The organism is Pantoea ananatis LMG 2665 (genome assembly GCF_000710035.2).
Classification (GTDB): Bacteria; Pseudomonadota; Gammaproteobacteria; order Enterobacterales; family Enterobacteriaceae; genus Pantoea; species Pantoea ananatis.
Genome location: NZ_JMJJ01000005.1, coordinates 171,659 through 229,329, shown reverse-complemented (window position 1 = coordinate 229,329; position 57,671 = coordinate 171,659). Strand labels below are relative to the sequence as shown.

Genomic DNA, 57,671 nt, shown 5'->3' with positions numbered 1-57,671 from the left:
CGCTGAGCCATCGGGAAATTGATTTTGGCACCACCGGCGAAGTGCCGCCTTTATTTGCCCAGGCCAGTCACTGTTCTCTGGTGTACGTCGCCTGGGAGCCGCCCGCGCCACAGAGCGTGGCGCTGCTGGTGGCTAAGCACAGTCAGATAAACCAGATGGCAGACTTAAGAGGCAAACGTATTGCCGTAAATAAAGGTTCCAACGTGCATTTTCTGCTGCTGCAAATCCTTGATGAGGCGGGGATGACGCCAGAGGACGTGCGGATTGTGTACGCGCCGCCTAAATACCCGCTCACGCCCAGCGATCTGAATGCCGTTGATGCATGGATGATGTGGGATCCTCTGCTGAGCGAGGCAGAAAAAGGGGAACAGCTCCGGGTCATTGCCGACGGCGTAGGACGGGTGAATAACCATCAGTTCTACCTTGCCGATCGCCACTTCGCGAACCAGTCTCCAGACCTTTTAGAAATACTGGTAACCGCGCTGGAGCAGACGGGGCGCTACATTGATGCCCATCCTAAAGAGGCCGCCGGGCTGCTGGCCGGGGAGCTGGGGATGTCTGATCGCGCGCTGCGCCTGGCGCTGGCCCGGCGGAGCCACCAGACGCAACCAATGAATCTGGCGATCATTCGTGAGCAGCAAAGAATCGCGGATCGTTTCTACGCGCTGGGCCTCTTTCCCCGCGCGATTAACGTACGTGACGCGGTGTGGTCGCAATGACGTTTTATGACTAAAGATAGAAGTTTTATGCATTAAGGCGTTGAGGCCTGATTTGCTATGTTGCGCTGACGACAACACCACTCAGGAAAGAGACATGAAAAAAATCATATTCAGCGCACTGCTTGCGGTCGCGCACATTAGCAGCATCGTGACGGCACACGCAGAAGAGAAACCCAGGGTAGTGAATATCGGTTTTCAGAAAGCCAACATTTTTGCCTTACTGAAATACCGGGGCACGCTCGACAGTGAATTCAAAAAGCAGGGGATTGCCGTGCACTGGGTGGAATTTCCGGCGGGACCGCAAATGCTGGAAGGGCTCAACATAGGCAGCATCGATCTGGCCGCAACGGGCGATGCGCCGCCAACTTTTGCGCAAGCCGCGCAGGCTGACCTGGTTTATCTGGGCCATTCACCGGCAAATCCACAAACCGAAGCCATAGTGGTGCCTGCGGATTCGACGATAAAAAGTGTCAAGGATTTAAAAGGCAAGCGCGTCGCCCTGAACAAGGGATCGGATGTGAATTATCTTCTGGTATCAGCCCTTGAGCAGGCGGGGCTAAAATACAAGGATATCACGCCGGTTTATCTTCCTCCTGCTGATGCGCGAGCGGCTTTCCAGCGAGGCGCTGTAGATGCATGGGTCATCTGGGACCCTTACCTGGCGGAAGTAGAAACCACCGCCGGCGCGCGGCTGCTTAAAAATGCCGAGGGGCTGGTACCGCACTACACCTTTTATCTGGCCAGCCGCAAATTTGCGGAAGGTCATCCAGACGAGGCCAAAGAGGTTCTTTCAGAGCTGCAAAAGCTGAGCAGCTGGGCGAATAAAAACCAGGGCGAAGCCGCTAAAATTCTGTCTGGCTCGACTGGCCTGCCCGAACCTATCTGGCAGCGCGCGCTGGCAAGAATGCCCTTAGGGGCCGAGCGGATGACGCCGGATGTTTTCAAAGAGCAGCAGGCACTGGCAGATAAATTTACACAAATTGGTTTATTGCCGGTGAAGGTCGATGTCCGCAGCGCGACATGGTCGCTGGATAAAAAGTAACAGGTGAATGTGTTAAAGGGCCTGCCGGGTAGACCGGTAGGCCTTTTGTATTGGTAGGGAATACATTTCGTAGCGCGTAATTTTTTGGGGAGCGGCTCGCACTTCGCGTACGCAAGGCGTGAACAGGTGAGTGGGTAATCTGAATCGCTGATAGTGTGGGCGGGTGTTATTCATGGCCAGCGGTAATGGCGATGCGCACCGATTGGATTTCTTGCTTTTTACAAATAGCTTCAGACCCATTTGGACGTAAGACCAGGGGCCTTTGGCTTGTGAAGTGTAGTAATCATTACTATAATTCTCGCCATAACGAAAAGGGACTTTTCATGGGTTTTACGCTTTATGTTCATAAACGTTTTGACAGAGTGTTTAAAAAAACGCGTCTGACAGACAGCGTCCTGTGTTACGCAGCAGGTGACGTTATTACTGGCGTGTTTGAGGCTGACTTAGGCGGTGGCGTTATTAAAAAGCGTCTTGCTCTTCACCAAGGCAAGCGTGGCGGCGTGCGAACGGTCATCTTCTTCAGACAAGGCACCAACCTGGTTTATTACGATGGATGGGTTAAAAACTTGTCGAGGAAATATGCCAGGGAAATCGATGAAGATCAGCTGGATACCTACAGGGATGTGGCAAGAATGTTTTTCCGTGCAAATAGTGAAGTGATGAGCCTGCTCGTCAGAAGCGGAATGGTCAGAGAGGTTAAATGTAATGAAAACTGAACCCGCCGAATTGAGTGAACTACTTGAAGATGCGAAAGCGTTTCACGCGTTAGGACTGGCAACAGATGAAGAAGTGGAGTCCATAGCAAAGCGCGCAAAAAATCGTGAACTCCGTGCCCGTATTGCATCAGTAAAGCCCATGACAGCAACTGAAATCAAAGACGTGCGCATGCGTTGGGGAATGTCGCAATCGCTTGTGGCGCTCTCATTTGGCATGACGGTCGATAGCGTATCGAAATGGGAGCGAGGTGAAATCACACCGAGCCCACCGGTGATGCGGATGCTGCAACTCCTTCGCGATAACGGCCCTGAACTCTTTACCTCTAAGCATCAAGGTATCTAGACGCCGAACCCCGGTCGGGGCTTCTCATCCCCCTCGGCGGAGAATATGCAAAAAAAAAAAGTCCAGAGGTTAGTCTGGACTCTTCTTTGAATGTGGCGGTGAGAGGGGGATTCACTCGCTGCGCTCGCCCTTCGGGTGGCCTGACGGCCATGCAAAACGGCGGGCCGTTTTGTCGAACCCCGGTCGGGGCTTCTCATCCCCCTCGGCGCAGAATATGCAAAAAAAAAAGTCCAGAGGTTAGTCTGGACTCTTCTTTGAATGTGGCGGTGAGAGGGGGATTCGAACCCCCGATACGTTGCCGTATACACACTTTCCAGGCGTGCTCCTTCAGCCACTCGGACACCTCACCGCAAATTGTTGCTGACCGCGCTGGGTCAACGGGGCGCTACTATAGGGAGTCGGCCTGAAACGGTCAAGCACTATTTTTCTCTTTTTTTCTATTCGCTTAAGCTCTGAACGAATCGCGTTAAGGCTGCGCAAATCGCGGTTTTTTGGCGCCAAAAACGCGATATTGCACAGCGTAACAGAAGGGGGAGATTCGCTGGGTTGCCTGAGCTTACGGCGCGCTTTTTACGCGGTTGGCAAAACTCTTGCGCAGCTTTTGCAGTTTGGGGGGAATCACCGCCATGCAGTAACCGTTGCGCTGACCGGCGCCTTCCCAGTAATCCTGATGATAACCTTCAGCGGGATACCAGGCTTTTAACGGTTCAATGGTGGTCACAACAGGCTCAGCATGATCCTGTTGGGCACGCGCGATGGCCGCTTTGGCTTCGGCTTCCTGCTCCGGCGTCTCAACAAAAATCGCGGAACGATACTGTGTACCGATGTCATTGCCCTGACGATTGAGCTGGGTCGGATCGTGGGTCGCAAAGCTGATGTCCAGCAAATCGCCATAGCTGATCTTTTCAGCATCAAAACCAATACGAATGGCTTCGGCATGACCGGTTGCGCCGCTGCACACCTGCTCGTAGGTGGGATTAGGGCGCGCACCGCCGGTATAACCACTTTCCACTGACTCAACGCCGATCACATCTTTAAAGACCGCTTCTGTACACCAGAAACAGCCGCCTGCGATCACTGCATATTGGATAGCCATAAAATTACTCCTGTCTGGTCTGAAGGAAAGAGGTGGGGATGAGATCGATCGTTTTCAACGTCACACAAGGCATTTCAGGCCGTTGCCAGGTTTTAGCGGGGTGATGGCATGGTGTGAGACGAATGATTTAGCGTAGCAGGGATCGATCGCCCGCGCCTGGCGGGCAGCCTGAAGGCGCGGCAGGTTAATGTTTCCTTAATATAAGGAAGCGATACTGCATAAAACATCACTGGAGAGATCGATGAAAACCCCCACCGTATCCGTCAGTTCTGTTCCGTCTCGCAGCCTCAGCGAATATCTTGCCGTGCTTATTGCCGTCGGCACAGTGATTGCGTTTCTGGTCTGCTGGTTCAACGGCTAAATCACGCAGTAGCAAAGTTTACCCTGGCGCGGCAGCCTGAACGATCTGGGCGATTTTCCAGCAGGAATTGTCCGCCATGGAGCTGGACAATCCGGCTGACAATGCTCAACCCCAGGCCAATGCCGCCGTAGCCGGTATCCATGCGTACAAAGGCTTTACTGAGTTCACCGCGCATACTTTCATCAATGCCGTTCCCTTCATCCTCAATGATGAGCGACAGCCCGGCTGTTGCCTCAATGCGCACCGTAATGTTTCCGCCCGATGGACTGTAGCGATGAGCATTCTCTACCAGGTTACGCAGTAGCATTCTCAGCAAGATGGCATCGCCCTTCACCCGGAACATGTCCTCGACCTCCAGGGTCAGAGTCTGCTCGCGCGTCTCCAGCATTGCACTCAACTCAGCCTCCATCGGCAGGATGACTTCCTCTACTATCTCAACATTCTGATAACTGCCAGAGGTGAACTGCTGACCTGCACGCGTGAGTTGCAACAGTTGAGAGACATTGCCAGACATCTGATCAAGCCGCTGTAATAACGGTTGTGTATCGACGGCCTGGTTGCGCTGTAACAGTTCAAGATGTAAACGCAGCGCAGCGAGCGGCGTACGCAGTTCATGAGCAACATCGGCAGTAAAGAGGCGTTCGCGTTCAAGACTGGCGGTCAACCGCGCAACAAGTCGGTTAATGGACTGCGTGACGGCATCAATCTCCTGAACGGAGCCTTCAAAGATAATCGGCTCGAGGTTCACCTCACTCCGGCTTTCCAGCTCATGCTGCAGTTGATAAAGCGGGCGAGTGATCCATCTTACCGCCTGATAGCACAGCAGTAGCGTCAGGCTAATCATGACCAGGCTGGGCAGCGCCAGGCTCAGGATGGCTTCACGGACCTCTTTATCCACGTGCTTATCCATGTTGCGGTTAAGCAGGTTGGCTTCCACCAAAAACTGCACCTGCTCTTTACTCTCATGCCAGAGCCAGGCCACGCTGATCAACTGAAAAAACAGCATGATCATGCCAATCGTGAGCATCAGCCGGAAACGCATGGTATTGCCAGAACGGTAGGGATTCATTCGGGTGATGACTCGTTTTCTGCGCGCGGCTGAGATAAGGCATAGCCAAAACCGCGAACCGTTCGGATCGTGGCTTTGCCCACCTTGTCGCGCAGGTTATGAATATGGACTTCCAGCGTATTGGTGGAGGGCTCATTATCAAAGTTGTAGATGTCCTGATACAGCAACTCACGGTGAACCGGATGGCCTGCTTTCAACATCAACCGGGACAGAATGGAAAACTCTTTGGGCGTCAGGTCGAGCAGCACGTCATCCAGATGAATCTGGCGGTGGGTCATATCCAGTGACAGATTACCCACTTCGAGGCGGGAATCGCCCTGGTTGACGTGACGCCTGATCAGCGCGCGAATCCGTGCCAGCAACTCATCCAGCGCAAAAGGCTTAATCAAATAGTCATCAGCGCCGGCATCGAGTCCGGCTATGCGCTCTTCAATGGTATCGCGTGCGGTCAGGATTAAAACGGGCTGCATCTGCTTTTGACGACGCAGGCGTTGCAGTAAATGCAGGCCGTCTTCGTCCGGCAGGCCGATATCCAGCAGCACCAGGCTGTAAAGTCCGCTGGCAAGGTGGGCTTCGGCAGAACGGACCGTTGAAACACCATCGCACACGTAGCCTGCACCTTCCAGCGCCAGTACCAGCCCCTGAAGTAGCAGGGCATCGTCTTCAACAATCAATATTTTCATAAGTTCTGAAACCCTTTACGAATCGGCGCTGGCAGTGAGAAAGGCAGATAAAGCGTGTTTGAGTCCCCATCGCGGGGGTGAACAGGACAAGCGCCCCGGCTATTGTGACCGAAAGCAACGTAAACGCCTATTGCGTCAGGGAATCTCACCCTATTAATCGATGGCAAACGACGCGTAACCTTTACCGAATGCCGCGATAACGCTGAGAGACTGCCTGACGCAATGCCACATTCAGACGAATGGCAACGCCGTATGACGAAAACCTTGCCAGGGCAATAAAGCTGTCGCGATATAGCAAAACATAAAATGCCGCATTGCCAAAAGGACGTAATCAGTAATATGGGAAAGCGACGCCCAAAAAATGATTTCATACGGAAAGGAATTATTAATCCAGGACGGATGGAAAGTCATTAATTACTATTATCACCGATTAAAAAGCGTTCATGAAACCAACAAAATACCGCCCATCCGTGTACGCGCGAATGAGTTGACAATAATTTTAAACAGTCTGCTGATTAAAGATTAAGAAAACCTTAAACAGGGCCATTTATTACACTTTTATTTCACTGTTGAGCGCTTGATAAAAAGACGGTATGCGCTCAGGGATCGGTCCGGGCCAGTCCAGGGCATTGGAAAGCGAGACGGCTGGCACAGGAAATGCACATTCCTGGCAGAACGAAATTTAGCGACTACACTTTATGGGGCGACAATAGCAGCCAGCGGATTTATCAGCATCAAAACACATTTGTTTTTTGAAAAAGGGTTGTTGAATTGCAGGGTTTTACCACGCAGTATCCTTACTTCACATGGCCTTGAGCCAACCTCTTGCTGAAACGTCCTCTGCTGTGATGTCCTGATGATGAACCTATTTACAGGAGAAGACACGTGACCCAGATGGCAGATAGTGATGCCTCATTTCCGTCATTGAGCGGCGGTCTGTATGCCTTCTTTTTTGATGTCGATGGCACGCTGGCAGCGATTCAGTCCCAGCCCGATGCTGTATTCATTCCAGAAAATGTCGTCGCAGAACTGCAACGGCTCTCATCGTTATGCCATGGCGCAGTGGCGCTGGTTTCTGGCCGACCTGTCGAACAACTGGATGCGCTGGCGGCGCCTATGCGGGCACCGGCAGCAGGCGTGCATGGTGCTGAACGGCGTGATGCGACAGGCGAACTGCATCGGGTGACTTTGCCAGATGATGTTGAACGTCCGCTCAAACGCCTGCTTGAGGAGGCGATGGAGCAGTGGCCGGGTACGCAGTTAGAAGCCAAAGGCATGGCTTTCGCGCTTCATTACCGTCGCGCGCCGCAGCACGAACAGGATGTCATGCAACTGGCTCAGGCTGCGGTGGCGCGTTTTAACGGCCTTGCGCTGCAACCCGGCAAATGCGTTGTAGAAATCAAACCCACCGGGATTGATAAAGGCGCAGCCGTCCATAAATTTATGCAGGAAGCCCCATTCTCAGGCCGTATCCCGGTGTTTATCGGGGATGACCTGACCGATGAAAAAGGATTCGCTGCGGTGAATGCCCTGCAGGGAATCTCTATAAAAGTGGGGGAAGGCCCCAGTCAGGCGCATTATCGTTTACATGACGTTACGGATGTCTATGCCTGGCTTGAAACAACACGATTACAATTAGAGCAAGACAACATTGGTAAGGAGTGTAGGTTATGAGTCGTTTAGTGGTTGTATCTAACCGTATCGCCATGCCAAATGGGAACAAAACCGGTGCTGGCGGCCTGGCCGTCGGCATTCTGGACGCGCTGAAGAGCACGGGCGGACTCTGGTTTGGCTGGAACGGTGAGATCAGTGAGTTTTCAGGTGAAGAAGAAAATCCGGTATCGGTAATGGAACATGACGGTATTGAATATGCCTCTTTCCCTCTGAGCCAGAACGAATACGATCTTTACTACTGCCAGTTTTCAAACACCGTTATCTGGCCCGCCTTTCACTACCGGTTAGACTTAGTTCAGTTCCAGCGCGAAGCCTGGGAAGGCTACTGTGAGGTCAATGATGCGGTCGCGCAGCGATTAAAGCCGCTGATTAAGCCGGATGACATTCTGTGGATCCACGATTACCACTTTTTACCTTTTGCCGCTGCATTGCGTCGGGCTGGCATTAACAACCGTATCGGCTTCTTCCTGCATATTCCTTTCCCTACGCCGGAAATTTTCAACGCGCTGCCTCCTCATAAGGAACTGCTGGAGATGCTGTGCGAATACGATCTGCTGGGCTTCCAGACAGAATCAGATCGTGTGGCTTTCCTCGACAGTGTCAGCCAGTTGACCCAGTTGCAGAATAAGGGTGACAAGAAACACCGCGCCTATGGCAATACCTTTATGACAGAGGTCTACCCGATAGGGATTGAACCCGACAGCATTAAAGAGATGGCTGAAGGGCCGTTGCCACCGAAGATGGCCGCGATGAAAAAAGAGCTGGGCGATGCCCGCAACATCATCGCCTGTGAGCGTCTGGACTACTCCAAGGGGTTACCAGAACGTTTCCTGGCTTACGAGGCGCTGCTGGAAAACTTCCCTCAGCATCACGGCAAAATTCGCTATTCTCAGATTGCGCCCACGTCACGCGGTGATGTGCAGGCTTACCAGGATATTCGTCATCAGCTTGAAACCGAAGCAGGGCGCATTAACGGTAAATATGGGACGCTGGGCTGGACGCCGCTGTACTACCTTAACCAGCACTTTGACCGTCGTCTGTTGATGAAAATCTTCCGTCTTACCGACGTGGGGCTGGTGACGCCGTTACGTGATGGGATGAACCTGGTTGCGAAAGAGTATGTTGCGGCACAGGACCCGGATGACCCGGGCGTACTGGTACTGTCCCGCTTTGCCGGTGCGGCGAATGAGCTGACCTCGGCATTGATCGTGAATCCCTATGACCGGGATGAGGTGGCCGCTGCGCTGGACAAAGCCATTACTATGCCGCGCACGGAAAGAATTTCTCGCTATAACGATATGATGGCGGTTCTGCGTAAGAACGACATCACCGCATGGCGCGAAAGCTTCCTACGCGATCTCGAAAAGATTGCGCCACGTAGCGCCGATCATGGAATGGCGAATAAAGTGGCCACATTTCCAAAACTCGCCTGATGCCGCAGCAAGCCAGGGATGGCTTGCTGTTTGTCGTATTTGACCCTCGCTTGCCGTCTGCAAACGCTCCTTATGTTTTAATCAGTTACCCTTAACTCAAAGGCGGTCCCGTACCGCGGCAGGACACTATTCCGGCACTTTTGCTGTCAAAATGACCCATTAAAATGTCAAAACACTATTTTTACCTGGTTAAGCTAAAGTTTTGAAGATCCGGGCCGATACTCTTAGTGCATAAAACTATCTTGCCTGCAATTCATTTACGTTATTAATGTAACTCCTTGTTACATCGACGATCACCCTCTAAACACCTTGCTGTCACCCTTTACAACGGATTGCCAGAACGCGCCTAATCCCCATCGCCTGCCGGACATGGCTGTTGCCCCTTACTCTGCAGTAAAACGCTAACTGACTAATTTAAAAACAAATAATTGTTTCTGCTGGCAGCACATTCCACTGCTTTTATGGTTTTGAATGGTTCTAAATAGGGTACAAATTGCATTCGTGAACATAAACCTGACCTCAACGGTCTGATTTGGCTTTTGCGGCCGTTTTGTTGCTAATTAAGTCCTGGTTAGGACAAATCCATACAAAAAAAACGTAATTTCGCTCAAAAAACACACAGTCAAAATGTGATCATAAAGTATTTCTGAAGAAAAAAGGCTCAAAAGTGTGACCTGTGTCACACTTTATCCAAAATTTCACTGAACTGTCGTTGTATGTGAGGATCAGACGATATAGATTTGCCTTGTTTTCGGATTAGTCTTAAAAAATGTATGAAGGCCTCACGGAAGAAGGTTGAAGACTTAAGAATAAGGTGGACTGAAAAAATTGACTTCTGACCCAAAACACAGGGTCGTAAAAAGAAGCAGCACTCAGAACCATTTGCCTTTTATGTTTAATTATTTTTGCCATCTTTAGATTTACCAACCAGCAGCTCGATACGCAGAGATGTTATCTGCGGTAAGTTACGTCGCGTCTCTCAGGATGGAAAAATGGGTACATCTGAATTACTAAAACATATTTACGATATCAACTTGTCATATTTACTGCTCGCGCAGCGATTAATTAACCAGGAAAAAGCTTCGGCAATGTTTCGCCTCGGGATCGATGAAAAGATGGCAGATGCGTTGTCAGAATTAACCTTACCTGAAATGGTAAAATTAGCTGAGACCAATCAACTTGTGTGTCAGTTTCGTTTTACCGATAGCACCGTTATTAATCGCCTGACGCAGGAATCTCGCGTGGATGATTTGCAACAGATCCACACCGGGATTTTGTTATCCAGCCGTTTATTACGCAGCGCGTCTAAAGACGCCGCGCCTACTAAAAAGAGGGCGGTATAATGGGTGAAAAAAGTATTGTTCAGGAAGCGCGCGATATTCAGCTCGCCATGGAGCTGATTACCCTGGGTGCGCGGTTACAAATGCTTGAAAGCGAAACGCAGCTGAGCCGCGGTCGCCTGATTAAACTGTATAAAGAGTTGCGTGGTAGTCCACCACCTAAAGGCATGTTGCCTTTCTCTACTGACTGGTTCATGACGTGGGAACAAAATATTCATGCTTCCATGTTCTGTAACGCCTGGACTTTCTTACTGAAAACCGGTTTGAGCAAAGGTATTGATGCGGTAATCAAAGCCTACCGCCTCTATCTTGAGCAGTGCCCGCAATCGGACGAGGGCCCGCTGTTGGCGCTGACACGCGCCTGGACCCTGGTGCGATTCGTCGAAAGCGGTATGCTGGAATTATCGGATTGTAAAAGCTGCAACGGCAGCTTTATTAATCATGCACATCAGCCTGTTGGCAGCTTTGTCTGCAGCCTGTGCCAGCCACCATCACGTGCCGTAAAAAGACGTAAACTTTCTGCAGATACTGCCGATATCTTTCCACAACTGCTGGATGAACAGGTTAAACACGCCGTTTAAATTTGTTCGCAATGTGGAAGTCATCCAGCAGCGGTTAATCCCGCTGCTTTTTTTTTGCCTCCACGTGGTGAACATCACCTGGGTTTCTGGCTTAACGTCGACCAACACGTTACGGACGTAAGGATTTTTTGTGCTGATAATTTTAGGTTACATCGTTGTATTAGGTTCCGTGTTGGGCGGATACGCTTTAGTGGGCGGCCATCTTGGCGCGCTTTACCAGCCTGCAGAACTGCTGATGATCGCCGGGGCGGGCGTCGGTGCGTTTCTGGTGGGCAACAACGGTAAATCGATCAAGAAGACCCTGAAGGCCCTGCCGCTCCTGTTTCGTGGCTCGAAATACAACAAAGCGGTCTATATGGATTTGATGGCGCTGCTGTATCGCCTGATGGCGAAATCACGCCAGCAAGGCATGTTGTCACTGGAGCGCGATATTGAAGATCCCGCTCAGAGCGAAATTTTTGCTAATTATCCCCGCATCTTAGCCGATAAACAGTTAGTAGATTTCATCACTGACTATTTACGCCTTATGGTCAGTGGCAACATGAATGCCTTCGAAATCGAAGCATTGATGGATGAAGAGATTGAAACCTACGAACACGAGTGTGAAGTTCCTGCGCAAAGTATCGCAGCAGTGGGCGATGGCCTGCCGGCTTTCGGTATCGTCGCCGCGGTGATGGGCGTAGTGCATGCCCTGGCGTCAGCCGACCGCCCAGCCGCAGAGTTAGGTGCGCTGGTTGCCCATGCAATGGTGGGAACCTTCCTCGGGATTTTACTGGCATACGGTTTTATTTCGCCGCTGGCGTCAGTGTTACGTCAGAAATGTGCAGAAACAACCAAGATGATGCAGTGCGTAAAAGTGACGCTGCTTTCAAGCCTGAACGGCTATGCGCCACAAATCGCCGTCGAGTTTGGCCGTAAAACGCTTTACTCCGCCGAGCGTCCTTCGTTCAGTGAACTGGAAGAGCACGTACGCAACGCGAAGAACCCGGCTAAACAGACTTCGGATCAGACCTCATGAAACATGGCAATCGCCCAATTGTGCTGATTAGAAAGCGCAAACATAAGAAACATGAAGGAGGGCATGGTTCATGGAAAATCGCTTATGCCGACTTCATGACGGCGATGATGGCATTTTTTATGGTGATGTGGCTGCTGTCGATCGCCAGCCCACAGCAGTTGATTCAGATAGCGGAATATTTTCAGACGCCCTTAAAAGTGGCGCTGACGGGTGGACAACGCAGCAGCGACAGCAGCAGCCCTATCCCGGGTGGCGGTGACGACCCAACGAAGAAAGAGGGTGAAGTTAAGAAGGTTGTGGATATGGATGCGCAGAAACGCAAGCTGGATGAGATTCGCCTCAACCGGTTACGTGAAAAGCTCGACCAGCTGATTGAAGCCGACCCGCGCCTGAAAGCACTGCGTCCGCATTTGATCATCAACATGGTGGAAGAGGGGCTGCGTATTCAGATTATCGACAGTCAGAATCGCCCAATGTTTAAAACCGGCAGCGCAGAAGTTGAACCTTATATGCGCGACATTTTGCGCGCGATTGCCCCGGTTCTGAACGACATTCCAAACCGAATCAGTATCGCGGGGCATACGGATGATATTCAGTACGCCGGTGGTGATAAAGGCTACAGCAACTGGGAGCTCTCTGCTGACCGCGCCAATGCGTCACGTCGGGAACTGGTGATTGGCGGGCTGGATGGTGGAAAGATTCTTCGTATTGTCGGCATGGCTGACACGATGAAACTGAAAAACCGCGGGGGGGATGATGCCGTGAACCGCCGTATTAGTTTGCTGGTGTTGAACCACGATACCGAAGCCGCCATTGAGAAAGAGAATGCTGAAAGTGATGCCGTGCAGGTTAGCGATCCGGCTGCGTTTGAGAAAGTTACCGAACCTTCAGCCTCCATCGGTACAGCAGCAGATAAAGCGGGTGCAGTGAAAACCGCAACCTCAGCACCGTCCGCCTCGGCAGGCGGTGCGATGAAAACGACAGCGTCTTCGCCGTCCGCCCCGGCGAACGGCACAGTGAAAACAGGCACTTCCACGCAGCCCGCGTCTTCAGCGGGTGCGGTGAAAACAGCAACGTCCGCACAACCAGCGTCTTCGACTGGTGCGGTAACAACCGTATCTCCCGCGCCGTCAGCCTTATCGACGGGTACGGTGATAACAGTAACCTCTGCACCGCCAGCGTCATCGGCTGGTGCGGTTAAAACAACCTCCGCGCCGTCAGCTTCGTCGGCTGGTGCGGTCACTACAGCAGCCCCCTCACAGCAGAGGTGATTCCCGTGAGCATGGACATCAGCGATTTTTACCAGACGTTTTTTGATGAAGCCGATGAGCTGTTAGCGGATATGGAGCAACACCTGTTGGGACTCGATCCCCAGGAACCTGACTCTGAACAGCTTAACGCCATCTTCCGCGCCGCCCACTCCATTAAAGGCGGGGCAGGAACCTTTGGTTTTACGGTTTTACAGGAAACAACCCATATCCTGGAAAACATTCTGGATGGTGCTCGTCGCGGCGAAATGCAGCTCAGCACCGACATCATCAATCTGTTTTTGGAAACTAAAGATATTATGCAGGAACAGCTCGATGCTTATAAAACCGCGCAAGAGCCTAACGCGGAAAGCTTCAAGTATATCTGTGAAGCATTACGCCAGCTGGCGTTAGAGGCTAAAGGTCTGCCGGTTGAAGCGCCGGTGGTGGTTGCCCTTGATGCACCGGTCAGTCAGGCAGAGTCCGCGCAAGCAGGCGCCGATGGCGTTCATCTGCAACTGGTCGATCTGAAAGAAAAAGACATTGATTTGATGCTGGAAGAGCTGGGTAACCTCGGCACAATCAGCGATGTCAAGAAAGGCAGCAACTCGCTTGAGTGCCACATTACGGGCGTTGGCAAAGACGATATCGTCGCCGTGCTCTGTTTTGTGATTGATGAATCCCAGATTCGCTTCCCGGAGGAGGGCGACGCAGCCCCAGCCGAGACAGCGCGCGCCGCTGAGCCTGAGGTGGCCGAAGTACAGACCGCGACCGTTACCGAATTGCCCGTTGCCGCAGCCAAACGCGAAAGCAAGCGCGTTGCCGCACCGGCGAAGACCAGCGAATCCAGCAGCATCCGTGTTGCCGTTGAGAAGGTCGATCAGCTGATTAACCTGGTGGGTGAGCTGGTAATCACGCAGTCAATGCTGGCACAGCGCTCTGGCGAACTGGATCCGGTGGCGCACGGCGAGTTGCTGAACAGCATGGGCCAGCTGGAGCGTAATGCGCGTGACCTGCAAGAGTCGGTGATGTCGATTCGTATGATGCCGATGGAATACGTATTCAGCCGCTTCCCGCGTCTGGTTCGCGATCTGGCCAGTAAACTGGGCAAAGAAGTCGAACTGACCTTACTCGGCAGCTCGACCGAACTGGATAAGAGCCTGATTGAACGCATTATCGATCCGTTAACGCACCTGGTGCGTAACAGCCTGGACCACGGCATTGAATCGCCTGATAAGCGTATTGCCGCAGGAAAAGTCGCGACGGGCAACCTGACGCTGTCCGCAGAACATCAGGGCGGCAACATCTGTATCGAAGTCTCCGATGACGGTGCGGGCCTCAACCGTGAGCGTATTCTTGCTAAAGCACTGTCATCCGGTCTACCGGTTCATGAAAACATGAGCGACGAAGAAGTCGGCATGTTGATTTTCGCGCCAGGCTTCTCCACCGCAGAACAGGTCACGGATGTGTCCGGCCGCGGCGTGGGCATGGACGTTGTGAAACGGAATATCCAGGAAATGGGTGGTCATGTCGAAATTGCCTCTAAACAGGGCAAAGGCACCACAATCCGTATCCTGCTGCCGCTGACGCTGGCCATCCTTGATGGCATGTCTGTACGCGTCGCGGATGAAGTCTTTATTCTGCCGCTGAATGCGGTGATGGAATCATTGCAGCCTCGCGCAGAAGAGTTGAAACCGCTGGCGGGTGGCGAATGTGTTCTGGAAGTCCGTGGCGAATATCTGCCGCTGGTTGAACTGTGGAACGTCTTTGATGTGAAAGATGCCAAAACAGAAGCGACACAGGGCATCGTGGTCATTTTGCAAAGCGCGGGCAAACGCTACGCCCTGTTGGTAGACCAGTTAATTGGTCAGCATCAGGTTGTTGTTAAAAACCTGGAAAGCAACTATCGCAAAGTACCAGGGATTTCAGCCGCCACCATCCTCGGCGATGGCAGCGTGGCGCTGATTGTTGACGTTTCGGCGTTGCAGTCACTTAACCGTGAAAAACGTGTGGCCGGCGCTGCCGCCTGATTGATAACGAAAGGGTAAATAACATGAGTGGAATGGCAACCGTGACAAAAATTGCTGGCGAAACCGTGGGCCAGGAGTTCCTGGTGTTCACGCTGGGTGATGAAGAGTACGGCATCGATATTCTTAAGGTTCAGGAAATTCGTGGTTACGATCAGGTAACCCGCATTGCCAACACGCCGGATTTTATTCGCGGCGTAACGAACCTGCGTGGCGTGATTGTGCCTATCATCGATTTGCGTGTGAAATTTGCACAGGCAGACGTTGAGTACAATGAGAATACGGTCGTAATCGTTCTTAATCTGGAAAACCGCGTCGTCGGTATCGTGGTTGATGGCGTGTCTGACGTGCTGTCGTTGACGCAGGAACAGATCCGTCCTTCACCTGAGTTTGCCGTGACAATGTCCACCGAGTACCTCACCGGTCTGGGGGCGCTCGGCGACCGCATGTTGATTCTGGTTGACATCGAGAAGCTGCTGAGCAGCGAAGAGATGGCGCTGGTCGACAACCTGCGTACGGCATAAGCCTTCTTCACGGGTCAGCCCAGGCTGGCCCGTGAGGTTCTGTGTCTTGTGTGCAGCCTGAATCAGTGTGATCCGCTTAACCCATACATCGCTTTCACCTCTCATTTTTCCCCCTGTTGTCTGTGACCTGAGCCACTAAAAAACACCCTCAGTTGATATCAATAATTACAAAAGCCCTAATTGCCACTTTTTTGCTGAAGCTGACTAAACCCTCTCTCTTTCCCGCCGATACAGCCCCTGCACTTTACTTATTATGCTCGGGGAAAAAGATGTTAAAACGAATAAAAGTCGTGACCAGTCTTATCGCGGTACTGATGCTTTTCGGTGCCATGCAGCTGCTGTCAGGCAGCCTGTTCTGGTCAGCGCTGAATAATGATAAAGAGGCCTTTGCGCTGTCACAAATTTCCACCCGGAACGTTGCGGCGATGACCGATGCCTATATGGCGCTGAACCAGTCTCGTACCACCCTCAACCGCGCAATGTTGCGCCTGCAAACCAGCCTGGCGTCTCAAATGAACGGCGGCCAGCTGGACAGCCTGACAGAGAAAGCCGTTAACGAGGCGAATAAAGGTGAGCAGTATCTGGCAGAATTTAACGCGATTCCGGAAACGCCGGGCGCAGATACGGAAATGCGCGATCGACTGCAAAACGATTTTAAGGCCTATCTGACCGGTCTGCGCGGCATGATCGCCAGCCTGAAAGCGAAAGATCTGGAAGGCATGTTTAAACAAAATATTGAACAGAAGCAGCAGGCGATGCAGGCCACCTATTCCGCATGGCGCCTGAAGCAAAGCGAACTGTCCGCACACGGCGCAGAGCAGAATCAACAGGCCTTCACGCAGATGATGTGGATGCTCGGCATGGTGGGCGTGCTGGTGATTGTGGTTATTCTGGGCTGCTGGTTTGGACTGCGTCAGCTCTTGATTCAACCGCTTCAACGTCTGCTGGTGGATATTCGCACCATTGCTTCTGGCGACCTGACGCAACCCATTCTGGTGGAAGGCCGCAATGAGATGAGCCAACTGGCCGCCGGTATCCACGAGATGCAGCATTCGTTGGTATCGACCGTGGGTGAGGTTCGCAGCGGGTGTGATGCCATTTTCACCGGCGCCAGTGAAATCGCGGCCGGGAATAACGATCTGTCTGCGCGTACGGAAGAGCAGGCAGCTTCGCTTGAACAAACGGCAGCCAGCATGGAGCAGTTAACGGCGACGGTAAAACAGAACGCAGATAACGCACGTCAGGCTTCTCAACTGGCACAAACCGCATCCGAAACCGCGCTGCAGGGCGGTAAAGTGGTGGATGGCGTGGTGACCACCATGCAGGAAATTGCCGGCAGTTCGAAGAAAATCGCAGACATTATCAGCGTTATCGACGGCATTGCTTTCCAGACCAATATTCTGGCGCTTAACGCTGCCGTAGAAGCGGCGCGTGCCGGTGAGCAGGGCCGTGGCTTTGCCGTGGTGGCGGGTGAAGTCCGCAGTCTGGCACAGCGCAGTGCTCAGGCAGCAAAAGAGATCAAAGGGTTAATCGAAGATTCAGTGGCGCGCGTTAACAGCGGCTCGCTTCAGGTTGAAAGCGCGGGCAGCACTATGAATAACATCGTGGGCGCGGTAACACGCGTGACCGATATCATGGGCGAAATCGCTTCTGCATCTGACGAGCAAAGTCGCGGCATCGATCAGGTGGGCCAGGCCGTAACAGAAATGGATCGTGTGACACAGCAGAACGCCTCTCTGGTCGAAGAGTCAGCCGCCGCGGCCGCCGCGCTGGAGCAACAGGCCAGCGCCCTGTCCCAGGCCGTATCTGTCTTTAAAATCTCGCGCGTTTAAGTTTCCCCAACCTCTTTTTACGGCCAGCGTGAACCTGTCTTCACGCTGGCCGTAAAGTTCCGCACGTCCGGGCCGATAAACAGAATCGAATTGCTAATGAATGAGGTTTCTATGTTTAGTCGAGTACGTGTTGTCTCCGGTCTTCTCTGTGTATTGGCACTGTTCGCGCTACTGCAAATTTTTTCGGGTGGCGTGTTCTATAAGACGGTGACAGAAGATAAAGAAAATTTTGCCTATAACCAACGTCTGAGTACGCTTCAACGCGCCATGGGCACCTCTTGGGTCGCACTGGTACAGGCGCGAAATACCTTAAACCGCGCCGGGATCCGTTATTTGCAGGATGGGCAAATGGCCGGCTCAGGTGCCACCGTTAAAGAGCTGGTGGCGCTGGCAGATAGTGAATTAAAGCGTGCGGAAGAAGGCTATGCCATGTTCAATGCCAATCTTTCTGAGAAAGGCAAAAGTGCAGAAAACGTACTGACGCTGCAGGCAAACTATAAGCAATTCCATGACGGACTCGCGGAACTGATCGTATTTCTTGGCAACGGTAACTTTAAAGGGTTTGTAGACCAGCCGACGCAGAGCTATCAGGACAAATTCCAGAAAGACTACGATGCCTGGCTTAACTACAACCTTCAACTCAGTCAGCAGGGCGTGGATGCCAACAATGCCGCCTATCAACGCATGATTATGCTGGTTGTAGGGACGCTGTTGGTCACGCTGTTGGTGATTGTGCTGGTCTGGAATCTGATGCGCAGCCTGCTTATTCGACCGCTCAAAGAGAGCATTGAACATATTCAGCACATCGCAGGCGGCGATCTCACGCAGCCCATCAACATTAGCGTACGTAATGAAATTGGCGATCTGCTGACCTCGCTGCAGGACATGCAACGTTCTCTGGTGCGCACCGTCAGCACCGTGCGAGACGGCGCAGATGCAATTTATACCGGGGCCAGCGAAATCGCCGTCGGTAATAACGATCTTTCTTCACGAACCGAACAGCAGGCGGCATCGCTGGAGCAAACGGCGGCCAGCATGGAAGAACTTACCGCGACCGTAAAACAAAATGCGGAAAATGCCCGTCAGGCTTCAAAGCTGGCGCTGAATGCCTCTGAAACCGCGCAGCAGGGTGGCAAAGTCGTTGATGGCGTGGTCACGACCATGAAAGAAATTGCCGGCAGCTCACGGAAAATTGCGGACATTATCAGCGTCATTGATGGTATCGCTTTCCAGACCAACATCCTGGCGTTGAACGCAGCGGTTGAAGCCGCGCGAGCTGGCGAACAGGGACGAGGCTTTGCCGTGGTAGCCGGTGAGGTTCGTAACCTGGCCCAGCGCAGCGCACAGGCGGCAAAAGAGATTAAAGGCCTGATTGAAGACTCCGTTGGTCGCGTTAACACCGGCTCAGTGCTGGTTGAGAGCGCGGGCGATACCATGAATGAGATCGTCAGTGCGGTGACGCGCGTGACCGACATCATGGGTGAAATTGCCTCTGCATCCGACGAACAGAGCCGTGGTATCGACCAGGTCGGTCAGGCAGTGACGGAGATGGATCGCGTAACACAACAGAACGCCTCGCTGGTGGAAGAGTCTGCTGCAGCCGCTGCGGCGCTGGAAGATCAGGCCAGTAACTTAAAACAAGCGGTTTCTGCCTTCAATATTGGTAAAGAAATTGTCACGCAGGCCGTTAACAAGACTACGGCGGCAAAAAATTTACGTTTAGAAAGTCCGTCAGAAGGCATTCGCCAGCCATCACCGCGCGGTGATGAGAACTGGGAAACCTTTTAATTGCCTGGATGGCCCAGCCGCTGAGACGCGGTTGGGCGTAGCAGCAGATGTTCAACAGGTTTAGTTCAGGCCAGGTGCAAAGATGAAGAAATCGACGTTATTAGATCAACCGGAAGCGACGACGCTGCTGTCACAAATGGTGCAGCGTCTGCCCCTGTCCGATACCCATTTTCGCCGTATCAGCCAGCTCATCTATCAGCGTGCGGGTATCGTGCTGGCCGATCACAAGCGCGAGATGGTTTACAACCGTCTGGTTCGTCGTCTGCGCACGCTGAATATCGATGATTTTGGTCGCTATCTGGCCCTGCTGGAAAATGATCCAAACAGTGCTGAGTGGCAGGCGTTTATTAATGCGTTAACCACTAACCTGACAGCGTTTTTCCGCGAGGCGCATCATTTTCCAATCCTTGCGGAGCATGCACGTAAACGTCAGGGAAATTTTAGCGTCTGGAGTACGGCAGCGTCCACCGGCGAAGAACCTTACTCTATCGCGATTACGTTGGCTGAAACCTTAGGCATGGGACCGGGTAAATTCCAGGTACATGCCAGCGATATCGATACCCAGGTTTTGGAGAAAGCCGTGGCGGGCGTTTACCGTCAGGAAGAGCTGCGTACGCTGTCGCCCGCGCAGTTACAGCGTTTCTTTTTACGCGGTACAGGTCCACATGCTGGCATGGTTCGTGTCCGTTCCGAACTGGCGAACATGGTGAACTATACCCAGCTTAACCTGCTGGCAAATGACTGGGCCTTACCGGGACCGTTCGATGCGATCTTCTGCCGCAACGTAATGATCTATTTCGATAAAGAAACACAAGAAAAAATTCTACGTCGTTTTGTTCCTCTGCTTAAGCCCGGCGGCATTCTCTTTGCCGGACACTCAGAGAACTTCAGCCAGATTAGTAAAGAGTTTTGGCTGCGTGGGCAAACCGTGTATGGACTGACGAAGGAAAGATGATGAGCAAAATTACCGTGATGTGCGTAGACGACTCTGCGCTGATGCGGCAACTGATGACCGAAATCATCAACAGTCATCCTGATATGGAAATGGTGGCTACGGCCCCGGATCCGTTAGTGGCACGCGATCTGATTAAACAGTTTAATCCGCAGGTGTTAACGCTGGATGTTGAAATGCCGCGCATGGACGGCCTGGACTTTCTTGAAAAACTGATGCGTTTACGGCCCATGCCCGTGGTCATGGTGTCATCCCTGACCGGACAGGGCTCAGAAATCACGCTGCGCGCGCTGGAGTTAGGTGCGATCGATTTCGTGACGAAGCCGCAGCTAGGCATTCGTGAAGGCATGCTGGCCTACAGCCAGATGATTGGCGACAAAATTCGCGCGGCGGCCCGGGCGCGCCTGCATGTTCGTAACGTTATGCCCGCGCCGGTCACGCTGAAAGCCGGCCCGTTGCTGAGTAGTGAAAAGTTGATTGCCATTGGTTCATCAACCGGTGGCACAGAGGCGATTCGCCACGTTTTACAGCCGTTACCGGCCACCAGTCCGGCACTGCTGATTACGCAACATATGCCACCGGGCTTTACCCGATCTTTTGCCGAGCGGCTGAACAAGCTGTGTCAGATCACGGTGAAAGAAGCGGAAGATGGCGAGCGTATTCTTCCCGGCCATGCCTACATTGCGCCTGGCGCAATGCACATGGAACTGGGGCGCAGCGGAGCGAACTACGTGGTGAAGCTGAATGAAGGCCCCCCGGTTAACCGGCATAAACCTTCAGTGGATGTCTTGTTTAAATCGGTTGCGATTAACGCCGGGCGTAATGCCGTCGGCGTCATCCTGACCGGTATGGGTAACGATGGGGCAGCAGGCATGCTGGAAATGCATCGTGCCGGCGCCTGGACCATCGCGCAAAATGAAGCAAGTTGTGTCGTTTTTGGCATGCCACGCGAGGCGATAGCCAGCGGCGGCGTGAGCGAAGTAGTAGATTTAAGCAACATCAGCCAGCACATGCTGGCGAAAATTAGCGCCGGACAGGCATTGCGTATATAACCAGGCCCGTCCTGCCGGGCGAGATAACACAGGAGTAGATATGGCTGATAAAAACATGCGCTTTTTGGTAGTGGACGACTTCAATACGATGCGTCGTATTGTACGTAACCTGCTGAAAGAGCTTGGTTTCAATAACGTAGAAGAAGCGGAAGACGGCGTTGATGCGCTAGGCAAACTGAAAGCAGGTGGTTTCGATTTCGTTATCTCTGACTGGAATATGCCAAATATGGATGGCCTGCAACTGCTGCAGACTATTCGTGCCGATGCTGCCATGGCGAGCCTGCCAGTTTTAATGGTGACGGCAGAAGCGAAGAAAGAAAACATTATTGCTGCCGCTCAGGCGGGTGCAAGCGGCTATGTAGTCAAGCCGTTTACTGCAGCCACGCTTGAAGAAAAGCTGGGCAAAATTTTCGAAAAACTGGGTATGTAAGGAGATGTGATGAGCGACCTTCCGAAATCAGCTGAGCAAGCCGCGGCACACGATATCATTTCCCGCATCGGTTCACTGACCCGCATGCTGCGTGACAGTCTGCGTGAGCTGGGGCTGGATCAGGCCATTGCAGAAGCTGCTGAAGCCATTCCTGACGCCCGCGACCGTCTGGACTATGTAGTGCAAAAGACCGCTCAGGCGGCCGACAGGGCGCTGAACAGCGTCGAAGCAGCGCAACCGCACCAGGACAAAATGGAAGCGGGCGCGATTGCGCTGAAAGGACGCTGGGATGCGTGGTTTGAAAATCCAATTGAACTTGCCGACGCGCGCGAGCTGGTGACGGATACGCGTGAGTATTTAGGGGAAGTGCCTACGCACACCTCTTTTACTAACAAGCAGTTGCTCGACATCATGATGGCGCAGGATTTCCAGGACCTTACTGGTCAGGTCATCAAGCGCATGATGGATGTGATCCAGGAAATCGAGCGCCAGCTGTTGATGGTGCTGCTGGAAAACATGCCAGAAGTGAGCGCCGAGAAACGTCAGGTTGGCACAACGCTGCTCAATGGCCCGCAGGTAAACGCTGCTGCGCCAGGCGTCGTGGCGAATCAGGACCAGGTTGATGACCTGCTGGACAGCCTGGGTTTCTAACCGCGAGTCTGTCTGGTCATCGCCGATCCGTTAACGGTTGGCGATTGCCGCCCCTTCTAAGATGGCCTGTTTCTGACAGGCCACTTCTCTTTTCTCTTTTGCCATCCGTGAAAGAGCGCGCATTTTTCACGTTTTATCCACGCTTTAACCAAACCCAAATTTGGCATTCTATGCTCAGAATTCCTGCCAACCGAGGTTTGTGGTGTCAGAAAATAGCGACGAAGAAAAAACAGAATCGCCCACGGCCCACCGACTTGAGAAAGCACGTGAAGAAGGCCAGATTCCGCGTTCGCGCGAGTTGACCTCATTACTGATGCTGTTAGCCGGCATCATGATTTTATGGGTCGGCGGTGCCATGATGGCCCACCGGCTGGCCGCGATGGTGTCAACCGGATTACGATTTGACCATGCCATGGTGACCGATGACAAAATCATCATTGCGCATGTGGGCAATCTGATTATGCAGGCCATTGCGGCGCTGCTCCCGCTGCTGGGCGGGCTGGTTCTGGTCGCGATTGCCTCGCCAATGCTGCTGGGCGGCGTGGTGATCAGTGGAAAATCCATTAAGGTCGATTTTGGCAAACTGAACCCGCTGTCTGGTTTAAAGCGCATGTTTGCCGCTCAGGCCTGGACCGAACTGTTTAAAGGCATCCTGAAGACTATTCTGGTCGGGTGTGTTGCAGGCTGGTACGTCTGGAGCCATTGGCCCGATATGCTGCGTCTGATTGCCGAATCACCGACAACGGCACTGATTCACGGCATGGATATGATTGCCATCTGCTGCTCGCTGGTCATGCTCGGGTTGATCCCCATGGTGGGCTATGACGTTTTCTGGCAACTGTACAGCCATTTTAAAAAGCTGCGCATGTCGCGTCAGGAAATTCGTGATGAACACAAACAGCAAGAGGGTGATCCGCACGTGAAAGGGCGCATCCGCCAGCAGATGCGCGCAGCCGCCCGACGTCGCATGATGGCCGATGTTCCCAAAGCCGATGTTATCGTCACCAACCCAACGCACTACTCGGTTGCCTTGCAATATAACGAGAAAAAGATGAGCGCGCCGAAGGTCATCGCCAAGGGCGCAGGGGATATTGCCTTACGCATTCGTGAACTGGGCGCGGAACACCGTATTCCGGTTCTGGAAGCGCCGCCACTGGCGCGTGCGCTGTACCGACATACTGAAATTGGACAACACATTCCGGGTGCGCTCTATGGCGCCGTCGCGGAAGTGCTGGCCTGGGTCTGGCAGCTACGTCGCTGGAAGCGCGAAGGCGGCCTGATCCCGGTAAAACCTAAAGACCTGCCGGTCCCGGCAGAGATGGACTTTGCAGGAGAGAACACAAACGATGGCTAATCTGGCCGCTAAATTACGCCTACCGGGCAACTTCAAAGATATGCAGTGGCAGGTGCTTGCTGGCCCGGTACTGATCATCATGATTTTATCGATGATGGTTCTGCCGTTACCGCCATTCATCCTTGATCTGTTGTTCACCTTCAACATCGCCTTGTCGATCATGGTGCTGCTGGTGGCGATGTTTACCCAGCGCACGCTGGAGTTTGCGGCGTTTCCAACCATCCTGCTGTTTTCGACCTTGCTGCGCCTGGCGCTCAACGTTGCCTCAACCCGTATCATTTTACTGGACGGCCACACCGGGGCCGCCGCCGCCGGACGGGTGGTGGAAGCCTTTGGCCACTTCCTGGTCGGGGGCAACTTTGCCATCGGTATTGTGGTGTTTATCATCCTGGTGATTATCAACTTTATGGTTATCACCAAAGGTGCCGGCCGTATCGCTGAAGTGGGCGCGCGCTTTGTTCTTGACGGGATGCCCGGTAAGCAGATGGCCATCGACGCCGACCTGAATGCCGGTCTGATTGGTGAAGATGAAGCGAAACGCCGCCGTGCTGAAGTCACCCAGGAAGCCGACTTCTACGGTTCAATGGACGGTGCCAGTAAGTTCGTACGTGGTGATGCCATCGCGGGCATTTTGATCATGGTAATCAACGTGATTGGCGGGCTGTTGGTCGGTATCGTGCAGCACGGCATGGATGCAGGACATGCGGCAGAAACCTATACGTTGCTGACTATCGGTGATGGTCTGGTTGCTCAGATCCCGGCGCTGGTTATCTCGACTGCGGCGGGTGTTATTGTGACGCGCGTGGCAACCGATCAGGACGTCGGCGAGCAGATGGTTGGCCAGCTGTTTAAAGATCCTCGCGTACTGATGCTGAGCGGCGGCGTAATCGGTTTGCTGGGCCTGGTGCCGGGCATGCCGAACTTCGTTTTCCTGCTGTTTACGGCGGCCTTACTGGGGCTGGCATGGTGGTTACGTGGCCGCGAAATGCAGCCGAAAAAGAGTGTCGAATCACCCAGCAGCCTCACCAAATCTATGGAAACACCCGCATCGGCCGAGGCGTCCTGGACCGATGTACAACTGGAAGATACCCTGGGAATGGAAGTGGGCTATCGCCTGATTCCGATGGTCGATCATAATCAAAACGGTGAACTGCTGGGGCGTATCCGCAGTATCCGTAAGAAGGTGGCGCAGGACGTCGGCTTCCTGCCACCGGTGGTGCATATCCGTGACAATATGGAATTACCGCCGGCCCGCTATCGCATTTTGATGAAGGGCGTAGAAATTGGCAGTGGTGACGCGTATCCGGGGCGCTGGATGGCGATTAACCCCGGCACCGCAGCGGGCACCTTGCCGGGTGAAGCCACCGTCGATCCGGCGTTTGGCCTGGCGGCCGTGTGGATTGATGGCGCGCTGAAAGAGCAGGCCCAGATCCAGGGCTTTACCGTGGTCGAAGCCAGTACGGTGGTGGCAACCCATCTTAATCATCTGATTGGTCAGTATGCCAGCGAGCTGTTTGGTCGCCAGGAGGCGCAACAGCTGCTGGATCGCGTCTCGTCTGAAATGCCTAAACTGACTGAAGATCTGGTGCCGGGCGTCATTACCCTGACAACCTTGCATAAAGTGCTGCAAAACCTGCTGGTGGAGCGCGTCTCTATTCGCGACATGCGCACCATCATTGAAACGCTGGCAGAGCACGCGCCGGTTCAAAGCGATCCGCAGGAGTTGACCAGCGTGGTGCGTGTCGCGTTGGGTCGTGCAATCACCCAACAGTGGTTCCCGGGCAACGGTGAAGTTCAGGTTATTGGCCTGGATGCTACGCTGGAACGCCTGTTACTGCAGGCTCTGCAGGGCGGTGGTGGGCTGGAGCCGGGGCTTGCCGATCGTCTGCTGGCCCAGACGCAGGAAGCCTTACAGCGTCAGGAGATGATGGGCGCGCCGCCGGTCTTACTGGTAAACCATCCGTTACGTGCGTTACTGGCGCGCTTCCTGCGTCGCAACATGCCGCAGCTGGTGGTGCTGTCCAACATGGAATTAAGCGACAATCGTCAGATTCGCATGACCGCCACCATCGGAGGCAAACAATGAGATCGATGATGCTGTTTGCACTGCTCCTGCCGCTGTCTGCCCAGGCCGCTGACGGCGCCTGGAGCGCCAGCGCGGCGGGCCCGCTGATGGCCAATCGCGGTAGCTGGCAATCCTCACAGCCCTTAACGCCGCCGGGCGACGTAAAAGGGGCAATGACCGTGGTGAACTGGCGCTATCAGCTCACCCGGCCTGCGCCATCGGGCCTGCAGGTCCGGCTTTGTGCGGCACAGCGCTGTACCGAACTGGACGGTGCCAACGGCGCGACGCGGGGTCTGACCGGCGTGACCGCGGATGAAACATTGCATATGGTGTTTGGTTTCGCTGGAAGCGGCAGCTTACCGCCCGGGCTGAAAGTGGTCAGTACAGACGTGACGGTTAATTACCAGTAAGCCTGATTATTTCATTGTTAAGACAGACCGGCAGCGATCGTGCAGGCGTGCACGATCGCTGCCGGTCTGCAAAATGAAGTCATTTTCGCATTAAATCAGTCTGTGCTTAGCAGCAGAAAACGAGAGATCAATCCGCCAGCCACACCGCCCACCATCGGCACCAGCCAAAACACCCACAGCTGCTGCAAGGCCCAGGTTCCCTGGAACAGCGCCATCGCCGTACTGCGCGCCGGGTTTACCGACGTATTGGTCACGGGGATGCTAATTAAATGAATAAGCGTTAAGGCCAGGCCAATGGCGATGGGCGCGAAACCCGCGGGCGCGCGTTTATCGGTCGCCCCCTGAATAATGATCAGGAAAAAGGCGCTGAGTACCAGTTCAGTGACCACTGCTGCACAAAGGCTGTAGCCCCCGGGGGAGTGTTCGCCAAAGCCGTTAGCCGCGAACCCGCTGGTGGTGGCATCAAAATCAGACTGACCACTTGCAATCACATACAGCACGGCCGCCGCCGCGATACCGCCCGCGACCTGCATAATGATATAGGGCAAAATGGCCTGATATCCGATACGGCCGCCCGCCCATAAACCCAGCGTGACGGCAGGATTAAAATGGCCGCCCGAAAGATGACCCACAGCAAAAGCCATCGTCAGCACGGCAAGGCCGAAAGCCAGAGCCACTCCGGCAAAGCCAATCCCGGTTTGCGGAAAGGTTGCCGCCAGCAGGGCGCTTCCACAACCCGCCAAGACTAACCAGAATGTCCCGATGAATTCGGCAAACGCTTTTTTAATCATCAACTTAGTTTCCTTTCTCGTTAACAGGTCAAGACCTGATGAAATGCGGGCTTATAGTAGAGCGCGCGCATCAGAAAGGAATAACCCCATGATCTTACGCAGATAAACAGGACATTATGGCTGCATGGGCCAGTTTGTCCGTTGCTATGCATCATGATGTCTGGTTTTCAGGCGATAGCGGGCCGATTCATATCGTGGGCAGAGCAGGCAGCGAAAACAGCGGTCGCGGAAATCATGACGCGGCGGCGGGGAAGGCAGGGAAGGCAGGCGCCGGGCCACGGTGGGCACTCAGCGCCTGAAGAGGTTACATGCGATCGACGGTTTTGATACCCAGCGTGTCCAGCCCCAGTTTCAGGGTTTTGGCGGTCAGGGCAGCAATCTGTAACCGGCTCTGACGGGTCGCTTCATCTTCGGCCGCCAGAATCGGGCAATGCTCGTAGAAGCCGGAGAACAGGCCAGCCACGTCATAGAGGTACGCACACATCACATGCGGCGTGCCGTCACGGGCAACCTGAGTAATGACTTCTTCAAACTGCAGTAGGCGTGTAGCCAGCAGGGCTTCACGATCGTCCGTCAGGGTGATGTCGGCCTGAATCGCGTCGGCTTCAATACCGGCCTTACGGAATACCGACAGGACACGCGTGTAAGCGTACTGCATATAAGGCGCGGTGTTACCTTCAAACGCCAGCATGTTGTCCCAGTCAAAGATATAATCCGTGGTGCGGCTCTTTGACAGATCGGCATATTTTACAGCGCTGACGCCGACGACTTCCGCAAGTGCACGCCGCTCTTCTTCGCTCATCTCCGGGTTTTTTTCGCTGACCAGCGAGTAAGCACGATCGTAAGCTTCATCCAGTAGATCCGAAAGTTTGATGGTGCCGCCGCTGCGGGTCTTAAACGGACGACCGTCTTTACCCAGCATCATGCCAAATGCATGGTGCTCAAGCGGCACAGATTCAGGCACATAACCGGCTTTACGCACGATGGTCCACGCCTGCTGTAAATGCTGATGCTGGCGCGAGTCGATGTAATAAATCACCCGATCGGCATGCAGCGTTTCGTAGCGGTATTTGGCGCAGGCAATATCGGTAGTGGTGTAAAGATAGCCGCCGTCTTTCTTCTGAATGATGACGCCCATAGGCTCACCTTCTTTATTCTGGTATTCATCCAGAAAGACCACGGTCGCACCTTCGCTCTCAACGGCTAACCCTTTCGCTTTCAGGTCGGCAACAATACCCGGCAGCATGTCGTTGTAAAGGCTCTCGCCCATGACATCTTTGCGGGTCAGCGTGACGTTAAGGCGGTCATAGATATGCTGGTTCTGGCTCATGGTGATATCAACCAGCTTTTTCCACATCTGTCGGCAGTAGTCATCGCCGCCTTGTAACTTCACCACGTAGCGACGTGCGCGCTCTGCAAATTCCGGATCTTCATCGTAGGTGCGCTTGGCTTCACGGTAAAACCCTTCTAAGTCAGCCAGCGCCATTTCGGCATGGTTTTCGTTCTGCTGTTTCTCAAGGAAAGCTATCAGCATACCGAACTGCGTTCCCCAGTCGCCAACGTGGTTGGCACGGATGACGTTATGGCCCAGAAACGCCAGAGTGCGGACAGCGGCATCACCAATAATGGTGGAGCGGACGTGGCCGACGTGCATTTCTTTCGCGACGTTCGGGGCAGAGTAATCTACGACGATAGTCTGAGGTTCAACGCGGGCGACGCCGAGTCGCGGATGCTGCAGGGCATTCCTGGCATGTTCTGCCAGCCAGCCACGATCGAGAAAGATGTTAATAAACCCGGGTCCGGCAATCTCAACCTTGCTGGCAATACCGGTAAGATCCAGATGTTGAATAACAGTTTCAGCTAATTGTCGCGGCGCCTGGCCCAGTTTTTTAGCCACGGCCATGATGCCGTTTGCCTGATAATCACCAAACTGAACTTTGGCCGACTGGCGAACCTGAGGTTCGCAATCGGAGGGAGCACCAGCCAGCACCATAGCCTGACTGACTTTTGCGGAAAGAAGCGCCTGAATATTCACCGGGTTACCTTACATATGCTAAGAAAAGCACGCTGACAGCGCAGCGCGCTTCATCCTCATTCTGCCGGAGGCGATAACCAGAGTCATCACCAGGCAGAACGGAAAAAAATGAGGGGAAAAGTATACGTGAATTGTCAGCTTGAGTCAGTAACTGGATAAACGCGGAGAAACAGAGCTGAGAATGTTTCCCAAAGGATTAGCGGCGGCGCGCGCGGCGCGCATTTTTAACGCTTTTGTCTTCTCGCACCTTCCAGTGGCGCGCAAGGGCAAATCCCATCAGTGCGATCAATGTTGCCACTACGATGAGCATAGTCATAAAAACTTTCCTTATAATGGTATTGATGCAAATTTATAAGAAAGGTGACGCGGCTGCAATCATGTTGGCGGTAAATGGGAATTGTCTTATGGCATTAATTAACGTCAATTTAAACAGATGGTTAGGTGGTTTTTGTCAACTTAAGGGTGGATCTAAAAAGAAGATAAGTCTGAATTGAAAGCGTAATTTATCTGCTTTAATGGAAAAGAATCACGTAAATAAGATGAATCTCACCATTATGTCGTTTAGGATTTAATGCTAACAATGAGTTACGATATTTAAGTCTGTAAACTTTAGAGGGGCAGAGGCAACCGTGAGCACCACCTTTCCATCAGAACTGGACGATTTACGCGAAGATTTGGCCGCTTTCGAACAACGGTTACAAAGTTTTTCACAGCGACTCGGATTAGATAATGCCGGACTCGATGTCGATCATGTCGCGGTTCGCTGTCACCAGAACACCACCGCCGAACGTTGGCAGCAGGGTCTGGCGAAAATGGGCCAGCAATTTTCGGCAGCGATGATCAATGGTCGTCCTGTCTGCCTGTTCAAACTGCATCAGCCGCTCCAGATTGCCGGCTGGCATATCGACGTGGTGGAGTTACCCTGGCCCGGCGAGAAACGCTATCGCCATGAAGGCTGGGAGCATGTGGAAGTGGTATTAAGGGGCGAGCCAGAAACGCTTGGGATGCGGGCAATGGCGTTGCTGTCCGACCATGCGCTGTCCCAACCCGGTATTTCGTTCAAGACCAGCTCGCCAAAAGGGGAAAATGAACGTTTGCCTAATCCTACCCTCGCAGTAACCGACGGGGAAACCACGATAAAGTTTCACCCGTGGAGCCTGGAAGAGATCGTGGCCAGTGAGCAGTCCTAACCCAGGGCGTCAACCGCGCGTTTAAGCCGCTTTGCCGCTTCTTCCAGCAGTGCGCGTGGACAACCGAAGTTGATACGCACGAAACGATCATCGCCAAAATCGCGACCCGGTGAGAAACCCAGCCCGTACTTTTCAAAATAGAGTGCCGGGCTGGCAACCGGCAATGCGCTGGCATCAATCCAGCCGAGATAGCTGCCTTCTGGTGACACCATCGAGAGTCCGGGGAGCGCATTGACCTGTTCAACCAGCCAGTCACGATTACCGCGCAGATAGTCCAGCTGTGCATCAAGCCAGTCATCATTGTCGCGCCAGGCAACCTCTGCGGCCACCAGTGCCAGAATATCAACCGAGGGAACGATGCCCTGGCGGACGGCGTTGAAACGTTCACGCAGTACCGGGTCAGGGATGATGGCGACGGATGCGCCCAGGCCTGCGATGTTAAAGGTTTTCGAGGGCGAAAGCAGCGTGACGCTGCGCCGGGCGGCATCGTCGCTCAGGGAGGCGAACGGGATGTGTTGCAGGCCCTCTGTTAACAGCAGGTCGCAATGGATTTCGTCAGAACAGACAATCAGGTCGTGCTGCTGGGCAAACGCCAGTTGGGCCTCCAGCTCTTCCCGGCGATAAACCGTACCGCCAGGATTCTGGGGATTGCACAGCATCAACAGCTTTTTGTCCTGCATTTTCCCTTCGGCCGCGCTCAGGTCCATGACCCAGCGCCCATCCTGTAATATTAATGGCAGACTCAGCTGGTCGCGTTCCGCCAGTTTAGCGGCAGAGCGAAAAGGGGGATAAATCGGTAAGGGTGCCACGGTACCTTGCGGTGGCTGAGTAAAGGCGCGGACCGACAGATTTAAGCCGCAGACAACGCCGGGCAAGACAACAACCCATTCGGGATCGACCTGCCAGTGATAACGTGATGCACAGCGGGCGATAAGGGCCGCAATCAACCCCTGGGGCTTATCGCCATAGCCGAAAACGCCGTGGTCAACGCGGGCTTTAATGGCTTCAATGATACGCTCAGGCGATCGGAAATCCGTATCGGCGACCCACAGTGGCAGAATATCCTGACCCGCATATTTGTGCCATTTAAGACTATCACTGTGACGGCGGTCTATCCGTTGGTCAAAATTGAATGTCATAGTTAGTTTTCCACGTAAACTGTTCTAAGGGATAAGCGTACCTGACGAATTTGGCGTGAACAGGAAGCCATGTAAAGGAGAAGACAATGACGACACTGGAAATTTGTTGCTATGGGGTGGATTGTGCATTAACCGCCCAGCAGGCGGGAGCCGATCGCATAGAGCTTTGCGCCGCGCCGCGTGAAGGCGGGCTGACGCCTTCTGCAGGCATGCTGGAGGTCGCCCGTCGTGACATTTCAGTTCCGGTGCATCCTATTGTTCGCCCTCGCGGTGGCGACTTTTGCTATTCCAGCCGTGAATTTGAAACGATGAAGTCAGACGTGGCGCGTATCCGTGAGCTGGGTTTTCCCGGCATCGTTCTGGGCATGCTGGATGAAGATGCCAATATCCATGCCAGTCAGATGCGACAAATCATGGCCCTGTGCGACGGGATGGCGGTGACTTTTCACCGCGCCTTCGATCTGTGCCATCGGCCCAAGCGTTCGCTTGATGTGCTGACGGATTTTGGCGTCAGGCGCATCCTGACATCTGGCCAGCAACAAAGCGCGGAAAACGGAATTGCATTATTGAGGGAACTTAATGAATACAGCGCAGGTCCAATCATTATGGCCGGTGCTGGCGTTCGCCTCAGCAACCTGCAAAAGTTTCTGGATGCGGATATTCGCGAGGTACACAGCTCGGCCAGCCACCTTGTGGCATCCCCGATGCGCTACCGTAAAGTGGGTGTTTCCATGTGTTCCGAAGCCGAAATTGATGAGTTCAGCCGCTACTGCGTCGATGGCGATGTCGTTGAGGCAATGAAAAGTGTGATGCAAATGAATACCGCCCGGGTGGCTTGACTCATGACCAGTTTTGCCGCGCAGCACGCCGATTGATGACGTGATGTTTGCAAGTACCAAACCCCAGTAAATTTGCTGGGGTATTTTTTGCCCAAAATTCCTTCAGCGCCCTTTATCGTCGTGCCCGCGAGGCTGAATTCAGTCGCTGCTGGCGCTGAGAGAAGAATTCCGCTTTCCATCATCCGTCGGTTCCTGCTATTTAGGGTAAACCGTTTACGACATTGACGTCCGAGGTGCACACCATGCGATGCGTTCTGCTGTCCGCTGTGATTACGTTATTCTCCTTTCCCACCGCATGGGCCGCAGCCTCATGTCAGCCATACAGTAAAGCGGTGACCAACAGCAATAACTGGATCCTGCTGGGCGGCAGTGCCAAAGGTCAGGTGCGTCAGGTGATCGCCGGCGAGTTTGGTAAAGACGTCAACTCACAGAAACGGGTACTGGGGCAGTTTGATCGCTGTGGCGATCTGCTGGTGGCGGACATCAGCTATGACAAAAATGAGCGTAACGTCATCCTGAGCATGGAACAGCACCTGGTTCGGGTTCAGGACGGCTGGGTTGCGGAATATGCCTATCTGGTTAAAGTCATCAAGCAGGGCAGTGAAGTGGTGGTCGATAACCGTCAGGGCACCATTCAGTGGCAGAAGGGCAAAAACGGCAACATCATCAGCGCATCGGATAAATTTATCAGCATGGGTAAAGACGGGTTTACGGATACGACTTACCGTTATGATAAACGTTTCCACTTACTAAAAAGTATTGCGCGAGGTACCGATCCCGTCAGCAACGGGGAATACCGTTATGAGTGGAATCCACAAGGCCTGGTCACCCGTTCGACCTCTGCCCGCCGCAAAGATACCTACACCTATGATAACCAGTGGCGGGAACGGCGCCTGAATGGCACCGCAACGACAGACGTCAGCACATTGCGCACCGTGGATGAATGCCAGTTCTGGGATGAGAAGGGCAACTGCACGCTGAGTTATCTGAATGAAACGGAAGTGTTCGAGAAAGGGACGATTCAACGCCACCTCAGCGCAGTCTATAAATACCAGTACTGGGATAAACCCGCTGAGGTGACGGAATAGCCGTTATTTTACCGTTTGACTGAACGCATCCAGCCCCAGCAGCGCATGGGCAATTTGCTCCGGTGCCAGGTTGGGGTTAAGGTTTTTCAGCGTATCGCCTTCACTGTTTGCCAGTGCGCCTATTTTCACCAGATTTTCCCAGCTTTCGCCCTCCAGATGCATCTCTTTCAGGGTGGTGGGCATCTTGATCGAGCGATAGAAACGGATGTAGCGTGCGATCTCCTCGTCCGGACGCTGCTCCAGCACCATCTGGGTTAAGGTACCGTAGGCCACTTTCTCGCCGTGGGTGAGATGATGGATATCGCCTTCAATAGCAGTAAAACCATTGTGAATGGCGTGCGCAGCTGCCAGGCCGGCATTTTCGAATCCCAGGCCCGACAGCAAGGTATTCGCTTCCACCACAGCTTCCACCGCCGGCGTCACGCGTTTTTCCGAAACGGCAACATAGGCACTGTAACCCCAGGTCAGCAGGGTTTCCTCACAGGCACGGGCGATGGCCAGCCCGGCAATGGTCGGATCGCCATTGACCATCGATTTGGCATGGCTGCGGGCTACCGCCTGGGCTTCCACCCAGGTTGCGAGGCCATCCGCAATGCCCGAGGCAAACAGGCGGGCAGGCGCAGCGGCACAGACGGCGGTATCCACCAGCACCAGATCGGGGTTCTTATTGTAGAAGCGGTAGCTCTCAAACACGCCGCTGTCAGAATAGATAACGGAGAGTGCGCTACAGGGCGCATCGGTAGAGGCAATCGTGGGAACGATCACCACCGGTTGTTGGATCTCATCAGCCACTGCCTTAACGGTATCCAGCGTTTTACCGCCGCCCAGCCCGATGACCACGTTGCAGTTCTGCTGTTGCGCCTTCTGGCTCAACCGGGTGATTTCATTACTGGACGCCTCGCCGTTGAACTGCTGGCGCACCACGTTCATGCCCGCCTTTGTGAGCGTGGCCTGAGCCCGTTCACCGATCAGTCCCCAGACGACATCGTCCGCGACCACAAAAGCCTGAGTACCCAGTTCGGTGACGTAGCTCCCCAGTTCATCGAGTACGCCTGCACCTTGCACATATTTGCGCGGTGACGAGAAAATAAATTTCATAAACGTTGCTCCTGATTGCATAAATCATGGCCGTGACCGGCCCGTTGATAAAGCCCTTAAAAGGGTAGCAGCTAATGGGGTTTTGCTGGCTGTACAGACAAAAAACCGCTTGTTATTGTGAGCGGATGTTTACCGGGGATACGCTTATGACGGCTTCGTTGCTCTCTTTCCTGCTGGCTATTATTATTTTGACCCTGACGCCGGGCTTTGATACGGCGTTGATCCTGCGATCGGCCGCCGCACAGGGCTGGCAGCGTGCCAGTGCCACGGCGCTGGGCGTGGCAACCGGCTGGTTTGCTCTGGGGCATTGCGGTAGGGCTGGGATTAGGCGCGCTGCTGCTGGCGTCGGAGATGGCTTATAACCTGCTGAAGTGGGCTGGCGCCGCTTACCTCCTCTATCTGGGCATTAAGCTGCTGTGGCATCCGCGCGCCCAAAACGTGTCAATGCATGCCGAGGCCGCGGCTCAGCAACGTCATCTTGCCTGCTTCACGCGTGGATTATTGGGGAATCTGCTGAATCCCAAGGTGGGCGTTTTCTATGTGACTTTTTTGCCCCAGTTCATTCCGCAGGGCGCCTCTGTCCCGATCTGGTGCAGCCTGATGGCGTTGACGCACATGCTGGTGGGGTTGGCCTGGAGCACGGTGCTGATCGGCAGCAGCCACTATTTTGCTGAGCAGTTAAAACGGCCACGAATAGTCAAAATCATGGACCGTTTAACGGGCTGCGTCTTTATTGGTTTTGCGGCGAAACTGGCGCTGTCTCGCCGCTGAGGGTCAGGGTTTGGTGGCAACCAGAACGGCGCGCAGCGGTGCGGGATAACCTTCAACGGTTTTGCTGCTGTCGTCGGGATCCAGAAACTCGGCCAGTGATTCACTGGTCATCCAGCTGGTACGACGTTGCTCTTCCGTCGAGGTCAGGGCAAAGTCGACAATGCGCACGTTAACAAAGCCACACTTCTCCAGCCAGCTTTTCAGCGCCTCGGCAGAGGGAATAAAATAGACGTTGCGCATCTGCGCATAGCGTTCGCCCGGCACCAGCACCTGGTTCACATCGCCTTCGATCACCAGCGTTTCCAGTACCAGCTCGCCGCCGCTGACCAACTGATTTTTTAGCTGAAGGAGGTGGTCAAGGGGGGAACGGCGATGATACAGCACACCCATCGAAAAGACCGTGTCGAACGCCTGGAGCGCCGGCAGTTGTTCAATGCCCAGCGGCAGTAAATGGGCGCGACGGTCATCATTCAACAGCTTACGCACGGCTTCGAACTGGCATAAAAACAGCTGCATGGGATCGATACCGACAACCAGATGCGCACCCGCACCGATCATCCGCCACATGTGGTAGCCGCTGCCGCAGCCGACATCCAGCACGGTTCGTCCGGCCAGCGAGGAAATATGAGGCAGCACGCGCTCCCATTTCCAGTCAGAACGCCATTCGGTGTTAATCTCCGTTCCGTACAGGGAATAAGGGCCTTTGCGCCACGGCATCAAATTGCGTAGTAGCTTCTCAATGCCCTGACGATGACGATCGCTGATGTCATCCCGATCGGCGCTTACGCTGTTCAGCAGGTCCAGCCGCTGGGGTTCCAGCAGCGGTAAGTATTCCAGCGACTTGTACCAGTCACGGAAGTGCCCGTGCAGATTCTCCCGCTGCCAGTCGCTAATCTGTGCAGGCAGCACGTCAAGCCATTTTGCCAGGGGGCCAACGGCGATTTGCTGATAAAAACGGCCAAAGTCGATCATTTTAATGCCACCAACGAACCAAAATTAAAGCACTGAAACCATAATTCAGCGTGCGAAAAGCCCGCCTGCTTAAGACGAGCCTTATGCGCTTCCACACTGTCGGTCAGCATGACGTTTTCCAGCATGCTGCGCTTCTGGCTAATCTCCAGTTCGCTGTAGCCGTTGGCGCGCTTAAAGTCATGATGCATGTTAAACAGCAGTTCGCCGACATCACGATCTTCAAAGCTGAACTTCTCCGAGAGAACGAGGGCTCCGCCGGGATTCAGCCCCTGCCAGATTTTACTGAGCAGCGTAAGACGGGCAGGCGGCTCAAGAAACTGCAGGGTGAAATTGAGCACCACCAGAGAGGCATTTTCAATCTCAATGTCACAGATGTCCGCTTCCACCACGGTAACCGGCGTGTCGGCGCGAAAGGCATCGATATGGCGGCGGCAACGTTCGACCATGGCCGGAGAGTTGTCTACGGCGATAATCTGGCAGCCTGGCACGTGAATATTACGACGCACCGAAAGTGTGGCGGCACCGAGTGAGCAGCCCAGGTCAAACACCTGGCTGTTGGGCTGGACGAAGCGTTCTGCCAGCATGCCAATCATCGAAATGATATTGGAATAGCCGGGCACCGAGCGCTGAATCATGTCGGGAAACACTTCAGCGACACGTTCGTCAAAGGTCCAGTCGCCCAGTTTTTCAATGGGCGCAGAAAAGAGTTGATCGCGATCAGACATATCGAAAATCCGAAGAGACGGCGGAAAGGGCGCTATTCTGGCAGAAACTGCCGCGGCCTGCACCCTTTAAGCCGCAACATTAATGCAGGCTGAGCACCAGTTGCCAGGGGAGATAGATGAGGTTAAAAATCACCATTCCACTCAGGCCAAACAGGGTCAGCATCATGCCGTATTTGCGTCCACTCATCACGTCATTACGCAGGCCATAAGCATGCAAAAAACGGCCAACAAAAAACACGATGCCCGTCAGGTGAACCATCCAGACATCCGCCCCGTTCATCTCAAGCGTTATCAGCAGCAGCAGCGCCAGGGGAATGGTTTCAACGGCATTGCCATGAATGCGGATGGCCCTGTTCAGGTCGTGATGACCGCCATCCCCAAAAGCAACGTGATGTTGACGCCGAAAGCGGACGACATTGAGGGTGAACTTCATTATCAGTAATGCACCGATAACCACATATAACGCGCTAATCATCATTGATTCCTTTTTTATTCATATCACCAGAGGGGGCGAGGCTGCCCATCGCTATCAGAATAGCGAATCCTGTTGCGGCCAGTCAGGTCCGGGACCGATGCTGGCATCAATTTTTTGTAATGCCGGCCAGAGCGCCTGCACCAGCGGAAACACCTGTCCCATATCGGGCGTGTGGATAAACACCAGAGGGTCACTTTGCGTGTGCCATTCGGCCAGCTTGGCCAGCCAGATTTGAAACAGTGGCAGGCTTTCTTCCAGGTTGTCACTGCCGACAAAACGGATCATGGGGCGCGAACCGGTCAACAGTGCATGGGGCGGAACGCGAGGCTTTTGCTGGCGGGCGTGAAGTGCCGCCGGGCTTTGCGAGGTTGAGGCATGAACCGGACGGCTGTCCAGCACCACACGATTGACGCCGCGCTGCAGCAGGCCGCGATTCAGCGCGCGCTCAGCCTCGCCTTTGGCAAAAAAGGCGGCATGGCGGACTTCGACGCCGTAGGAGAAATGGGTGGGCAGGCTGTCCAGAAAGCGCCAGAGATCGTTCAGTTGCGCAGGGGAAAAGCTGGCGGGCAGCTGTAGCCAGTACTGACCCATGCGGTCGGCGAGCGGTGCCATCAGGCGAAAAAAATCCGTTACTAAGTCGTCGGTATTTTGCAGGGCGGCCTGATGGCTGATGCTGCTGGGAAATTTAAAACAGAAACGAAACTGGTCATGCGTCATATCCCGCCAGCGCAGGACCGTTTCCGCATCAGGCAGCGCATACAATGTGGTATTGCCTTCCACCGTGCCGAAATAACGCGCATAGTCAGCCAGGGTTTCGATTCCCCATCGCTTCCAGTGCGCGTGATGCCATTGTGGCAAACCAATACGAAGTGTCACGCCTGATTCCCGCCTTTGAGTGTGATGGTAATTATCCTGTAACGCAGTATATTGACGCAAACAGGTGAAAAGCGAACAGGAAATGCCGCGCTTTAACGTGGCTCCACTTATCCTGTTTGCCTTTTTCCATTATAATAGCGGCCTTTTTTGCGACAGCACCCCACAAGGTGACGCGGCCTGGTGCTGTCAGCTGCAGCGGCGAAGTTAAAAGGATAGTGTTATGCGTACAGAGTATTGTGGACAGCTCAATCTGTCTCATGTAGGTCAGCAAGTCACGCTTTGCGGCTGGGTCAACCGTCGTCGCGATCTGGGAAGCCTGATTTTTATCGATATGCGTGACCGTGAAGGCATCGCACAGGTTTTTTTCGATGCCGATCATCAAGACGCTTTCCAACTGGCATCTGAACTGCGTAACGAATTCTGTATCCAGATTACCGGCACCGTGCGTGCCCGTGACGAAAAAAACAGAAACAGCGACATGGCCACGGGTGACGTAGAAGTCTTTGCCCACGCGCTGAACATCATCAATCGTGCTGAACCGCTGCCTCTGGATTCTAACCAGACCAACAGCGAAGAAGCACGTCTGAAGTACCGTTATCTGGATCTGCGTCGTCCTGAAATGGTTGAGCGCTTAAAGACTCGCGCTAAGATCACCAGTTTTGTCCGTCGTTTTATGGATGACGCTGGCTTCCTGGATATCGAAACGCCGATGCTGACGAAAGCCACCCCGGAAGGCGCGCGCGATTACCTGGTGCCGAGCCGCGTGCACAAAGGCAAATTTTATGCGCTGCCTCAGTCACCGCAGCTGTTTAAACAGTTGCTCATGATGTCGGGTTTCGATCGCTATTATCAGATTGTTAAATGTTTCCGTGATGAAGACCTACGCGCAGACCGTCAGCCCGAATTTACGCAGATCGATGTGGAAACTTCCTTCCTGACCGCACCTCAGGTGCGTGAAATTATGGAGCGCATGATTCGCGAACTCTGGCAGAGCGTGAAGGGCGTGGATCTGAGTGAGTTTCCGCAGATGACCTTTGCCGAAGCCATGCATCGCTACGGTTCAGACAAACCCGACCTGCGTAATCCCATGGAGCTGGTGGACGTGGGTGATCTGCTGAAAACCGTTGAGTTCCAGGTGTTTTCTGGCCCGGCTAACGACGAGAAAGGCCGTGTTGCCGCGCTGCGTGTTCCCGGCGGCGCGCAGCTGAGCCGTAAGCAGATTGATGAATACGGCAAATTTGTTGAGATTTACGGTGCCAAAGGCCTGGCCTGGATGAAGGTCAACGAACGTGCGAAGGGCCTGGAGGGCGTACAGAGTCCGGTGGCGAAATTCCTTAATGCCGATATCGTTGAAACCCTTCTCAGCCGCACGAGCGCGCAGGATGGGGATATCATCTTCTTTGGTGCCGACCGTGCCAAAGTGGTGGCCGATGCGCTGGGCGCACTGCGCCTGAAAGTGGGACGTGACCTGCAAATCACCGACGACAAAGCCTGGGCGCCGCTGTGGGTTGTCGACTTCCCGATGTTTGAAGAAGATGACGAAGGTGGGCTGGCTGCCATGCACCATCCGTTTACGGCACCGAAAGAGATGAGTGCGGAACAGCTGGCAGCCGATCCGACCCAGGCCGTAGCGAATGCTTACGACATGGTGATCAACGGTTATGAAGTCGGCGGCGGATCTGTGCGTATCCACAACGGTAACATGCAGCAGACCGTGTTTAGCATTCTGGGCATTGAAGAGCATGAACAGCGTGAGAAGTTCGGCTTCCTGCTGGATGCACTGAAGTACGGCACGCCGCCGCATGCAGGCCTGGCATTTGGTCTGGATCGCCTGACGATGCTGTTAACCGGTACCGACAATATTCGTGACGTTATCGCGTTCCCGAAAACCACGGCAGCGGCCTGCATGATGACGGAAGCACCAAGCGAAGCGAATCCGGCGTCACTGCTTGAGTTAGGCATTCAGGTCGTCAAGAAAGACAAGTCTGAGACGAAGTAATGCCGTATAAACATCCGGTTTCTGTGTTAGTGGTGATTGTGGCGCAGGACAGTGGCCGGGTGTTAATGCTGCAGCGCCGTGATGACCCGGATTTCTGGCAATCGGTCACCGGCAGCCTGGAAGCGGATGAGTGTCCGCTGCAGGCGGCCGAGCGAGAAGTCGGTGAGGAGCTGGGGATTGATGTAAAGGCCGAGCAGCTAACGATTGAAGACTGTCAGCGTGAAATCGACTTTGAGATTTTCCCGCACTATCGTCATCGTTATGCGCCGGGCACGACGCACAACCGTGAACACTGGTTCAGGCTGGCCTTGCCTACAGAGCGTGATCTGTTGCTCACCGAGCATCTTGCCGCGCGCTGGCTCGATCCCGCCGCCGCCGCTGCCCTCACGAAATCCTGGAGTAATCGCCAGGCGATTGAAGAATTTATCTGAATGCTCGCCGCTGCGCGTTTTTCCCGTGGCGAAGGCATTAGGTTTTATGAATCGGGTGGGTTTTCAATGAACGCACCGAACAATATCGACAGTCAGGCGTAATCGGCGCCGCGAGGGTGTCCACCGCCAGCGCACCGCAACGGATCGTACTTCTGTACGTGGGAATTGCGGGTACGGCCTGGGGACACGTTCGCACGTAAGATAGCCTGCACCCAGTAAAAGATCGGAGAAAATGCAACATGGCTGGACACAGTAAATGGGCGAATACCAAGCACCGTAAGGCCGCTCAGGACGCCAAGCGCGGTAAAATCTTTACGAAGATCATTCGTGAGCTGGTCACGGCTGCCAAACTGGGCGGCGGCGATCCGGGCTCCAACCCGCGCCTGCGTGCGGCAATGGATAAAGCGCTGTCTAATAACATGACGCGCGATACCATGAACCGTGCCATTGCACGCGGCGTAGGTGGCGAAGATGACTCCAACATGGAAACCATCATTTATGAAGGTTACGGTCCGGGCGGATCGGCCATTATGATTGAGTGCCTGAGCGACAACCGCAACCGTACCGTGGGCGAAGTGCGTCACGCCTTCACCAAAACGGGTGGCAACCTGGGTACCGATGGCTCCGTCGCCTATCTGTTCAGCAAAAAAGGCGTAATCTCCTTCGCACCCGGTCATGACGAAGATGCGGTGATGGAAGCGGCGCTGGAAGCGGGCGCAGAAGACGTGGTCGGTTACGATGACGGCGCGATTGACGTGTTTACCGCATGGGAAGAGATGGGCACGGTGCGCGATGCGCTGGAAGCGGCGGGCTTTAAAGCCGACTCCGCGGAAGTGGCCATGATCCCCTCGACCAAAGCCGAAATGGATGCGGAAACCGCGCCTAAACTGCTGCGCCTGATCGATATGCTGGAAGACTGTGACGACGTGCAGGAGGTTTACCATAACGGCGAAATCTCCGACGAGGTGGCGGAAACGCTTTAATGCTGTACCGCTACACGCTCAGGCTGGAGACGCGTCATGTCGATTATTTTAGGGATTGACCCTGGCTCACGCGTGACCGGTTATGGGGTGATTCGTCAGACTGGCCGCCAGCTCACTTATCTGGGCAGCGGCTGTATTCGTACCAACACAACAGAGTTGCCTGCGCGTCTGAAGCTGATCTATGCCGGAGTATGCGAAATCATTACGCAGTTCTCGCCGGATTTTTTTGCTATCGAGCAGGTGTTTATGGCGAAGAATGCCGATTCTGCCCTGAAACTGGGGCAGGCGCGGGGGGCCGCGATTGTGGCGGCGGTTAACCATGATCTGCCGGTGTTTGAATATGCCGCGCGCCAGGTCAAGCAAACGGTCGTTGGCACCGGTGGCGCAGAAAAAAGTCAGGTGCAACACATGGTGAAATCGCTGCTGAAACTGGCGGCGAATCCCCAGGCCGATGCCGCCGATGCGCTGGCTATCGCCATCACGCACTGTCACGTGGCCCAAAACGCGGCGCGCATGAGTGACAGCAAGCTGGTGCTGACCCGCGGCCGGTTGCGTCAGAGTTAACAACCCTTACGTCGTCATCGCTATCAGGCTGGATATTCATCCAGCCTTTTTTATGGTATAAATTCCGCCACATACTTTGGATAAGGAAGGCTTCAGGTGATTGGTCGTTTACGGGGCATTATTCTGGAAAAGCAGCCACCGCTGGTGCTGCTGGAGGCGCACGGTGTCGGCTATGAAGTCCATATGCCAATGACCTGTTTTTATGAGCTGCCCGATCTTAATCACGAGGCGGTGATCTTTACTCAGTTTGTGGTGCGCGAAGATGCACAGTTGCTGTTTGGCTTTAACAGCAAGCAGGAACGTGCACTGTTCCGTGAGTTGATTAAAGTCAATGGCGTTGGGCCTAAGCTGGCGCTGGCCATTCTGTCGGGCATGTCGGCACAGCAGTTTGTGACGGCGGTTGAAAAGGAAGAGATTGCCGCGCTGGTTAAACTGCCGGGCGTGGGCAAGAAAACCGCTGAACGTCTGGTGGTGGAAATGAAAGACCGCTTTAAAGGCATGCATGGCGATCTGTTTGGCGGCGATTCGGCCTTTACGCTGACCACGCCGGGCCCGGAGCCAGAGACCAACGATGCAGAATCGGAAGCGGTTGCAGCGCTGGTGTCGCTGGGGTATAAACCGCAGGAAGCGAGCCGCATGATCAGCAAAGTTGGCCGTCCTGACGCGGATTGCGAAACGTTGATCCGTGAAGCGCTCCGCGCCGCTATTTGAGGTAATTCATGATTGAAGCCGATCGCCTGATCTCCGCTGCCAGCATTAACGAAGAAGAGGGCCTCGACCGCGCCATTCGTCCTAAGATGCTGACCGAATATGTGGGCCAGCCGCAGGTGCGTGAGCAGATGGAAATTTTCATCAAGGCGGCACAACTGCGTGGTGATGCGCTGGATCATTTATTGATTTTTGGCCCTCCCGGGCTGGGCAAAACGACGCTGGCCAACATTGTGGCCAACGAGATGGGCGTTAATCTGCGCACGACCTCCGGCCCGGTGCTGGAAAAAGCGGGCGACCTGGCCGCGATGCTGACCAACCTCGAACCTCACGATGTGCTGTTCATTGATGAAATCCATCGTCTTTCGCCGGTCGTGGAAGAGGTACTTTATCCGGCTATGGAAGACTATCAGCTGGATATTATGATTGGTGAAGGCCCGGCTGCGCGTTCCATCAAACTGGATCTGCCGCCCTTCACGCTGATTGGCGCCACCACGCGGGCAGGCTCGCTGACGTCCCCCCTGCGCGATCGCTTCGGCATCGTGCAGCGTCTGGAGTTTTATCAGGTAAAAGATTTACAGCACATTGTGGGACGCAGCGCCGCCTGCCTTGGTCTGGCACTCAGTGAAGAAGCCGCCCTGGAAATCGCCCGCCGGTCACGCGGAACGCCACGTATTGCCAATCGCCTGTTACGTCGGGTAAGGGATTTTGCTGAGGTGCGCGCGAACGGTGTACTGAGTGGTGATGTCTCGGTGACGGCGCTGGATATGCTGAACGTGGACAGCGAAGGCTTCGATTATATGGATCGAAAACTGTTGCTGGCCATTATCGATAAATTCACCGGTGGGCCGGTCGGGTTGGACAACCTGGCGGCAGCGATTGGCGAAGAGCGGGAAACCATCGAAGACGTGATTGAGCCGTTTTTAATTCAGCAGGGCTTTATTCAGCGCACGCCGCGCGGCCGGATGGCCACGCAGCATGCCTATCGCCACTTTGGTATCACCAAAGAAGCCTGATCACAGCGCCGGTTTGCGCACCATGCTGAAGAGAAAAAGGATGGCGGCGCACAGCACGACGGAAGGGCCGGCGGGCGTGTCATAAAACGCCGAGAAGGTTAAGCCGCCGGTCACGGCAATCACGCCAATCAGTACGGCCACCGCCGCCATCATTTCGGGTGAACGCGCAAAGCGCCTGGCGGTGGCAGCCGGAATGATCAGCAGCGATGTGATGATCAGCGCACCAACAAACTTCATCGCCACACCAATCGTCAGTGCGGTTACCAGCATCAGCATCAGCCGGGTGCGTTGAATATTCACGCCGTCAACCTGTGCCAGTTCAGGGCTGATTGTCATCGACAGCAGTGCGCGCCACTGCCAGGCCATAACGGCCAGCACGAATATCACACCTGCAGCCATGGCCCAGAGATCGCTGGGCGTTACCGCCAGCAAATCGCCAAACAGGTAGGCCATCAAATCCACCCGGACGTTCGACATCAGGCTTACCACGACCAGTCCGAGCGAAAGCGCACTGTGCGCCATGATGCCCAGCAGCGTATCTATCGCCAGATGCGGGCGACGCTCAAGCCAGACCAGACCCAGTGCCAGACAGACCGTGACCAGGATCACGGCATAGTAAGGGTTGACGTTGAGCAGCAAACCAAAGGCGACGCCGAGCAGTGAGGCATGCGCCAGCGTGTCGCCGAAATACGACATCTTGCGCCAGACGACAAAAGAGCCCAGGGGGCCCGCCGCCAGCGCCAGCATCACGCCGCCCAGCCAGCCCGGAAGCAGTAATTCAATCATAATGGACCCGGTCCTTTGCGTAATACGATACGTCCCTGAAGGTCGTGACGGTGATTATGGTGATGACGATAGATAGCCAGTTCCTGCGCACCGCGCGGGCCGAACATGGCAATGAATTCGGGATGCTGCGACACCGCCTCAGGCGTACCTGAACAGCAAATGTGATGGTTAAGGCACAGCACCTCATCCGTTTTCGCCATGACTAAATGCAAATCATGGGAAACCATGAGCACGGCGCAGTTCAGCTCGTGTCGCAGTTGATTGATCAGATCGTAAAGCGCGACCTGCCCGTTGACATCCACACCCTGCGTCGGTTCATCAAGCACCAGCAACTGAGGCTGATTGAGCAAGGCGCGAGCCAGTAACACGCGCTGCGTTTCGCCGCCCGACAGTTTCTGCAACGGCGAGGTCAACAGGTGACCCGCCTGAACGCGTTTCAGGGCAGGCAAAATATCCTGATTGCGCGCACCGCGCGACAGGCGCATAAAACGTTCGACCGTGACCGGCAGCGTGGGATCGATATGCAGCTTCTGTGGCACGTAGCCGATGCGTAAGCCCGCACTGCGACTGACCCGACCGGAGGAGGGCGCAAGGAGGCCAAGCACCACCCGGACCAGCGTCGATTTGCCCGCGCCGTTAGGACCGAGCAGGGTTAAAATTTTACCAGGATGGAGTTCCAGACTCACGCCAGATAAGACCTGACGTTGATCAAAACTGATGGATACGTTTTCAAGTGTGACAAGTGATGGCATAAGATTTACAGGTTGCACAGAATTTCGAATGTTATAATATCACATCCAATCTATTGATGACGAAGGAATGACGCATTATGTTACATAATAAAAAAGGGGGCTTTTTGACCCTGACGGCGATGGCTTTCGCCACCTCTGCTGCCTTGCCCGCTCACGCCGATATTGTGGCCTCCATTAAGCCCGTTGGGTTTATCGCCTCGGCCATTGCTGACGGCGTCACACCCGTGGAGGTTTTGCTGCCGGATGGCGCATCCGAACACGATTATGCCCTGCGCCCCTCTGATGTAAAACGCTTACAAAACGCGGACTTAGTTGTTTGGGTTGGCCCTGAAATGGAAGCCTTCATGACGAAATCTGCGGCGTCTCTGCCGGAAAAAAAGAATCTTGAGATCGTGCAAATTTCCGGCGTAAAACCCTTGCTACTGCGTGGAGGTGAAGACGATGATCATCACGACCATGATGACGCAGAGCACGATCATGATGAAGCGCATCATCACCATCATGGTGAGTTTAATATGCACTTGTGGATGTCACCAGAGATAGCGAAAAAAACCGCGGTTGCAATCCACGGAAAATTATTGGAACTTATGCCGCAGGATAAAGCCAAACTTGACGCCAACCTGCAGCATTTTGAGGCAGAATTAGCGGACACAGATAAGCGCATTATCTCACAGCTTGCCCCCGTTAAAGATAAAGGGTATTTCGTTTTTCACGACGCTTACACGTACTTTGAAAAACACTACGGTCTCTCGCCCACCGGGCATTTTACCGTTAACCCTGAGATTCAGCCGGGTGCACAGCGCTTACATCAAATTCGAACACAGTTGGTTGAGAAAAAGGCCGTTTGCGTCTTTGCTGAGCCACAATTCAGGCCGGCGGTCATCGATGCTGTTGCCCGTGGAACCCAGGTGCGCAAAGGCACGCTTGATCCGCTGGGTACAGACATCAGCTTAGGAAAAGACAGCTATGTGAAATTCCTCTCACAGCTGTCGAGCCAGTATGAGACCTGCCTGAAAGGAGCATAGAGGAATAGTTCAACGTGCAGCAGATAGCCCGCTCTGTCGCCCTCGCATTTAATAATTTGCCGCGCCCCCACCGCGTTATGCTGGGATCGTTAACCGTAGTGACTCTGGCCGTCGCCGTCTGGCGGCCTTACGTCTACCATCCCAGTAATGATGTGACGCCCATCGTCAAAACCATCGAACTGGACAAAAACGAATTTCGTACACTGCTTCCCGAAGCCAGTGAACCCATCGACCAAAGTACCCCAGAGCCGGATGAAGAACTCCCTGCAGATGATGTCGATCAGGACGTCGCCGACAGTGCCGGCACGCATGAATACACGGTTTCTTCTGGCGATACCCTGAGCAGTGCACTTAATCAGTACGGCATTGATATGGGGGACATTAACGCCCTGGTCTCCAGCGATCGCGATCTGCGGAATTTGCAGGTCGGGCAGCAGCTCAGCTGGACATTAAACGATGACGGCGCGCTGAACACCTTTAGCTGGGAAATTTCGCGTCGTGAAACCCGCACCTATACGCGCACGGATAGCGGCGGCTTCAAAATGCAGTCGCAGATGCAGCAGGGCGAATGGCGCAACAGCGTGATGCAGGGTGAGATACATGGCAGCTTTGCCGCCAGTGCCCGTCGGGCCGGTTTAACCAGTGGCGAAGCCAGCAGCGTGATCAAAGCGATGCAGTGGCAGATGGATTTCCGTAAGCTGCGGGCAGGCGATAAGTTTAGCGTGCTGATGTCGCGTGAAATGATGGACGGCAAGAGCGCACAAAGCCAGTTGCTGGGGGTGCGTTTGCGCAGTGGCGGTAAAGATTATTACGCCTTCCGTGCTGATGACGGCAAGTTCTATGACCGCAGCGGCGCAGGACTGGCGCGCGGCTTTATGCGCTTCCCCACCGTCAAACAGTATCGGGTGTCCTCTAACTTTAATCCCCGCCGCCTTAATCCTGTGACGGGTCGCATTGCGCCGCACAAAGGCGTTGATTTCGCCTTACCGATCGGTACGCCTGTGCTGGCGGTCGGTGATGGTGAGGTCGTGGTGGCGAAAAACGGCGGCGCCGCCGGAAACTATGTGGCTATCCGGCATGGTCGTCAGTACATGACGCGCTACATGCACCTGAAGAAAGTGTTGGTGAAGCCAGGTGAAAAAGTGAAGCGTGGCGACCGCATTGCGCTGTCAGGCAACACAGGCCGTTCTACTGGCCCGCACCTGCACTTTGAGATCTGGATTAATAACCAGGCGGTCAATCCCTTAACGGCTAAGCTACCGCGTATGGAAGGCCTGACCGGTAAAGAACGGACGCAGTACCTTACCCAGGTGAAAGGCTGGTTACCTCAGCTGGGGCTGAAGTAAGTTTTTCGCTAAAATCGACGGCATTGCCGTCGATTTTTTTATCTCTGGCGCAGGATGATTGCAAATTTACTCGTCGCCACTATCATTAGCCCGTCATTGATTGAGGCGAGTGCATGGAAACCCGTAAAAAAAATAACAGCGAATTTATTCCCGTTTTTGAACGATCTTTTTTAAAGCCTAAATACTGGGGCAGCTGGTTGGGTATTGGTGCACTGGCAGGCATCGCCCTGATGCCTGCCACCGTGCGCGATCCGCTTCTGGGGCGGCTGGGCAAAATGGCCGGAAAGCTGGCGAAAGGCGCGCGTCGTCGTGCGCTGATTAATCTCTATTATTGCCTGCCTGAATTAAGCGAATCTCAACGCGATGCGATCGTTGATCAGATGTTTGCCACTGCGCCACAGGCGATGGCCATGATGGCTGAGTTAGGGATGCGCGATCCGGCACAAATTCGTCAGCGCGTTGAGTGGCACGGTCGGGAAATTATTGACCAGTTGCAGGCCGACAAGCAGAACGTTATTTTTCTGGTACCGCATGGCTGGGCTGTCGATATTCCTGCTATGCTGCTGGCCTCAGAGGGCCAAAAGATGGCAGCCATGTTCCACAATCAGAGCGATCCGCTGGTGGACTATGTCTGGAACCGTGTCCGTCGCCGCTTTGGTGGCCGTATGCATGCGCGCAATGATGGCATCAAGCCGTTTATCAGTTCGGTTCGTCAGGGCTACTGGGGCTATTATCTGCCTGACCAGGATCACGGTCCGGAGCACAGCGAGTTTGTCGATTTCTTTGCGACCTATAAAGCCACTTTGCCCGCGGTGGGGCGACTAATGAAAGTCTGCCGTGCCCGCGTTGTACCACTGTTTCCGGTCTATAACGGTGAAAGTCACAAACTGGAAATTTATGTTCGCCCCCCGATGGACGACTTACTTGACGCGGATGACCGCCAACTGGCGCGCAGGATGAATGAGGAGGTGGAGGTGTTTGTGCGTCCGCATCCGGAACAATATACCTGGATACTCAAGCTGCTGAAAACTCGCAAAGAAGGTGATATCGAACCCTACTCGCGCGACGAGCTTTATCCACGTAAATAATCATCAGGCCGCATTGCGGCCTGAAAGCTTCAGAGAGGCGTTACTTTGGCGTGACGTTTACGTTCACGCAGGAACATCAGCACCAGCCCAAACCACATCACGCCGCTGATAAAGTTGATTAGGCTAAACCAGATGACCCCACCGTTGAAATAGAAGTGCTTCGCTAACTCAATGCCGATAGCCAGGGTCAGAATACTGACCATGCCCAGCATGGCCGCCACGCTGCCTTTTCCTTCATCACTGGCATACAGTGTCAGACGATAAAGTCCTGCATTGACCATGCCGCCGCCAAAGGCATACAAACTTAGTCCCGCCGTGATAAAGAGATAGCTGTGCGCGTCAATCAGGGTAGCTGACAGGGCAAGGCTCAGGCCCAGCAGTATCGGCCATGCCGCAAACTTTACTGGCTGCTCTATCGGCATGCGGCCTACCACCTTACTCAGCGTCACATTGCCCGCAATCATCGCCAGAAAAACCGGAAGCTGGAGCAGGGCATACTGCATGCGGGAAAGGCCCTCATCGCGCATTAAAATCACGGGTGACAAGGCAACCCAGGTCAGAATGGGAATGAATACCAGCCCGATAGCAAAGGAGCCATACATCACCTGACGATCTTTCAAAAGACGGCCGTAATTACGTGCGAGCACGGGCAGCGCAACAGACTGAGTGCGATCGCCTGCGGTTTCAGGCATCACCCGCCATAAAACGAGAAAAGCCACGGCGCTGCAGGCGGCAAATAGCCAAAACATACTGCGCCAGCTGCCTACGGTTAGCCAGGCTGCACCCGCCAGCGGTCCGGCGAGCGGGGCGAGCAGGGCCACATTCGCCATGAGCGCCATAATCCGCACCGCTAAGGCTTCTTCAAACGCTTCCTGAATGGCGGCATAGCCCACCGCGCCGATGAAGCACAGACTGATGCCCTGCACAAAACGCAGGCTGACAAACTGCTGAATATCACTTACCCAGGTTGTGAGAATGCAGGCGGACGCAAAAAAGAGAATGCCGAATAGCAACACGGGCCTGCGGCCATATTTATCCGACAGCGGGCCGAGTAACCACTGGAGCACGACGCCGCCCAGTAAGTAGGCCGTCAGAGAGGTTGATACCCATTCTGCGCCAACGTTGAATTCGGCGGTGACCAGTAACATGCCGGGTTGGATCATGTCGTGCGCAATATAGGTTGCAAACTCGTAGAGCACCATAGCCAGTGGGAACAGCATTATGCGCCCCGTAAGCTGGCTGATGGGTTGGTAACGGGCCATCTGGCCTCCTTGTGAAAAAACAAAAACGCGACTGCAGGGCAGTCGCGTTTCCAATGGTAATACAGGTGATGAGAAAAAGGCGGAATTAATCGACGCGCAGCACACGACCTGTGTTGGTTGTTCCGGTTGCGCCCATCACGTCACCCTGGGTGACCACGACAAGGTCACCCGACAGCAGAAAGCCTTTATCACGCAGCAGATTAACCGCGTCGTGCGCGTTTGCTACGCCCTCATTATTGCTGTCGAAGAATACCGGCGTCACGCCACGGAACAGCGCCGTGATGTTCAGCGTGCGCTCGTGGCGCGACATGGCGAAAATCGGCAGGCCAGAGGTGATGCGCGAGGTCATCAACGGCGTACGGCCTGATTCCGTCATCGTAATAATGGCGGTCACGCCCTGCAGATGGTTGGCCGTGTACATGGCTGACATCGCGATGGCTTCTTCGATGTTGTCAAACTGCACGTCAAGGCGGTGTTTAGAGACGTTCACGCTGGGGATTTTTTCTGCACCCAGACACACTTTTGCCATCGCCGCGACCGTTTCAGCCGGGTACTGGCCTGCGGCGGTTTCAGCAGAGAGCATCACGGCATCGGTGCCGTCCAGCACGGCGTTGGCAACGTCCATGACTTCAGCGCGGGTGGGCATTGGATTGGTAATCATGGATTCCATCATCTGGGTTGCCGTGATGATGGTACGGTTAAGCTGACGGGCGCGGCGGATAAGCGCCTTCTGAATACCCACCAGTTCCGGATCGCCGATTTCAACGCCAAGATCGCCACGGGCCACCATGACCACGTCTGAGGCCAGAATGATGTCGTCCATCGCCTCCTGCGAGGCAACGGCTTCAGCACGTTCTACCTTCGCCACCATCAGCGCATCACAGCCTGCGTCGCGCGCCAGACGGCGCGCATAGTGCATGTCTTCACCACAGCGCGGGAAAGAAACGGCCAGGTAATCCACATTGATTTTGGCTGCGGTGATGATGTCTGCTTTGTCTTTTTCGGTCAGGGCTTCGGCTGATAACCCGCCGCCCAGTTTGTTGATCCCTTTATTGTTGGAGAGCGGGCCGCCGACCGTAACTTCAGTAAAGACTTTTACGCCCTGAACTTCCAGCACCTTTAACTGTACGCGACCATCATCCAGCAACAGAATATCGCCAGGCACCACGTCTTCAGGCAGACCTTTATAGTCGATGCCCACGCGCTCTTTGTCGCCTTCGCCTTTACCCATCGCCGCGTCCAGCAGGAAACGATCGCCGACGTTCAGAAACACTTTGCCTTCTTTGAAGGTCGAGACACGGATCTTAGGGCCTTGCAAATCGCCCAGAATGGCAACATGACGTCCCAGTTTTGCGGCAATCTGACGGACTTTATCAGCACGCAACTGATGATCTTCAGCCGTGCCGTGAGAAAAGTTAAGACGCACGACGTTGGCGCCAGCTGCAATGATTTTTTCGAGGTTGTTGTCGCGGTCAGTGGCTGGGCCGAGGGTAGTTACGATCTTGGTTCTTCTTAAACGTCGAGACATAGGGATTCCTTTGGAGTTTGGAACTGAGCTGAATCGTTACATTTTAAGGTGTTAGCCCATCAGGTACTGCTTACCACACAGAGGTATTATTATACATTCGAGTGTGTCAGAACTGTGGCACTGCGCCATAACCCTGTCGAGAAAGGGCGATTTTGTTAGATACAATACTGAGACTCATCAAGGAAGTCATCCCCCTCACGGCATTAGCGAAAGCTTAATTGACCAGGCGCATATGATGTCACTTTTCCGATCGCTTTTACGCGGTATCGGGAAAATGAACCCAGGGCACAGAGATCAGACGCTATCGTTATCGGCAATGGCGGGTTTGTCGTAACGAGATGACTTTAGCGCCTCTTTTACCCGCTTCAGGTTCTGCCTGAAAGCGGGCCCCCGTTCCAGGGTAAAACCGGTCGCCAGCAGGTCGATCACGGTGAGTTGAGCCAGCCTGGACACCATCGGCAGATAGATATCGGTATCCTCGGGCACATCGACGAGCAGCGCCAGCGAGGCTTCATGGGCAAGTGGCGATCCGGCTGAGGTAATGGCGATAACGGTCGAGCCGTTGGCCTTTGCCATCTGCGCTAGCTCAACCATGTTGCGGGTACGGCCGGTATGAGAGATCAAAACAAACACCTCTTTGTCGCGGCTGTTGATACAGCTCATTCGCTGCATCACCACATCATCTGACCAGATAACCGGCAGGTTGAAGCGTAAAAACTTGTTGAAGGCGTCGTGTGCCACCACAGCGGAGGCACCTAAACCAAAAAAAGTGATTTTATCGGTATGCGTCAGATGGCTCACGGCCTGCTGCAGCGCGGCAAGATCGAGATGCTCCCGCACCCGCTGAAGCCCGGCCAGGGCAGAATCGAATATTTTCTCACTGTAACGCTCAACGCTGTCATCTTCCTGCACGTCCCGACTGAGCCAGTTAGGGGACTTGACCAGCGCCTGAGCAAGTTGAAGCTTGAAGTCGGGAAAACCCGCCGTGCCAAGATGGCGGCAAAACCGGTTGACGGTGGGCTCACTCACTTCCGCCGCCCGTGCCAGCGTAGCAATACTGGAATGTATCGCCTGCTCCGGAGAAGCAAGGATATGTTGTGCCACTTTACGCTCTGACTTACTGAGCGCACTCATCTGCACCCGAATTTTATCCAACATAGTCCTGACCTGATAAGCGTGGAATATCTGTTAATATGAATAATTACTGTTGTTACAGGAAATTAACGGAGAATATACCCCGCCTGACCGAGGTGGGCGCAAGGTCTGATAAGTCTGCGGCCCTTTTTTTTGCGATAATCAGGCCCGTACTGGATTTTAGCCAGACAATATTTGACACAGAAAAATAACTGAAAGCGCACGTGTCAACATACCCCAGACGCTAATTGGGTGCAGAGTTAGCGTCGTGACGCCGCAGGCTGGTTTACCTGGCCTGGGGAAAAAAGTACATTGTGCTGAAAGAAAATGACAACTTGGACCCGGTGCTCAGGACGCAACGCCACCGGGACAATCCTGCAACGAGGAGAGGAAAATGGCGGTAACACAAATAGCCCAGGCATGCGATCTGGTAATTTTCGGCGCCAAAGGCGATCTCGCCCGTCGTAAACTGTTGCCCTCGCTGTATCAGTTAGAGAAAGCGGGCCAGATTCATGAAGAAACCCGCATCATCGGCGTGGGCCGTGCCGAGTGGGATAAAGCCGAATACACCAAAGTGGTGCGTGAGGCGTTAGAAACCTTCATGAAGGAAAAGATCGATGAAGCACTCTGGGACAAGCTCAGCAACCGTCTCGATTTCTGTAACCTTGATGTAAACGATACGTCGCACTTCCCACGCCTGGGTAAGATGCTGGACCAGAAAAGCCGTACCACCATTAACTATTTTGCCATGCCGCCCAGCACCTTCGGTGCGATCTGTCAGGGACTGGGCACGGCAAAGCTGAACGCTAAACCCGCGCGTGTTGTCATGGAAAAACCGCTCGGTACCTCGCTGGAAACCTCAAAAGAAATTAACGACAGCGTGGGTGAGTACTTTGATGAGAGTCAGGTTTTCCGTATTGACCACTATCTGGGCAAAGAAACGGTTCTTAACCTGTTAGCGCTGCGCTTTGCTAATGCCATTTTTGTTAATAACTGGGATAACCGCACGATCGATCACGTGCAGATTACCGTGGCGGAAGAAGTGGGTATTGAAGGACGCTGGGGCTACTTTGATAAAGCGGGCCAGATGCGCGATATGATTCAGAACCATCTGTTACAGGTTCTGACGATGATCGCCATGTCACCGCCTTCCGATCTCAGCGCCGACAGTATTCGTGATGAAAAAGTGAAAGTGCTGCGCTCGCTGCGTCCTATCGATCAAACCAACGTCCGCGAAAAAACGGTACGTGGTCAGTACACCTCTGGCTTCGTTCAGGGCAAGAAAGTGCCAGGCTATCTGGAAGAAGAGGGTGCCAATAAGACCAGCGCCACCGAAACCTTTGTGGCTATTCGCGTGGACATCGATAACTGGCGTTGGGCAGGCGTGCCGTTCTACCTGCGTACCGGTAAACGTCTTCCGACCAAATGCTCAGAAGTCGTGGTGTATTTCAAAAACCCGGAGATGAACCTGTTTAAGGATTCCTACTCCCAGTTGCCGCAGAACAAACTCACTATTCGCCTGCAGCCTGATGAAGGCGTGGATATTGAGATCCTGAACAAAGTGCCGGGTCTTGATCATAAACACAAACTGCAAACCACCAAGCTGGATCTGAGCTACTCAGAAACCTTCAATCAGTCTCATCTGGCCGATGCTTATGAGCGCTTATTGCTGGAATCCATGCGCGGTATTCAGGCGCTGTTTGTGCGTCGCGATGAAGTGGAAGCGGCATGGACCTATGTGGATTCCATCATCGATGCCTGGGCAGCCGACGGCGACTCATCCAAGCCTTATCAGGCGGGAACATGGGGGCCGGTGGCCTCTGTGGCAATGATTACGCGTGATGGCCGCTCCTGGAACGAATTTGAATAACCACCCAGCCCGCCGCGAGCGGGCTTTTTTTTGCACCAACTCTCAAAAATGAACTGCCGTTTTAAAAATCCTTCCCGGTCATAGACGGGCAAACGGCGGATCCTGTATGGTAGTAGCGCTGTTAACCGGGCTGGCCTGGCGATGTCCTCGCCGTGCTGCTCCCAATGTTATCCATCAGGGGACGTGATGAAAAACTGGAAAACGAGTGCCGAACAGATTCTGAAAACCGGACCGGTCGTACCGGTGATTGTGGTTAACAAGCTGGAACATGCCGTTCCCATGGCTCAGGCCCTGGTCGCCGGTGGCGTCAAGGTACTTGAGGTCACGTTGCGCACCCCTGTGGCGATGGATGCCCTGCGCGCCATCATTAAAAACGTACCTGACGCCATTGTGGGAGCCGGCACCGTGCTTAACACCCAACAGCTGCAGGAAGTCACGCAGGCGGGTGCCCAGTTCGTCATTAGCCCGGGGATTACCGAGTCTCTGCTTAAGGCCGCCGTTGAAGGCCCGATTCCGCTGATTCCCGGCATTAGCACCGTGTCAGAATTGATGACCGGCATGGACTATGGTTTGCGGGAATTCAAGTTTTTCCCTGCGGAAGCGAACGGTGGAGTAAAAGCGTTGCAGGCCATCGGCGGGCCTTTCCCTCAGGTACGCTTCTGCCCGACGGGCGGTATCTCACCGACAAATTACCGCGACTATCTGGCTCTCAAAAGCGTGCTCTGTATCGGCGGTTCCTGGCTGGTGCCAAACGATGCACTGGAAGCGGGCGACTGGCAGCGAATCACGCAACTGGCGCGCGACGCTGTCGCTGGCGCGGAGTAATCTCCGGCGGGAAGTCAAACGCGAGCGGTGAGTCACTGACTCACCGCAATGGCACTATCCCTGAACGCTGACAGCCGCCGCGCTGGCAACGGCACGCGCAACGGCTTCTTCAGTTGTATCCGCACTGGCCAGGGCAACACCTAAACGGCGCTGACCGTCGATTTCAGGTTTGCCAAACAGGCGCAGCTGCAAACCTGAACCCAATGCCGCCTCCACATTGACGAACTGCACGTTCTGACTGGTCAACTGCGGCAGGATAACAGCTGACGCGGAAGGACCATACTGGCGAACGGCGCCAATCGGCAGGCCAAGGAACGCACGCACATGAAGCGCGAATTCAGACAGATCTTGTGAAATCAGCGTCACCATACCGGTATCGTGCGGGCGAGGGGAGACTTCGCTGAACACCACTTCGTCGCCGCAGACAAACAGCTCTACGCCAAACAGCCCATAGCCACCCAGCGCTTTCACCACGGTTTCCGCAATGTGCTGCGCACGCTGCAGCGCCAGCTCACTCATTTGCTGAGGTTGCCATGATTCACGGTAATCCCCGTCTTCCTGGCGATGACCAATGGGGGCACAGAAATGAATGCCGTCAACGGCACTGATCGTTAACAGGGTGATTTCAAAATCAAACTTCACCACGCCTTCCACGATAACGCGCCCGGCACCCGCACGGCCGCCCTGCTGCGCATAGTCCCAGGCTTTTTCCAGCTGGCTGGCATCCCGGATAAAGCTCTGACCTTTACCTGAAGAGCTCATCACTGGCTTCACGATGCACGGAAAACCAATTTCGGCGGCGGCAGACACGAAATTATCTTTGCTGTCGGCAAAACGGTAGTGGGAAGTGGGAAGCGCGAGCTCTTCTGCTGCCAGACGGCGAATGCCCTCTCGGTTCATGGTCAGGCGCGCCGCGCGGGCGGTCGGCACAACGTGCTGGCCTTGCTGTTCCAGCTCCAGGAGTTTTTCAGTCGCAATAGCTTCAATTTCGGGTACGACGAAGTGAGGCTTTTCCTGCGCAATCACCGCGGCCAGCGCGTCACCATCCAGCATATTAATCACGTGGCTGCGATGAGCAACATGCATGGCAGGTGCATCAGCGTAGCGGTCAACGGCAATCACTTCCACACCCAGGCGCTGACATTCCAGCGCAACTTCTTTCCCCAGCTCACCGGAGCCCAACAGCATTACGCGCGTTGCACCAGGGCGCAGCGCAGTTCCAAGAGTCGTCATAAATTCCCCTAAAATCGAAGCAGTCAAAATGCGCGCGCAGTATATACGAAAACGTTTGCGTTCTCACCCTTCAGCTTGTTTGCCTGGGTTTGCGCTACTTTTCCTGCTCTGACGTTTCCTGACATCTTTTTGGTAATGATGTTGTTTCTGAATGGTAAAGGGAGATGATGATGAATAACTGGCTGCAACAGATTCAATCGGTACTGGCTAAAAAAAGCAGCGAGGGTAAATCCAGCGGAGGATTAAGCGATATGCTGGCGCCGGGGGCTTTAGGCGGGCTGGCAGCCATGCTGGTGGCCAGTAAGTCATCCCGAAAGTTGTTAACGAAATATGGCGGTCAGGCTTTGATTATCGGCGGCGGGGCCGCGGCGGGTGCCGTGCTGTGGAACAAATATAAGCAGCGGGTACGCGAAACGCATCAAAACGATCCCGGCTTTGGTGAGTTGCAAACGCCAGTGGATCAGCGGGCGGAGCGGCTGGTGACCGCGCTGGTTTTTGCTGCTAAAAGCGATGGCCATATTGACGATCGGGAACGCGCGGCGATTGAGCATAATATTCACGAGGCTGGCTATGGTCAGGATGCCGAAAAACTCATCCAGCAGGCCATGCAGCGACCGCTGGACCCCGAGTGGCTCGCGGCGGACGTCAAAAATGAAGAAGAGGCGCTTGAACTCTATTTTCTGAGCTGCGCCGCCATTGATGTGGACCACTTCAT

Annotated in this window: 53 protein-coding genes, 1 tRNA gene, 1 other RNA gene and 1 pseudogene (2 of these 56 running past the window's edge); 37 read left to right on the top strand and 19 right to left on the bottom strand. The window is 54.2% G+C overall.

Translation table 11 applies throughout. From position 1 onward, the window contains the following. The 4 genes from EL29_RS09025 to EL29_RS09010 form a co-directional block, all read left to right on the top strand. Positions 1–719 carry the 3' end of an aliphatic sulfonate ABC transporter substrate-binding protein gene (locus EL29_RS09025; RefSeq protein WP_028715241.1) on the top strand. It extends 1,168 nt beyond the left edge of the window, so the window shows 719 of its 1,887 coding nt (coding positions 1,169–1,887); the start codon falls outside the window, past its left edge; the stop codon is at positions 717–719. 94 nt (positions 720–813) lie between these two features. Then, positions 814–1,761 (top strand): sulfonate ABC transporter substrate-binding protein, encoded by a 948-nt coding sequence (locus tag EL29_RS09020; RefSeq protein WP_015700094.1) that lies wholly within the window; start codon positions 814–816, stop codon positions 1,759–1,761. Positions 1,762–2,084: 323 nt separating this feature from the next. Further along, positions 2,085–2,477, top strand: a complete 393-nt coding sequence (locus EL29_RS09015) for a type II toxin-antitoxin system RelE/ParE family toxin (protein WP_022623268.1) — start codon at positions 2,085–2,087, stop codon at positions 2,475–2,477. Then, positions 2,467–2,820, top strand: coding sequence for a helix-turn-helix domain-containing protein (locus EL29_RS09010; RefSeq protein ID WP_014605595.1), 354 nt, complete (start codon positions 2,467–2,469; stop codon positions 2,818–2,820). The genes EL29_RS09015 and EL29_RS09010 overlap by 11 nt, the downstream gene beginning before the upstream one ends. 93 nt (positions 2,821–2,913) lie before the next feature. Here EL29_RS09010 and EL29_RS09005 read toward each other — a convergent pair. The 5 genes from EL29_RS09005 to pmrA all read right to left on the bottom strand — a co-directional run bounded on the left by EL29_RS09005 (position 2,914) and on the right by pmrA (position 6,029). Beyond that, positions 2,914–3,038, bottom strand: a non-coding RNA gene (locus EL29_RS09005) — RtT sRNA. Positions 3,039–3,081: 43 nt separating this feature from the next. Continuing rightward, positions 3,082–3,169 (bottom strand) — tRNA-Ser (locus tag EL29_RS09000). Between the two features lie 207 nt (positions 3,170–3,376). After that, complete coding sequence (gene msrA / locus EL29_RS08995) at positions 3,377–3,916, bottom strand: peptide-methionine (S)-S-oxide reductase MsrA (protein ID WP_024472094.1); 540 nt, start codon at positions 3,914–3,916, stop codon at positions 3,377–3,379. 362 nt (positions 3,917–4,278) lie between these two features. Beyond that, complete coding sequence (gene pmrB, locus EL29_RS08990; protein ID WP_028715240.1) at positions 4,279–5,346, bottom strand: two-component system sensor histidine kinase PmrB; 1,068 nt, start codon at positions 5,344–5,346, stop codon at positions 4,279–4,281. After that, positions 5,343–6,029 (bottom strand): two-component system response regulator PmrA, encoded by a 687-nt coding sequence (gene pmrA, locus EL29_RS08985; protein WP_014593911.1) that lies wholly within the window; start codon positions 6,027–6,029, stop codon positions 5,343–5,345. Before pmrA ends, pmrB begins: the two co-directional genes overlap by 4 nt. An 885-nt stretch (positions 6,030–6,914) precedes the next feature. Between pmrA and otsB the strand changes: the two genes are divergently transcribed. From otsB to flhE, 17 genes are all read left to right on the top strand, one after another. Continuing rightward, on the top strand, positions 6,915–7,703 hold the full coding sequence (otsB, locus tag EL29_RS08980; RefSeq protein WP_013026112.1) for a trehalose-phosphatase: 789 nt from the start codon (positions 6,915–6,917) through the stop codon (positions 7,701–7,703). Next, entirely contained in the window at positions 7,700–9,136 is a 1,437-nt protein-coding gene (otsA, locus tag EL29_RS08975; protein ID WP_013026111.1) for an alpha,alpha-trehalose-phosphate synthase, read from the top strand. Before otsB ends, otsA begins: the two co-directional genes overlap by 4 nt. 992 nt (positions 9,137–10,128) lie before the next feature. Next, complete coding sequence (flhD, locus tag EL29_RS08970; protein WP_006120236.1) at positions 10,129–10,479, top strand: flagellar transcriptional regulator FlhD; 351 nt, start codon at positions 10,129–10,131, stop codon at positions 10,477–10,479. After that, positions 10,479–11,057 (top strand): flagellar transcriptional regulator FlhC, encoded by a 579-nt coding sequence (gene flhC, locus EL29_RS08965; protein WP_013026109.1) that lies wholly within the window; start codon positions 10,479–10,481, stop codon positions 11,055–11,057. The genes flhD and flhC overlap by 1 nt, the downstream gene beginning before the upstream one ends. Before the next feature lie 130 nt (positions 11,058–11,187). Beyond that, complete coding sequence (gene motA / locus EL29_RS08960; RefSeq protein WP_006120238.1) at positions 11,188–12,075, top strand: flagellar motor stator protein MotA; 888 nt, start codon at positions 11,188–11,190, stop codon at positions 12,073–12,075. Beyond that, positions 12,072–13,346: a flagellar motor protein MotB gene (gene motB / locus EL29_RS08955; RefSeq protein WP_013026108.1), complete on the top strand. Its 1,275-nt coding sequence runs from the start codon at positions 12,072–12,074 to the stop codon at positions 13,344–13,346. Before motA ends, motB begins: the two co-directional genes overlap by 4 nt. An 11-nt stretch (positions 13,347–13,357) precedes the next feature. Then, positions 13,358–15,352 (top strand): chemotaxis protein CheA, encoded by a 1,995-nt coding sequence (cheA, locus tag EL29_RS08950; RefSeq protein ID WP_014593908.1) that lies wholly within the window; start codon positions 13,358–13,360, stop codon positions 15,350–15,352. 23 nt (positions 15,353–15,375) lie between these two features. Then, positions 15,376–15,873: a chemotaxis protein CheW gene (cheW, locus tag EL29_RS08945; RefSeq protein ID WP_013026106.1), complete on the top strand. Its 498-nt coding sequence runs from the start codon at positions 15,376–15,378 to the stop codon at positions 15,871–15,873. Between the two features lie 269 nt (positions 15,874–16,142). Then, a complete protein-coding gene (locus tag EL29_RS08940) occupies positions 16,143–17,705 on the top strand; it encodes a methyl-accepting chemotaxis protein (RefSeq protein ID WP_014605658.1) in 1,563 nt (520 codons plus the stop codon). 111 nt (positions 17,706–17,816) lie between these two features. Then, a complete protein-coding gene (locus EL29_RS08935) occupies positions 17,817–19,493 on the top strand; it encodes a methyl-accepting chemotaxis protein (protein WP_014605659.1) in 1,677 nt (558 codons plus the stop codon). A gap of 82 nt (positions 19,494–19,575) precedes the next feature. Continuing rightward, positions 19,576–20,448, top strand: a complete 873-nt coding sequence (gene cheR, locus EL29_RS08930; RefSeq protein ID WP_013026103.1) for a protein-glutamate O-methyltransferase CheR — start codon at positions 19,576–19,578, stop codon at positions 20,446–20,448. After that, positions 20,448–21,497 carry a protein-glutamate methylesterase/protein-glutamine glutaminase gene (gene cheB, locus EL29_RS08925; RefSeq protein ID WP_014605660.1) on the top strand — a complete coding sequence of 350 codons (1,050 nt, stop codon included), beginning with the start codon at positions 20,448–20,450 and terminating at the stop codon, positions 21,495–21,497. Before cheR ends, cheB begins: the two co-directional genes overlap by 1 nt. 40 nt (positions 21,498–21,537) lie before the next feature. After that, positions 21,538–21,927 carry a chemotaxis response regulator CheY gene (gene cheY, locus EL29_RS08920; RefSeq protein WP_013026101.1) on the top strand — a complete coding sequence of 130 codons (390 nt, stop codon included), beginning with the start codon at positions 21,538–21,540 and terminating at the stop codon, positions 21,925–21,927. Positions 21,928–21,936: 9 nt separating this feature from the next. Continuing rightward, positions 21,937–22,578 carry a protein phosphatase CheZ gene (gene cheZ, locus EL29_RS08915; protein ID WP_014593904.1) on the top strand — a complete coding sequence of 214 codons (642 nt, stop codon included), beginning with the start codon at positions 21,937–21,939 and terminating at the stop codon, positions 22,576–22,578. Between the two features lie 202 nt (positions 22,579–22,780). Continuing rightward, positions 22,781–23,932: a flagellar biosynthesis protein FlhB gene (gene flhB / locus EL29_RS08910; protein WP_014605661.1), complete on the top strand. Its 1,152-nt coding sequence runs from the start codon at positions 22,781–22,783 to the stop codon at positions 23,930–23,932. After that, on the top strand, positions 23,925–26,018 hold the full coding sequence (flhA, locus tag EL29_RS08905; RefSeq protein WP_014593902.1) for a flagellar biosynthesis protein FlhA: 2,094 nt from the start codon (positions 23,925–23,927) through the stop codon (positions 26,016–26,018). The genes flhB and flhA overlap by 8 nt, the downstream gene beginning before the upstream one ends. Then, entirely contained in the window at positions 26,015–26,407 is a 393-nt protein-coding gene (gene flhE / locus EL29_RS08900) for a flagellar protein FlhE (RefSeq protein ID WP_013026097.1), read from the top strand. Before flhA ends, flhE begins: the two co-directional genes overlap by 4 nt. A gap of 95 nt (positions 26,408–26,502) precedes the next feature. Here flhE and aqpZ read toward each other — a convergent pair whose 3' ends face one another. Continuing rightward, positions 26,503–27,198, bottom strand: coding sequence for an aquaporin Z (gene aqpZ / locus EL29_RS08895; protein WP_015700158.1), 696 nt, complete (start codon positions 27,196–27,198; stop codon positions 26,503–26,505). Positions 27,199–27,502: 304 nt separating this feature from the next. Further along, on the bottom strand, positions 27,503–29,233 hold the full coding sequence (gene argS / locus EL29_RS08890) for an arginine--tRNA ligase (RefSeq protein ID WP_014605664.1): 1,731 nt from the start codon (positions 29,231–29,233) through the stop codon (positions 27,503–27,505). A 629-nt stretch (positions 29,234–29,862) separates the two neighbouring features. On the opposite strand from argS, the gene EL29_RS08885 reads away from it, so the two are divergent. Beyond that, complete coding sequence (locus tag EL29_RS08885; RefSeq protein ID WP_013026094.1) at positions 29,863–30,423, top strand: VOC family protein; 561 nt, start codon at positions 29,863–29,865, stop codon at positions 30,421–30,423. Here EL29_RS08885 and EL29_RS08880 read toward each other — a convergent pair. Next, positions 30,420–31,562 (bottom strand): MalY/PatB family protein, encoded by a 1,143-nt coding sequence (locus EL29_RS08880; protein ID WP_024472100.1) that lies wholly within the window; start codon positions 31,560–31,562, stop codon positions 30,420–30,422. The genes EL29_RS08885 and EL29_RS08880 overlap by 4 nt on opposite strands. An 86-nt stretch (positions 31,563–31,648) precedes the next feature. Here EL29_RS08880 and cutC point away from each other — a divergent pair, with 86 nt between their 5' ends. Beyond that, entirely contained in the window at positions 31,649–32,401 is a 753-nt protein-coding gene (gene cutC, locus EL29_RS08875) for a copper homeostasis protein CutC (protein ID WP_014593898.1), read from the top strand. A gap of 242 nt (positions 32,402–32,643) precedes the next feature. Continuing rightward, positions 32,644–33,489, top strand: a complete 846-nt coding sequence (locus EL29_RS08870; protein ID WP_014605666.1) for a hypothetical protein — start codon at positions 32,644–32,646, stop codon at positions 33,487–33,489. A gap of 3 nt (positions 33,490–33,492) precedes the next feature. Here EL29_RS08870 and EL29_RS08865 read toward each other — a convergent pair whose 3' ends face one another. Beyond that, positions 33,493–34,587, bottom strand: a complete 1,095-nt coding sequence (locus EL29_RS08865; RefSeq protein ID WP_028715238.1) for a glycerol dehydrogenase — start codon at positions 34,585–34,587, stop codon at positions 33,493–33,495. Positions 34,588–34,733: 146 nt separating this feature from the next. Here EL29_RS08865 and EL29_RS08860 point away from each other — a divergent pair. After that, positions 34,734–35,358 (top strand): annotated as a pseudogene (locus EL29_RS08860) (LysE family translocator). 3 nt (positions 35,359–35,361) lie between these two features. On the opposite strand, the gene cmoB reads toward EL29_RS08860, so the two are convergent. The 4 genes from cmoB to EL29_RS08840 form a co-directional block, all read right to left on the bottom strand. Continuing rightward, positions 35,362–36,330 (bottom strand): tRNA 5-methoxyuridine(34)/uridine 5-oxyacetic acid(34) synthase CmoB, encoded by a 969-nt coding sequence (gene cmoB, locus EL29_RS08855; RefSeq protein ID WP_014593894.1) that lies wholly within the window; start codon positions 36,328–36,330, stop codon positions 35,362–35,364. Next, positions 36,327–37,055 carry a carboxy-S-adenosyl-L-methionine synthase CmoA gene (gene cmoA / locus EL29_RS08850; RefSeq protein ID WP_014593893.1) on the bottom strand — a complete coding sequence of 243 codons (729 nt, stop codon included), beginning with the start codon at positions 37,053–37,055 and terminating at the stop codon, positions 36,327–36,329. The genes cmoB and cmoA overlap by 4 nt, the downstream gene beginning before the upstream one ends. 79 nt (positions 37,056–37,134) lie before the next feature. After that, positions 37,135–37,530: an MAPEG family protein gene (locus EL29_RS08845; RefSeq protein ID WP_028715237.1), complete on the bottom strand. Its 396-nt coding sequence runs from the start codon at positions 37,528–37,530 to the stop codon at positions 37,135–37,137. 54 nt (positions 37,531–37,584) lie between these two features. Continuing rightward, positions 37,585–38,406: a DUF72 domain-containing protein gene (locus EL29_RS08840; protein ID WP_014605671.1), complete on the bottom strand. Its 822-nt coding sequence runs from the start codon at positions 38,404–38,406 to the stop codon at positions 37,585–37,587. 220 nt (positions 38,407–38,626) lie between these two features. On the opposite strand from EL29_RS08840, the gene aspS reads away from it, so the two are divergent. From aspS to ruvB, 6 genes are all read left to right on the top strand, one after another. Then, complete coding sequence (aspS, locus tag EL29_RS08835) at positions 38,627–40,405, top strand: aspartate--tRNA ligase (protein ID WP_028715236.1); 1,779 nt, start codon at positions 38,627–38,629, stop codon at positions 40,403–40,405. Continuing rightward, positions 40,405–40,836: a dihydroneopterin triphosphate diphosphatase gene (gene nudB, locus EL29_RS08830; protein ID WP_013026082.1), complete on the top strand. Its 432-nt coding sequence runs from the start codon at positions 40,405–40,407 to the stop codon at positions 40,834–40,836. Before aspS ends, nudB begins: the two co-directional genes overlap by 1 nt. A gap of 239 nt (positions 40,837–41,075) precedes the next feature. Further along, positions 41,076–41,819 (top strand): YebC/PmpR family DNA-binding transcriptional regulator, encoded by a 744-nt coding sequence (locus tag EL29_RS08825; protein ID WP_013026080.1) that lies wholly within the window; start codon positions 41,076–41,078, stop codon positions 41,817–41,819. 36 nt (positions 41,820–41,855) lie between these two features. Further along, positions 41,856–42,383, top strand: coding sequence for a crossover junction endodeoxyribonuclease RuvC (ruvC, locus tag EL29_RS08820; RefSeq protein ID WP_013026079.1), 528 nt, complete (start codon positions 41,856–41,858; stop codon positions 42,381–42,383). A 96-nt stretch (positions 42,384–42,479) separates the two neighbouring features. Continuing rightward, entirely contained in the window at positions 42,480–43,094 is a 615-nt protein-coding gene (ruvA, locus tag EL29_RS08815) for a Holliday junction branch migration protein RuvA (RefSeq protein ID WP_013026078.1), read from the top strand. An 8-nt stretch (positions 43,095–43,102) separates the two neighbouring features. Next, positions 43,103–44,107, top strand: a complete 1,005-nt coding sequence (gene ruvB, locus EL29_RS08810; protein ID WP_013026077.1) for a Holliday junction branch migration DNA helicase RuvB — start codon at positions 43,103–43,105, stop codon at positions 44,105–44,107. Here the strand turns inward: ruvB and znuB are convergent, their stop codons facing one another. Together znuB and znuC are read right to left on the bottom strand one after the other, a co-directional pair. Next, positions 44,108–44,893: a zinc ABC transporter permease subunit ZnuB gene (gene znuB / locus EL29_RS08805; RefSeq protein ID WP_014593886.1), complete on the bottom strand. Its 786-nt coding sequence runs from the start codon at positions 44,891–44,893 to the stop codon at positions 44,108–44,110. After that, positions 44,890–45,645 (bottom strand): zinc ABC transporter ATP-binding protein ZnuC, encoded by a 756-nt coding sequence (znuC, locus tag EL29_RS08800; RefSeq protein ID WP_019105098.1) that lies wholly within the window; start codon positions 45,643–45,645, stop codon positions 44,890–44,892. The genes znuB and znuC overlap by 4 nt, the downstream gene beginning before the upstream one ends. A gap of 77 nt (positions 45,646–45,722) precedes the next feature. On the opposite strand from znuC, the gene znuA reads away from it, so the two are divergent. The 3 genes from znuA (at position 45,723) to lpxM (ending at position 49,104) form a co-directional block, all read left to right on the top strand. After that, positions 45,723–46,670, top strand: a complete 948-nt coding sequence (gene znuA / locus EL29_RS08795) for a zinc ABC transporter substrate-binding protein ZnuA (protein ID WP_013026074.1) — start codon at positions 45,723–45,725, stop codon at positions 46,668–46,670. A 14-nt stretch (positions 46,671–46,684) separates the two neighbouring features. Beyond that, on the top strand, positions 46,685–48,016 hold the full coding sequence (gene mepM / locus EL29_RS08790; protein ID WP_013026073.1) for a murein DD-endopeptidase MepM: 1,332 nt from the start codon (positions 46,685–46,687) through the stop codon (positions 48,014–48,016). A gap of 113 nt (positions 48,017–48,129) precedes the next feature. Beyond that, positions 48,130–49,104 (top strand): lauroyl-Kdo(2)-lipid IV(A) myristoyltransferase, encoded by a 975-nt coding sequence (gene lpxM / locus EL29_RS08785; protein ID WP_019105099.1) that lies wholly within the window; start codon positions 48,130–48,132, stop codon positions 49,102–49,104. Positions 49,105–49,133: 29 nt separating this feature from the next. On the opposite strand, the gene EL29_RS08780 is transcribed toward lpxM, so the two are convergent. The 3 genes from EL29_RS08780 to EL29_RS08770 all read right to left on the bottom strand — a co-directional run bounded on the left by EL29_RS08780 (position 49,134) and on the right by EL29_RS08770 (position 53,052). Further along, the gene (locus EL29_RS08780; RefSeq protein WP_014593881.1) at positions 49,134–50,366 is read right to left on the bottom strand and encodes an MFS transporter; all 1,233 of its coding nucleotides are present in this window, start codon (positions 50,364–50,366) and stop codon (positions 49,134–49,136) included. A gap of 85 nt (positions 50,367–50,451) precedes the next feature. After that, positions 50,452–51,894, bottom strand: a complete 1,443-nt coding sequence (gene pyk / locus EL29_RS08775) for a pyruvate kinase (protein WP_013026070.1) — start codon at positions 51,892–51,894, stop codon at positions 50,452–50,454. 294 nt (positions 51,895–52,188) lie between these two features. Further along, on the bottom strand, positions 52,189–53,052 hold the full coding sequence (locus tag EL29_RS08770) for a MurR/RpiR family transcriptional regulator (protein WP_014593880.1): 864 nt from the start codon (positions 53,050–53,052) through the stop codon (positions 52,189–52,191). Between the two features lie 370 nt (positions 53,053–53,422). On the opposite strand from EL29_RS08770, the gene zwf reads away from it, so the two are divergent. Then, positions 53,423–54,898 (top strand): glucose-6-phosphate dehydrogenase, encoded by a 1,476-nt coding sequence (zwf, locus tag EL29_RS08765; protein ID WP_013026068.1) that lies wholly within the window; start codon positions 53,423–53,425, stop codon positions 54,896–54,898. A 186-nt stretch (positions 54,899–55,084) separates the two neighbouring features. Continuing rightward, complete coding sequence (locus EL29_RS08760) at positions 55,085–55,723, top strand: bifunctional 4-hydroxy-2-oxoglutarate aldolase/2-dehydro-3-deoxy-phosphogluconate aldolase (RefSeq protein ID WP_015700167.1); 639 nt, start codon at positions 55,085–55,087, stop codon at positions 55,721–55,723. A 54-nt stretch (positions 55,724–55,777) separates the two neighbouring features. Here EL29_RS08760 and purT read toward each other — a convergent pair whose 3' ends face one another. Continuing rightward, complete coding sequence (gene purT, locus EL29_RS08755; protein ID WP_014593878.1) at positions 55,778–56,956, bottom strand: formate-dependent phosphoribosylglycinamide formyltransferase; 1,179 nt, start codon at positions 56,954–56,956, stop codon at positions 55,778–55,780. A gap of 170 nt (positions 56,957–57,126) precedes the next feature. Here purT and EL29_RS08750 point away from each other — a divergent pair, with 170 nt between their 5' ends. Beyond that, positions 57,127–57,671, top strand: the 5' portion of a protein-coding gene (locus tag EL29_RS08750; RefSeq protein WP_015700169.1) for a tellurite resistance TerB family protein. 100 nt of this gene lie beyond the right edge of the window; only the first 545 of its 645 coding nucleotides appear in the window; the start codon lies at positions 57,127–57,129; its stop codon lies beyond the right edge, outside the window.

Bases quoted from the DNA above. Each gene is read 5' to 3' on its own strand.
- EL29_RS09020 (WP_015700094.1), top strand. From the start codon at position 814: ATGAAAAAAATCATATTCAGCGCACTGCTTGCGGTCGCGCACATTAGC.
- EL29_RS09015 (WP_022623268.1), top strand. From the start codon at position 2,085: ATGGGTTTTACGCTTTATGTTCATAAACGTTTTGACAGAGTGTTTAAA.
- EL29_RS09010 (WP_014605595.1), top strand. From the start codon at position 2,467: ATGAAAACTGAACCCGCCGAATTGAGTGAACTACTTGAAGATGCGAAA.
- msrA (WP_024472094.1), bottom strand. From the start codon at position 3,916: ATGGCTATCCAATATGCAGTGATCGCAGGCGGCTGTTTCTGGTGTACA.
- pmrB (WP_028715240.1), bottom strand. From the start codon at position 5,346: ATGAATCCCTACCGTTCTGGCAATACCATGCGTTTCCGGCTGATGCTC.
- pmrA (WP_014593911.1), bottom strand. From the start codon at position 6,029: ATGAAAATATTGATTGTTGAAGACGATGCCCTGCTACTTCAGGGGCTG.
- otsA (WP_013026111.1), top strand. From the start codon at position 7,700: ATGAGTCGTTTAGTGGTTGTATCTAACCGTATCGCCATGCCAAATGGG.
- flhD (WP_006120236.1), top strand. From the start codon at position 10,129: ATGGGTACATCTGAATTACTAAAACATATTTACGATATCAACTTGTCA.
- flhC (WP_013026109.1), top strand. From the start codon at position 10,479: ATGGGTGAAAAAAGTATTGTTCAGGAAGCGCGCGATATTCAGCTCGCC.
- motB (WP_013026108.1), top strand. From the start codon at position 12,072: ATGAAACATGGCAATCGCCCAATTGTGCTGATTAGAAAGCGCAAACAT.
- cheA (WP_014593908.1), top strand. From the start codon at position 13,358: ATGGACATCAGCGATTTTTACCAGACGTTTTTTGATGAAGCCGATGAG.
- cheW (WP_013026106.1), top strand. From the start codon at position 15,376: ATGAGTGGAATGGCAACCGTGACAAAAATTGCTGGCGAAACCGTGGGC.
- EL29_RS08940 (WP_014605658.1), top strand. From the start codon at position 16,143: ATGTTAAAACGAATAAAAGTCGTGACCAGTCTTATCGCGGTACTGATG.
- EL29_RS08935 (WP_014605659.1), top strand. From the start codon at position 17,817: ATGTTTAGTCGAGTACGTGTTGTCTCCGGTCTTCTCTGTGTATTGGCA.
- cheR (WP_013026103.1), top strand. From the start codon at position 19,576: ATGAAGAAATCGACGTTATTAGATCAACCGGAAGCGACGACGCTGCTG.
- cheB (WP_014605660.1), top strand. From the start codon at position 20,448: ATGAGCAAAATTACCGTGATGTGCGTAGACGACTCTGCGCTGATGCGG.
- cheY (WP_013026101.1), top strand. From the start codon at position 21,538: ATGGCTGATAAAAACATGCGCTTTTTGGTAGTGGACGACTTCAATACG.
- cheZ (WP_014593904.1), top strand. From the start codon at position 21,937: ATGAGCGACCTTCCGAAATCAGCTGAGCAAGCCGCGGCACACGATATC.
- flhA (WP_014593902.1), top strand. From the start codon at position 23,925: ATGGCTAATCTGGCCGCTAAATTACGCCTACCGGGCAACTTCAAAGAT.
- flhE (WP_013026097.1), top strand. From the start codon at position 26,015: ATGAGATCGATGATGCTGTTTGCACTGCTCCTGCCGCTGTCTGCCCAG.
- aqpZ (WP_015700158.1), bottom strand. From the start codon at position 27,198: ATGATTAAAAAAGCGTTTGCCGAATTCATCGGGACATTCTGGTTAGTC.
- EL29_RS08880 (WP_024472100.1), bottom strand. From the start codon at position 31,562: ATGACATTCAATTTTGACCAACGGATAGACCGCCGTCACAGTGATAGT.
- cutC (WP_014593898.1), top strand. From the start codon at position 31,649: ATGACGACACTGGAAATTTGTTGCTATGGGGTGGATTGTGCATTAACC.
- EL29_RS08870 (WP_014605666.1), top strand. From the start codon at position 32,644: ATGCGATGCGTTCTGCTGTCCGCTGTGATTACGTTATTCTCCTTTCCC.
- EL29_RS08865 (WP_028715238.1), bottom strand. From the start codon at position 34,587: ATGAAATTTATTTTCTCGTCACCGCGCAAATATGTGCAAGGTGCAGGC.
- cmoB (WP_014593894.1), bottom strand. From the start codon at position 36,330: ATGATCGACTTTGGCCGTTTTTATCAGCAAATCGCCGTTGGCCCCCTG.
- cmoA (WP_014593893.1), bottom strand. From the start codon at position 37,055: ATGTCTGATCGCGATCAACTCTTTTCTGCGCCCATTGAAAAACTGGGC.
- EL29_RS08845 (WP_028715237.1), bottom strand. From the start codon at position 37,530: ATGATTAGCGCGTTATATGTGGTTATCGGTGCATTACTGATAATGAAG.
- aspS (WP_028715236.1), top strand. From the start codon at position 38,627: ATGCGTACAGAGTATTGTGGACAGCTCAATCTGTCTCATGTAGGTCAG.
- nudB (WP_013026082.1), top strand. From the start codon at position 40,405: ATGCCGTATAAACATCCGGTTTCTGTGTTAGTGGTGATTGTGGCGCAG.
- EL29_RS08825 (WP_013026080.1), top strand. From the start codon at position 41,076: ATGGCTGGACACAGTAAATGGGCGAATACCAAGCACCGTAAGGCCGCT.
- ruvC (WP_013026079.1), top strand. From the start codon at position 41,856: ATGTCGATTATTTTAGGGATTGACCCTGGCTCACGCGTGACCGGTTAT.
- ruvB (WP_013026077.1), top strand. From the start codon at position 43,103: ATGATTGAAGCCGATCGCCTGATCTCCGCTGCCAGCATTAACGAAGAA.
- znuB (WP_014593886.1), bottom strand. From the start codon at position 44,893: ATGATTGAATTACTGCTTCCGGGCTGGCTGGGCGGCGTGATGCTGGCG.
- znuC (WP_019105098.1), bottom strand. From the start codon at position 45,645: ATGCCATCACTTGTCACACTTGAAAACGTATCCATCAGTTTTGATCAA.
- znuA (WP_013026074.1), top strand. From the start codon at position 45,723: ATGTTACATAATAAAAAAGGGGGCTTTTTGACCCTGACGGCGATGGCT.
- lpxM (WP_019105099.1), top strand. From the start codon at position 48,130: ATGGAAACCCGTAAAAAAAATAACAGCGAATTTATTCCCGTTTTTGAA.
- EL29_RS08780 (WP_014593881.1), bottom strand. From the start codon at position 50,366: ATGGCCCGTTACCAACCCATCAGCCAGCTTACGGGGCGCATAATGCTG.
- pyk (WP_013026070.1), bottom strand. From the start codon at position 51,894: ATGTCTCGACGTTTAAGAAGAACCAAGATCGTAACTACCCTCGGCCCA.
- EL29_RS08770 (WP_014593880.1), bottom strand. From the start codon at position 53,052: ATGTTGGATAAAATTCGGGTGCAGATGAGTGCGCTCAGTAAGTCAGAG.
- zwf (WP_013026068.1), top strand. From the start codon at position 53,423: ATGGCGGTAACACAAATAGCCCAGGCATGCGATCTGGTAATTTTCGGC.
- EL29_RS08760 (WP_015700167.1), top strand. From the start codon at position 55,085: ATGAAAAACTGGAAAACGAGTGCCGAACAGATTCTGAAAACCGGACCG.
- purT (WP_014593878.1), bottom strand. From the start codon at position 56,956: ATGACGACTCTTGGAACTGCGCTGCGCCCTGGTGCAACGCGCGTAATG.